At 39.8% G+C, this 57,671-nt stretch carries 52 protein-coding genes (1 of these 52 running past the window's edge); 41 read left to right on the forward strand and 11 right to left on the reverse strand.

Annotated elements, in window-relative coordinates; genetic code table 11:
- Positions 1–254 precede the first annotated feature (254 nt).
- On the reverse strand, positions 255–569 hold the full coding sequence (locus tag BIV60_RS03955) for a YgaP family membrane protein (protein ID WP_071354421.1): 315 nt from the start codon (positions 567–569) through the stop codon (positions 255–257).
- 167 nt (positions 570–736) lie between these two features.
- Between BIV60_RS03955 and BIV60_RS03960 the strand changes: the two genes are divergently transcribed.
- From BIV60_RS03960 to pruA, 8 genes are all read left to right on the forward strand, one after another.
- Positions 737–2,479, forward strand: a complete 1,743-nt coding sequence (locus tag BIV60_RS03960; protein ID WP_071354422.1) for an adenine deaminase C-terminal domain-containing protein — start codon at positions 737–739, stop codon at positions 2,477–2,479.
- A gap of 65 nt (positions 2,480–2,544) precedes the next feature.
- Positions 2,545–3,579 (forward strand): DUF3048 domain-containing protein, encoded by a 1,035-nt coding sequence (locus BIV60_RS03965; RefSeq protein WP_071354423.1) that lies wholly within the window; start codon positions 2,545–2,547, stop codon positions 3,577–3,579.
- A 28-nt stretch (positions 3,580–3,607) separates the two neighbouring features.
- Complete coding sequence (locus tag BIV60_RS03970; protein ID WP_071354424.1) at positions 3,608–3,925, forward strand: YerC/YecD family TrpR-related protein; 318 nt, start codon at positions 3,608–3,610, stop codon at positions 3,923–3,925.
- Between the two features lie 387 nt (positions 3,926–4,312).
- Entirely contained in the window at positions 4,313–4,996 is a 684-nt protein-coding gene (gene pcrB / locus BIV60_RS03975; RefSeq protein WP_071354425.1) for a heptaprenylglyceryl phosphate synthase, read from the forward strand.
- A 67-nt stretch (positions 4,997–5,063) separates the two neighbouring features.
- Positions 5,064–7,310, forward strand: coding sequence for a DNA helicase PcrA (pcrA, locus tag BIV60_RS03980; RefSeq protein ID WP_071354426.1), 2,247 nt, complete (start codon positions 5,064–5,066; stop codon positions 7,308–7,310).
- Positions 7,311–7,337: 27 nt separating this feature from the next.
- Entirely contained in the window at positions 7,338–9,344 is a 2,007-nt protein-coding gene (gene ligA, locus BIV60_RS03985; protein ID WP_071354427.1) for an NAD-dependent DNA ligase LigA, read from the forward strand.
- Between the two features lie 14 nt (positions 9,345–9,358).
- A complete protein-coding gene (locus tag BIV60_RS03990; RefSeq protein ID WP_071354428.1) occupies positions 9,359–10,504 on the forward strand; it encodes a CamS family sex pheromone protein in 1,146 nt (381 codons plus the stop codon).
- A 148-nt stretch (positions 10,505–10,652) separates the two neighbouring features.
- The gene (pruA, locus tag BIV60_RS03995; protein ID WP_071354429.1) at positions 10,653–12,200 is read left to right on the forward strand and encodes an L-glutamate gamma-semialdehyde dehydrogenase; all 1,548 of its coding nucleotides are present in this window, start codon (positions 10,653–10,655) and stop codon (positions 12,198–12,200) included.
- A gap of 82 nt (positions 12,201–12,282) precedes the next feature.
- On the opposite strand, the gene BIV60_RS04000 is transcribed toward pruA, so the two are convergent.
- A complete protein-coding gene (locus tag BIV60_RS04000; RefSeq protein WP_083402085.1) occupies positions 12,283–13,104 on the reverse strand; it encodes a hypothetical protein in 822 nt (273 codons plus the stop codon).
- Positions 13,105–13,451: 347 nt separating this feature from the next.
- Between BIV60_RS04000 and BIV60_RS04005 the strand changes: the two genes are divergently transcribed.
- From BIV60_RS04005 to BIV60_RS04040, 8 genes are all read left to right on the forward strand, one after another.
- Positions 13,452–13,700, forward strand: coding sequence for a hypothetical protein (locus BIV60_RS04005; RefSeq protein WP_141770398.1), 249 nt, complete (start codon positions 13,452–13,454; stop codon positions 13,698–13,700).
- Positions 13,701–13,724: 24 nt separating this feature from the next.
- A complete protein-coding gene (locus BIV60_RS04010; RefSeq protein ID WP_071354431.1) occupies positions 13,725–14,711 on the forward strand; it encodes a hypothetical protein in 987 nt (328 codons plus the stop codon).
- Between the two features lie 330 nt (positions 14,712–15,041).
- Complete coding sequence (cobA, locus tag BIV60_RS04015) at positions 15,042–16,502, forward strand: uroporphyrinogen-III C-methyltransferase (protein WP_071354432.1); 1,461 nt, start codon at positions 15,042–15,044, stop codon at positions 16,500–16,502.
- Positions 16,503–16,541: 39 nt separating this feature from the next.
- Positions 16,542–17,159, forward strand: a complete 618-nt coding sequence (locus BIV60_RS04020) for an NAD(P)-binding protein (RefSeq protein ID WP_071354433.1) — start codon at positions 16,542–16,544, stop codon at positions 17,157–17,159.
- An 86-nt stretch (positions 17,160–17,245) separates the two neighbouring features.
- Positions 17,246–18,295, forward strand: a complete 1,050-nt coding sequence (locus BIV60_RS04025) for a glycoside hydrolase family 15 protein (RefSeq protein ID WP_071354434.1) — start codon at positions 17,246–17,248, stop codon at positions 18,293–18,295.
- Positions 18,296–18,481: 186 nt separating this feature from the next.
- Positions 18,482–20,074, forward strand: a complete 1,593-nt coding sequence (aceB, locus tag BIV60_RS04030; protein WP_071354435.1) for a malate synthase A — start codon at positions 18,482–18,484, stop codon at positions 20,072–20,074.
- A 46-nt stretch (positions 20,075–20,120) separates the two neighbouring features.
- The gene (aceA, locus tag BIV60_RS04035) at positions 20,121–21,407 is read left to right on the forward strand and encodes an isocitrate lyase (RefSeq protein ID WP_071354436.1); all 1,287 of its coding nucleotides are present in this window, start codon (positions 20,121–20,123) and stop codon (positions 21,405–21,407) included.
- Positions 21,408–21,688: 281 nt separating this feature from the next.
- Positions 21,689–22,123, forward strand: coding sequence for a YueI family protein (locus BIV60_RS04040; protein WP_071354437.1), 435 nt, complete (start codon positions 21,689–21,691; stop codon positions 22,121–22,123).
- A 183-nt stretch (positions 22,124–22,306) separates the two neighbouring features.
- Here the strand turns inward: BIV60_RS04040 and BIV60_RS04045 are convergent, their stop codons facing one another.
- Positions 22,307–22,768 (reverse strand): OsmC family protein, encoded by a 462-nt coding sequence (locus BIV60_RS04045; protein WP_071354438.1) that lies wholly within the window; start codon positions 22,766–22,768, stop codon positions 22,307–22,309.
- 17 nt (positions 22,769–22,785) lie between these two features.
- Positions 22,786–23,436: a lysozyme family protein gene (locus BIV60_RS04050; RefSeq protein ID WP_071354439.1), complete on the reverse strand. Its 651-nt coding sequence runs from the start codon at positions 23,434–23,436 to the stop codon at positions 22,786–22,788.
- Positions 23,437–24,169: 733 nt separating this feature from the next.
- On the opposite strand from BIV60_RS04050, the gene BIV60_RS04060 reads away from it, so the two are divergent.
- From BIV60_RS04060 to BIV60_RS04090, 7 genes are all read left to right on the forward strand, one after another.
- Positions 24,170–24,544 carry a hypothetical protein gene (locus BIV60_RS04060; RefSeq protein ID WP_071354441.1) on the forward strand — a complete coding sequence of 125 codons (375 nt, stop codon included), beginning with the start codon at positions 24,170–24,172 and terminating at the stop codon, positions 24,542–24,544.
- 31 nt (positions 24,545–24,575) lie between these two features.
- Positions 24,576–24,842: a zinc ribbon domain-containing protein gene (locus tag BIV60_RS04065; protein WP_218145918.1), complete on the forward strand. Its 267-nt coding sequence runs from the start codon at positions 24,576–24,578 to the stop codon at positions 24,840–24,842.
- Positions 24,843–25,058: 216 nt separating this feature from the next.
- The gene (gatC, locus tag BIV60_RS04070; protein WP_071354442.1) at positions 25,059–25,352 is read left to right on the forward strand and encodes an Asp-tRNA(Asn)/Glu-tRNA(Gln) amidotransferase subunit GatC; all 294 of its coding nucleotides are present in this window, start codon (positions 25,059–25,061) and stop codon (positions 25,350–25,352) included.
- Between the two features lie 14 nt (positions 25,353–25,366).
- Positions 25,367–26,824 carry an Asp-tRNA(Asn)/Glu-tRNA(Gln) amidotransferase subunit GatA gene (gene gatA, locus BIV60_RS04075; RefSeq protein WP_071354443.1) on the forward strand — a complete coding sequence of 486 codons (1,458 nt, stop codon included), beginning with the start codon at positions 25,367–25,369 and terminating at the stop codon, positions 26,822–26,824.
- A 12-nt stretch (positions 26,825–26,836) separates the two neighbouring features.
- Entirely contained in the window at positions 26,837–28,264 is a 1,428-nt protein-coding gene (gene gatB, locus BIV60_RS04080) for an Asp-tRNA(Asn)/Glu-tRNA(Gln) amidotransferase subunit GatB (protein ID WP_071354444.1), read from the forward strand.
- Positions 28,265–28,824: 560 nt separating this feature from the next.
- Positions 28,825–29,625, forward strand: coding sequence for a nucleotidyltransferase domain-containing protein (locus BIV60_RS04085; protein ID WP_071354445.1), 801 nt, complete (start codon positions 28,825–28,827; stop codon positions 29,623–29,625).
- A gap of 35 nt (positions 29,626–29,660) precedes the next feature.
- Entirely contained in the window at positions 29,661–30,203 is a 543-nt protein-coding gene (locus BIV60_RS04090; protein ID WP_071354446.1) for a DUF1697 domain-containing protein, read from the forward strand.
- Between the two features lie 208 nt (positions 30,204–30,411).
- Here BIV60_RS04090 and putP read toward each other — a convergent pair whose 3' ends face one another.
- Positions 30,412–31,893 carry a sodium/proline symporter PutP gene (gene putP, locus BIV60_RS04095; protein ID WP_071354447.1) on the reverse strand — a complete coding sequence of 494 codons (1,482 nt, stop codon included), beginning with the start codon at positions 31,891–31,893 and terminating at the stop codon, positions 30,412–30,414.
- Between the two features lie 222 nt (positions 31,894–32,115).
- On the opposite strand from putP, the gene BIV60_RS04100 reads away from it, so the two are divergent.
- Positions 32,116–32,670: a thioredoxin family protein gene (locus BIV60_RS04100; protein ID WP_071354448.1), complete on the forward strand. Its 555-nt coding sequence runs from the start codon at positions 32,116–32,118 to the stop codon at positions 32,668–32,670.
- A 37-nt stretch (positions 32,671–32,707) separates the two neighbouring features.
- Here the strand turns inward: BIV60_RS04100 and plsY are convergent, their stop codons facing one another.
- A complete protein-coding gene (plsY, locus tag BIV60_RS04105) occupies positions 32,708–33,322 on the reverse strand; it encodes a glycerol-3-phosphate 1-O-acyltransferase PlsY (protein WP_071354449.1) in 615 nt (204 codons plus the stop codon).
- Positions 33,323–33,630: 308 nt separating this feature from the next.
- Here plsY and BIV60_RS04110 point away from each other — a divergent pair, with 308 nt between their 5' ends.
- The 6 genes from BIV60_RS04110 (at position 33,631) to BIV60_RS04135 (ending at position 42,247) form a co-directional block, all read left to right on the forward strand.
- Positions 33,631–34,572 (forward strand): diacylglycerol kinase, encoded by a 942-nt coding sequence (locus BIV60_RS04110; protein ID WP_071354450.1) that lies wholly within the window; start codon positions 33,631–33,633, stop codon positions 34,570–34,572.
- 182 nt (positions 34,573–34,754) lie between these two features.
- Entirely contained in the window at positions 34,755–35,306 is a 552-nt protein-coding gene (locus BIV60_RS04115; protein ID WP_071354451.1) for a cysteine hydrolase family protein, read from the forward strand.
- A 63-nt stretch (positions 35,307–35,369) separates the two neighbouring features.
- On the forward strand, positions 35,370–36,833 hold the full coding sequence (locus tag BIV60_RS04120; protein WP_071354452.1) for a nicotinate phosphoribosyltransferase: 1,464 nt from the start codon (positions 35,370–35,372) through the stop codon (positions 36,831–36,833).
- A 165-nt stretch (positions 36,834–36,998) separates the two neighbouring features.
- A complete protein-coding gene (locus BIV60_RS04125; protein WP_071354453.1) occupies positions 36,999–37,679 on the forward strand; it encodes a response regulator transcription factor in 681 nt (226 codons plus the stop codon).
- The gene (locus BIV60_RS04130; protein ID WP_071354454.1) at positions 37,672–39,021 is read left to right on the forward strand and encodes an ATP-binding protein; all 1,350 of its coding nucleotides are present in this window, start codon (positions 37,672–37,674) and stop codon (positions 39,019–39,021) included. Before BIV60_RS04125 ends, BIV60_RS04130 begins: the two co-directional genes overlap by 8 nt.
- Positions 39,022–39,133: 112 nt before the next feature.
- Positions 39,134–42,247, forward strand: a complete 3,114-nt coding sequence (locus BIV60_RS04135) for an efflux RND transporter permease subunit (RefSeq protein ID WP_071354455.1) — start codon at positions 39,134–39,136, stop codon at positions 42,245–42,247.
- A 135-nt stretch (positions 42,248–42,382) separates the two neighbouring features.
- Here the strand turns inward: BIV60_RS04135 and BIV60_RS04140 are convergent, their stop codons facing one another.
- The 3 genes from BIV60_RS04140 to cidR form a co-directional block, all read right to left on the reverse strand.
- A complete protein-coding gene (locus BIV60_RS04140) occupies positions 42,383–42,754 on the reverse strand; it encodes a hypothetical protein (protein WP_071354456.1) in 372 nt (123 codons plus the stop codon).
- 2 nt (positions 42,755–42,756) lie between these two features.
- Positions 42,757–43,290 (reverse strand): acyl-CoA thioesterase, encoded by a 534-nt coding sequence (locus tag BIV60_RS04145; RefSeq protein WP_071354457.1) that lies wholly within the window; start codon positions 43,288–43,290, stop codon positions 42,757–42,759.
- A gap of 1,170 nt (positions 43,291–44,460) precedes the next feature.
- Positions 44,461–45,360 carry a cidABC operon transcriptional activator CidR gene (gene cidR, locus BIV60_RS04150; RefSeq protein ID WP_071354458.1) on the reverse strand — a complete coding sequence of 300 codons (900 nt, stop codon included), beginning with the start codon at positions 45,358–45,360 and terminating at the stop codon, positions 44,461–44,463.
- Between the two features lie 133 nt (positions 45,361–45,493).
- On the opposite strand from cidR, the gene rlmD reads away from it, so the two are divergent.
- Both rlmD and BIV60_RS04160 read left to right on the forward strand, forming a co-directional pair.
- Positions 45,494–46,873 (forward strand): 23S rRNA (uracil(1939)-C(5))-methyltransferase RlmD, encoded by a 1,380-nt coding sequence (gene rlmD, locus BIV60_RS04155; RefSeq protein ID WP_071354459.1) that lies wholly within the window; start codon positions 45,494–45,496, stop codon positions 46,871–46,873.
- A 142-nt stretch (positions 46,874–47,015) separates the two neighbouring features.
- Positions 47,016–48,056 (forward strand): DUF3231 family protein, encoded by a 1,041-nt coding sequence (locus BIV60_RS04160; RefSeq protein WP_071354460.1) that lies wholly within the window; start codon positions 47,016–47,018, stop codon positions 48,054–48,056.
- Between the two features lie 216 nt (positions 48,057–48,272).
- Here the strand turns inward: BIV60_RS04160 and BIV60_RS30835 are convergent, their stop codons facing one another.
- Complete coding sequence (locus BIV60_RS30835) at positions 48,273–48,608, reverse strand: CPBP family glutamic-type intramembrane protease (RefSeq protein WP_371261502.1); 336 nt, start codon at positions 48,606–48,608, stop codon at positions 48,273–48,275.
- A 229-nt stretch (positions 48,609–48,837) separates the two neighbouring features.
- Between BIV60_RS30835 and BIV60_RS04170 the strand changes: the two genes are divergently transcribed.
- From BIV60_RS04170 to BIV60_RS04210, 9 genes are all read left to right on the forward strand, one after another.
- Entirely contained in the window at positions 48,838–49,260 is a 423-nt protein-coding gene (locus BIV60_RS04170; RefSeq protein WP_071354462.1) for a MarR family winged helix-turn-helix transcriptional regulator, read from the forward strand.
- Positions 49,261–49,325: 65 nt separating this feature from the next.
- On the forward strand, positions 49,326–49,724 hold the full coding sequence (locus tag BIV60_RS04175; RefSeq protein WP_071354463.1) for a DoxX family protein: 399 nt from the start codon (positions 49,326–49,328) through the stop codon (positions 49,722–49,724).
- Between the two features lie 31 nt (positions 49,725–49,755).
- A complete protein-coding gene (locus tag BIV60_RS04180; protein WP_071354464.1) occupies positions 49,756–50,376 on the forward strand; it encodes an alpha/beta hydrolase in 621 nt (206 codons plus the stop codon).
- 60 nt (positions 50,377–50,436) lie between these two features.
- Entirely contained in the window at positions 50,437–51,414 is a 978-nt protein-coding gene (locus BIV60_RS04185; RefSeq protein WP_071354465.1) for a ring-cleaving dioxygenase, read from the forward strand.
- Positions 51,415–51,639: 225 nt separating this feature from the next.
- Positions 51,640–52,212, forward strand: coding sequence for a DUF4256 domain-containing protein (locus tag BIV60_RS04190; protein ID WP_071354466.1), 573 nt, complete (start codon positions 51,640–51,642; stop codon positions 52,210–52,212).
- Positions 52,213–52,462: 250 nt separating this feature from the next.
- Entirely contained in the window at positions 52,463–52,876 is a 414-nt protein-coding gene (locus BIV60_RS04195) for a hypothetical protein (protein ID WP_071354467.1), read from the forward strand.
- A 1-nt stretch (position 52,877) separates the two neighbouring features.
- Entirely contained in the window at positions 52,878–53,552 is a 675-nt protein-coding gene (locus tag BIV60_RS04200; RefSeq protein ID WP_071354468.1) for a PspA/IM30 family protein, read from the forward strand.
- Positions 53,553–53,701: 149 nt separating this feature from the next.
- Positions 53,702–54,376: a response regulator transcription factor gene (locus tag BIV60_RS04205; RefSeq protein WP_071354469.1), complete on the forward strand. Its 675-nt coding sequence runs from the start codon at positions 53,702–53,704 to the stop codon at positions 54,374–54,376.
- Entirely contained in the window at positions 54,366–55,772 is a 1,407-nt protein-coding gene (locus BIV60_RS04210) for a sensor histidine kinase (RefSeq protein ID WP_071354470.1), read from the forward strand. The genes BIV60_RS04205 and BIV60_RS04210 overlap by 11 nt, the downstream gene beginning before the upstream one ends.
- A 91-nt stretch (positions 55,773–55,863) precedes the next feature.
- Here BIV60_RS04210 and BIV60_RS04215 read toward each other — a convergent pair whose 3' ends face one another.
- Positions 55,864–57,671, reverse strand: the 3' portion of a protein-coding gene (locus BIV60_RS04215; RefSeq protein WP_071354530.1) for a trifunctional glycoside hydrolase family 18/polysaccharide deacetylase/glycosyltransferase family 2 protein. 1,525 nt of this gene lie beyond the right edge of the window; the window shows 1,808 of its 3,333 coding nt (coding positions 1,526–3,333); the start codon falls outside the window, past its right edge; its stop codon occupies positions 55,864–55,866.

The following is a 57,671-nucleotide window of genomic DNA, read 5'->3' on the forward strand; positions in this document are numbered from 1 at the left end:
GAGGAAAAAAGAGAGTTGACAGTAACCGAAGAAGGTTTAAGATGCCCGAGAAGAGGAAAAAAGAGAGTTGACGGTAACCGAAAGAGGCTGCAGATGCCAGAGAAAAGGAAAAAAGAGAGTTGACGGTAACCGAAAAAGGATATATATGCCCGTAACGAGGAAATAGAACAGTCGCGATAACCAAAAGAGGTTGTAAAAAAAACGAAAAAAAGCCCTTCCAAGAAGGAAAGGCCATTTTTATCAAAAAATACTATTTAAGTCGGATTATAAGGCAGAACCTCATCCCCATCAAGATTCGTTAACCCCTCCAATCCATCCATTGAGTCATTGGAAGGCTCTGACTTTTTTATTTCAGGATTCAAAGCAGGGCATTTTTTATAAAGATCTGTTACAGGGCAGTAACGGACAATTCCCTCCGCCACCTTCATCGCACCACAAACAGCTGCCAATAAATAAGAATCTCTCCATGGTCTTTTAACAAGCTTGGCGGTTGCCCAAGCAAGAATCGTAAATCCAAAAGTAATACGAATCAACGCATTTAATATCCCGATATTCGGTTTAATATTCATATTTTGTTCACTCCTTCACAAAATTTTTACATTATTTATCAACTCTTTACTGCTTTACATTATGAAATATGATAGTATATTAACAAATGGATTTTGAAAGGGTTTTCTTAACGATTAAATCAATATTCTTTTATAGATAAATAGACATAAAAAGGGAGGGATATCGTGTGCTGGAACAACGTTATCGATGGAAAAATAAAAACCTAAGAACACATGTATCAGTATTAGAGGGGAAAACTTCACCCACCATTTTATTAAAAAATGCTTTGTATTTAAACCAGGCCTTTCGCCAATGGATGAGAGCCAATATTTGGATTTATGACGATCGGATTGTGTACGTCGGCGAAAATCTGCCGGCAAAATTAAAAAACTGTGAAATCATTGATTGTACAAATGAAATTCTTGTTCCCGGATACATTGAACCGCACGCCCATCCGTTTCAATTATATAATCCCCATACGTTTGCGGAATATGCATCACAATTTGGAACAACAACTTTAATCAATGACAATATGGCGATTATTTTAAACTTGAAAAAAAGGGAAGCGTTTTCATTATTAAGGGAACTCCGGACGATTCCGACCACAATGTTTTGGTGGAGCCGTTTCGATTCACAAACGGAAATTATCGAGGAAGAAGAAACATTTTCACATAGTAATGTAAAACTGTGGCTTGAGCATGATGCCGTCCTTCAGGGCGGGGAATTAACCGGCTGGCCAAAGCTTCTTGATGGAGACGATATGATGCTTCATTGGATCCAGGAAGCGAAGCGTATGCGAAAGAAAATTGAAGGCCATTTTCCGGGCGCATCCGAAAAGACTTTGGCGAAACTGATGTTGCTTGGAGCGGATTGTGACCATGAATCGGTGACAGGAGAAGAAGTTTATAATCGCCTAATGCAAGGGTATATGGTAACTTTACGTCATTCGTCGATTCGACCGGATTTACCCGTTCTCCTTGATGATATTAAGCGATTAGGGATTCAAACATATGACCGGTTTATGTTTACTACGGATGGTTCGGCATCCAATTTTTACGAGAATGGCATTATTGATAAGATGATTCGGATTGCAATCGAAAAAGATGTTCCGGTGATTGATGCTTATAATATGGCAACGATGAATGTCGCGCGGTATTATAACATTGAATCTATTCATGGAAGCATTGCGACTGGACGAGTGGCCAATATTAACTTTTTATCAAGTATTGAAGACCCAACACCGGTTTCCGTTCTTGCAAAGGGAAAATGGGTGAAACGCGATGGAAAAGCAACAAATGTGAAAACGCAGATTAATTGGCCAGAATTCGGACTGAAGCCATTGCATTTGGATTGGGATTTGTCTATAGATGATTTACAATTTTCAATGCCTTTTGGTATTAAGATGGAAAATTCCGTTATTACCAAACCATACTCGATTGCGATCGATGTTTCAGGAGACGAACTGCCGACGGATCATGATGAAAGCTTTTTTACGTTGATTGACCGGAAAGGAAAGTGGAGAATCAATACCATCCTGAAGGGCTTTACTTCTAAAGTATCTGCACTGGCAAGCTCTTTCTCAAGCACAGGAGACATCATTTTAATTGGTAAAAATAAAAATGATATGATCTATGCTTTTAACCGTATGAAAGAACTTGGCGGAGGGATTGTTTTGGTGCAAAATGGCCAAGTGATTTGCGAAATTCCCTTGGCATTGGGAGGCATTATGTCTGAAAAACCAATGGAACAGTTAATGAAGGAAGAAAAAAGGCTTCTTGAGGAACTGAGTGAACGGGGATATTCATTTGGAGACCCAATCAGCAGTTTATTGTTTTTCTCTTCTACTCATTTACCGTACATTCGGGTTACTCAGCAAGGAATGTACGATGTTATGAATAAAACAGTACTCTTTCCGTCTATAATGCGTTAAAATGTAACTAGGTTAGTGCATTACAGTATAAAAGTCTTTTAACCAAAAATAGGGGTGGCTATTAGATGAAAAAATGGGCGGTCATAGCGGCAGCTGTCTTCTTACTGTTATCCGGATGCAGCAAAAATGAACCTGTCAAAAAGCCTGATAAGAATGTGCAAAAAGATGTAGGAAAAGTTGAACAAAAAAACGAATTCCCATATTATTTTCCTTTAACCGGAAAAGGCTCACAGACAGAAACAAACGGTAGAGCCGTTGCTGTAATGATTAATAACCATCCAGCTGCAAGACCGCAATCAGGTTTAAACAAGGCCGATATTGTTTATGAAATTTTGGCTGAAGGAAATATTACAAGATTTCTTGCGGTATTTCAAAGCGAAAAGCCAAAAAATATTGGACCGGTTCGAAGCGCCAGGGATTATTATATTGACTTGGCAAAAGGATTAAATGCACTTTATATTGCACATGGATATAGCCCTGAAGCTAAGAAAATGCTGAATTCCGGCTATATAGATAACTTAAATGGCATCAAATATGATGGAACCCTTTTCCATCGTGCCAGCTTCAGAGTAGCCCCGCACAATTCTTATATTACTTATGATAATATTTTAAAGGGTGCGGAAATGAATCATTATTCAATGGATCAAACGCCACCTGCCTTTAAATTTCTTTCCGAGGAAGAAGCTAAAAAGGTGACAGGCAGCGATGCCGCAACTGTAAAAATCTCCTATTACGCAAGCAGTGATTTTGACTGTGTTTATCAGTATGATTCTGCTACTGGAAAATATAAGAGGTTCCAAGGCGGGGAACAAACCGTTGATTTTGAAACGAAAGACCCGATTCTATTGGATAATATTTTTATTGTTGAGGCGAAGCATGAAGTCATCGATAAAAAAGGACGCCGTACCATTGATCTTCAATCCGGTGGAAAAGGTTATTTGGTACAAATGGGGAAAGTAAACGAAGTCGACTGGAAAAATGAAAATGGCCATATTGTTCCTGTCAAAAACGGGGAAGACGTTCCGTTTGTACAAGGTAAAACATGGGTAAATGTGGTCCCTACCGACCCGGGATTGCAAAAAAGTGTTTCGTTTAAATAATCTTATTCAAACCAAAGGGGTAAAAAATATGCAAATCAATAAGCTTAGAGGGAAAGCACTGGATCAGCTTTTTCAAGGGATTCTTTCGATAAAAGATCTTGAAGAATGTTATCGTTTTTTTGATGACCTTTGCACGATTAATGAAATTCAGTCATTAGCTCAACGCTTAGAAGTGGCAAGAATGCTTCGTGAAGGGAATACCTATCACCGGATTGAAACAGAAACCGGTGCGAGTACCGCAACGATTTCACGTGTCAAACGCTGCCTAAACTATGGTAATGATACGTATGAAATGGTGCTAGACCGAGTCAAGGAACAACAATCGGCACCCACAGAAGAAGCATAGTTGAAAAACCGGAGAGATGAAACTCTTCGGTTTTTTCTTTTGACTTTGTGAATTGTCCAGCGCAAGCGTGCTGCCCCTCTAGGGAAAAAATGAATTGCTTTTTTCCTAGGTCGCTATCCTGCTCCTGCTCCTGCGGCAAAGAATATTCGAGGGATGCACTGTTCACCTCATCGCATGCTTGCAGGATGAAGATTCAATGATGGCATGCCGATGAAGTCAAAAAATGACTTCACTCAGGCCCTCAAGCAGCTGTCGGGGCTGATCAAGGCGCTTCCGCTTTTCCTATTGGATATGATTTCATAAAATTGATTTATGGTTTTCTTTTTTATTACCATTCCTGTAATGCTATAATGGTGTAATGGAAAATGAACTTAGGAGGACTTTGGGATGTATGATTTTCGCGAGTGGCGCCATGTGTTTAAACTCGACCCGAATAAACAGATATCGGATGAACATTTAGAAGCTATTTGTGAATCAGGTACGGATGCAATAATCGTGGGAGGTACAGATGGAGTTACGCTCGAAAATGTCCTCGACTTAATGGCCAGAATCCGTAAGTTTTCGGTACCATGTGTCTTGGAAGTATCGGGCATTGAAACCGTTACTCCAGGATTTGACCTCTATTTTATTCCAACCATATTAAATAGCCAGAAATCAAAATGGATTACCGGACTTCATCATCAGGCAGTAAAGGAATTTGGCGACCTTATGAATTGGGAAGAAATCGTCATGGAAGGGTATTGCATTATGAACGCTGAATGCAAAGCAGCTCAGCTGACAAAAGCGGATACTGCGATCTCCGATGAAGATGTAAGAGCCTACGCGATGATGGCAGAAAAAATGTTTCATCTTCCTATTTTTTATCTTGAGTTTAGTGGTCAATATGGACAACCTAATTTGGTTTCAGATGTTAAAAAAGTCCTTGAAAAAGCGACCTTTTTTTATGGCGGCGGGATCTCCACCTTTGAGCAGGCAGTGGAAATGTCTCAATTTGCGGATGTCATTGTTGTTGGAAACGCAGTTTATGAGGATTTTAACAATGCCTTAAAAACCGTTAAGGCCGTTCGATAGACAATTGCTGAAATAGCAAAGTGAATGATAAAATAAGAACAAATGTTTGATTTGGCGGTGAGAAGAAATGCAATATTTATCAGACAAGCTTTTGCAAGGCTTAAATCCTGAGCAGCAAAGCGCTGTAAAATGTACGGACGGACCGTTATTATTAATGGCCGGTGCCGGAAGTGGTAAAACAAGAGTTTTAACCCATCGGATTGCCTATTTAATCGTGGAAAAAAGAGTGAATCCGTATAATATTTTAGCGATTACCTTTACAAATAAAGCGGCAAGAGAAATGAAAGAAAGAATCGGGAAAACGATGGGCGGCGCCGCAGAGGAAATTTGGATTTCCACCTTCCACTCGATGTGTGTAAGAATTTTACGCCGGGATATTGACCGGATTGGCTTTAATCGTAATTTCACCATTCTTGATACCACCGACCAGCAATCGGTGATTAAAGGGATTTTAAAAGATAAAAACATTGATCCAAAAAAATTCGACCCGAGGGCAATCCTTGGCGCGATCAGCTCAGCAAAAAACGAATTAATCGAACCAGAGGAGTATGGGAAAACGGCAGGCGGTTATTATGAACAAGTCGTTAGTGAGGTATATGAAGAATACCAAAAGCGGTTGAGGAAAAATCAAGCGCTTGATTTTGATGATTTGATCATGATGACGATTCAATTGTTCCGCCGGGTACCGGATGTCCTTGAATATTATCAGCGCAAATTCCAGTACATCCATGTGGATGAGTATCAGGATACAAACAAAGCGCAATACTTATTGGTAAAATTGCTGGCGATGCGTTTTAAAAATCTTTGTGTTGTCGGTGATTCCGATCAGTCGATTTACAGATGGCGCGGTGCGGATATTGCCAATATTCTATCGTTTGAAAAAGATTATCCAAATACAACTGTTATCCTTTTAGAACAAAACTACCGCTCGACAAAAAGAATTCTTCTTGCGGCGAATAAAGTAATTGAAAACAATTTTAACCGAAAAGCGAAAAACCTTTGGACGGAAAATCCTGAGGGAAATAAGCTTGTGTATTATCGTGCTGACAGTGAGCAAGGCGAGGCTCAGTTTGTTGCCGGAAAAATTAAAGAATTAACCCGAGACGGCAAGCATACGCTTGCAGATATTGCCATCCTCTATCGGACTAACGCCCAGTCCCGTGTAATGGAGGAAGTTTTACTGAAATCGAATATTGAGTACAGCATTGTTGGCGGAACAAAGTTCTACGACAGAAAAGAAATCAAGGACATGTTAGCCTATTTACGATTGATTTCAAATCCCGACGATGATATTAGTCTAAGGAGAATCATTAATGTTCCGAAACGTGGAATCGGCTCAAGCTCGGTCGATAAAATTGCTGACTTTGCAGCAATGCATGATCTCTCTATATACCAGGCATTAGATTCAATTGAATTAATGGGGTTGAGCCCGAAAATTACCAAGTCCGCCCGTGAATTTCGGGATTTCATTCGAAACTATACGCAAATGCAGGAATTTCTATCTGTAACGGAACTAGTAGAAGAAATCCTTGAAAAATCCGGCTATCGTGAGATGCTAAAAGCGGAAAAATCACTGGAAGCACAAAGCCGTCTCGAAAACTTGGACGAATTATTATCTGTTACGAAAAATTTTGAGGAAGTAAGCGAGGACAAAACCCTTGTTGCCTTTTTAACAGATTTAGCCCTTGTCGCGGATATTGATTCAATGGATGAAGAAGTGGAAAAGGCAGATTCGATTGTTCTTATGACCTTGCACTCCGCAAAAGGGTTGGAATTCCCAGTTGTCTTCCTTATCGGCATGGAGGAAGGGGTATTCCCGCATAGCCGATCTCTTATGGAGGAAGCGGAAATGGAAGAGGAACGCCGTTTGGCTTATGTGGGAATTACCAGGGCGGAGCAAAGCTTATTTTTAACCAATGCACAAATGAGGACGCTTTTTGGTCGAACCAGTATGAACCCGGCTTCCCGCTTTATCAAAGAAATACCTGAGGAACTTTTGGAAGATGCGGGACCAAAAGCTGGGAAGAGCACTCCATTTGGTTCAAGGGGAAGTTCTTTTGCAGGCTCCGGCTCTGGTTCAGGTTTTGGAGCCCCTGTTACGAGAAAGCCGGTGATGAGGCCTGTTGCGGCAACAACGGGCGGAGACCAGGCTGGGTGGAAGGTTGGCGATAAAGCCGAACACGGCAAGTGGGGAATTGGAACGGTTGTCAGTGTGAAGGGCGAAGGAGAAGGGACCGAACTTGATATTGCTTTTCCAAGTCCAACAGGAATCAAACGTTTGCTTGCCAAATTTGCGCCGATTAAAAAGGCATAAGAAACGATTAAGGAAAGGGCTGGATTTATGGACCTTCAAACGGCTGAACAAAGAATCAATGAACTAAAAACACTATTAAATCAATATGGCTATGAATATTATGTGTTGGATAACCCAACTGTTCCGGACGCGGAATACGACCGTTTTATGCAGGAACTGTTAAAGCTTGAGGAACAGTATCCGGAATTGAAAACGCCAGATTCCCCTTCTGAACGGGTGGGCGGTTCTGTATTGGATCTATTTGAAAAGGTGGAGCATCGTACCCCAATGCTTAGCCTTGGCAATGCTTTTAATGAAGGAGATTTGAAAGATTTTGACCGCAGGGTCCATCAGGCAGTTGGCGATGATGTTTCCTATGTTTGTGAATTAAAAATTGATGGACTTGCCGTTTCATTACGTTATGAAAATGGCTTGTTCCTTCAAGGGGCAACACGCGGGGACGGCACCATCGGAGAAGATATTACCGCCAATTTAAAAACCATTAAATCCATTCCTCTGCGTTTACGTGAAAATGTTTCGATTGAGGTCCGCGGAGAGGCTTTCATGCCAAAGCGATCATTTGAAGCATTAAACCTGGCAAAAGAGGAGAATGGTGAGGAGCCTTTTGCTAATCCAAGAAATGCGGCTGCAGGCTCCCTTAGGCAGCTTGACCCGAAAATGGCGGCTTCTCGAAATCTCGATGTCTTTTTATATGGCATTGGAGATATAGGCGAAACGGGTGTAACCTCCCATAGCTTAGGGCTTGATTATTTGGACCAGCTGGGGTTTAAAACCAATAAAGAGCGAAGAAAATGTCCGGGGATTGAAGATGTCATTGAGTATGTAAACAGCTGGGTCGAAAAGCGTCCGCATCTTCCTTACGAGATTGATGGAATTGTTATTAAAGTAGACTCACTCGAGCAGCAGCAACAGCTTGGAACGACTGCCAAAAGTCCACGATGGGCCATTGCTTATAAGTTCCCGGCAGAAGAAGTGGTAACAACTCTGTTAGATATTGAACTAAGTGTCGGCCGGACAGGGGTGGTCACACCAACGGCGATTCTTGTACCAGTAAAGGTAGCCGGAACAACTGTTCAGCGCGCCTCCTTGCATAATGAAGATTTAATCCGTGAAAAAGATTTGAAAATCGGTGATAAGGTTGTAATCAAAAAAGCAGGCGATATTATTCCTGAGGTCGTAAATGTCCTTGCTGGTGAAAGGACAGGAAATGAAAAAGAATTCCACATGCCGACACATTGCCCTGAATGTGAAAGCGAACTTGTTCGTCTGGACGGCGAAGTTGCACTAAGGTGCATCAATCCGAAATGCCCAGCTCAAATCCGCGAAGGTCTGATTCATTTTGTCTCACGAGATGCGATGAATATTGAGGGGCTTGGTGAAAGAGTAATTAGCCAGCTTTTTGCCGAAAAATTAATTGCCGATGTTGCGGATATTTACATGCTGGCAAGAGAGCAACTACTGGCCCTCGAGCGGATGGGAGAAAAATCGGTTTCCAATCTGTTAAATGCGATTGAAGCTTCAAAAAGAAATTCACTTGAAAAATTGTTGTTTGGCCTTGGAATTCGTCATGTAGGCGCGAAAGCAGCAAAAATATTAGCTCAGGAATTTGGGGCAATGGATCATCTTGCTGTAGCAACAAAGGAACAATTGATTGCCATTAATGAAATTGGTGATAAAATGGCTGACTCCATCGTTACATTTTTTGAAAAAGAAGAAGCGGTCTCATTGCTTAAGGAGTTAGTTTCTTACGGGGTCAATATGGAGTATAAAGGAGCCAGACCGGTTTCAGCGGCTGAATCTGATTCAATTTTTGCCGGTAAAACAATTGTTCTGACCGGAAAACTAGAGCAGCTTTCACGTAATGAAGCGAAGGAAAAAATTGAGGCTCTGGGCGGGAATGTTGCCGGAAGCGTCAGTAAAAAAACACATCTGGTCATTGCCGGAGAAGATGCCGGTTCCAAGCTCGCAAAAGCGCAAGAACTGGGAATAGAAGTATGGGATGAAGAGAGACTATTAGCTGAATTTAATAAATAAGAGGTGTTACCACCGTGAAAAAGCTATTACTGCTTGCTTTTTCATTTGTTCTCTTGCTTAGCGGCTGTTCATTAAACTTTCAAAAGCAGGATCAGGTCGTACAAACAAAAGAGAAAACAAAAGGAAAAGCAATTATTCCAAAATATAATATTTCTGATCAATATTATCGAACGATTTTACCATTTGAACCAGGGGAAGCCCGTGGGATGATCGTCGGCGATCTTAACACAAGATATGATATTGATGAGTTTGAAACAGGATTAATGCGCATTGCCCAAAATACCTACGATACAAATAAGTATTACTTTCAAGAAGGGCAGCAAATTAAACGGGATACCGTAAAACTTTGGTTAAATCGAAAATTTACAAATTCCCAGTTAAAGGATCAAGGTTTGAAGCCATCAGAAAATATCGGTTTAAATCCGCTTGATACGGGAAAAGGGGAGACACCGATTTACCTTGCTCATATTTTGGAGCATGATTATTTAACGAAAACGGATAAAGGTACGGTTACATTGGGCGGTATTACGATTGGCCTTGCCTTAAATTCAATTTATTATTATCAAACGGTTCAATACGGACCAACTTATGAGAAAAAAATATCCTATTCCAAAATGGAAAGCGAAGGGAAGCAAATTGCCGCAGAAGTATTAAAGCGGATTCGGAGTATGAAAAAGCTGGAGAACATCCCAGTGACGATTGCTTTATTTGAAACACAGAGCAAGTCATCGGTTGTACCTGGCAATTTCTTTGCCTATACAAATGTTGACAGCGGCAGCTCCAGTATTGGCAGCTGGGAAAAAGTCAACGAAAAATACTTTTTATTTCCGTCTTCCGATGCACAAGATAAGCACCGGGATGACCTAACGGCGTTTTTGAATTTTAAGCAGGATGTGGAACAGTATTTTCCAAACTATAACGGTGTAATTGGCAGAGCCTTTTATGTTGACGACCAGCTGCAGGATCTTAAGATCTCCATCCCAATTCAATTCTATGGAAAAATGGAGGCAGTTGGTTTCACCCAGTATGTAACCGGTCTTGTCATGGATCGCTTTCCAAAATATATTTCTGTTTCAGTCAGTGTGACATCTGTTGATGGACCTGAAGCACTGATTGTCAAAAAGGCAAATGAGACAGAACCGTCTGTTTATATTTATTAAAATTATACTATTTTAACAAAAGAATCCGGAGCTTTCCGGATTCTTTTTTTTCATAGTTATAACTGTCGTTCAAATGATTGATACTATGAAATGAATGATGTTACGAATGTGGGTGTAAAGGCTTTTAATACATAGGAGGGTTTTTGATATGGTACAACCTTATAAGCATGAACCATTTACAGATTTTTCAGTGGAAGAAAACCGTCAGGCCTATCTTAACGCGTTAAAAACAGTTGAAGGTGAACTTGGTAAAGATTATGACCTTATCATCGGCGGCGAAAAAATTACGACGGAAGACAAAATTGTTTCTTATAACCCGGCTAACAAAGAAGAAATAATCGGTCGGGTTTCGAAAGCAAACAAAGAGCATGCTGAAAAAGCAATGCAGGCAGCTGTAGAAGCATTTAAAACATGGAAAAAAACAAAACCGGAAGTGCGTGCGGATGTACTTTTTAAAGCTGCATCGATTATTCGCCGCCGCAAACATGAGTTTTCTGCTCTTTTAACAAAAGAAGCTGGGAAACCATGGAGAGAAGCAGATGCAGATACTGCGGAAGGCATTGACTTCCTTGAATATTATGGCCGTCAAATGCTGGCATTAAAAAATGGTGTGCCAGTTCAAAGCCGTCCAAACGAATTCAACCGTTATGACTATATTCCTCTTGGTGTAGGAATCATCATATCACCTTGGAATTTCCCATTTGCCATTATGGCAGGTACTACTGTTGCCGCGATTGTTTCCGGTAATACGGTTTTATTAAAACCAGCTTCAACTACGCCGATTATTGCAGCTAAATTTGTTGAGGTAATGGAAGAAGCAGGTCTTCCAAAAGGCGTATTAAATTTTGTACCAGGAAGCGGCGCAGAGGTGGGCGACTATTTAGTTGACCATAAAGATACTCGTTTTATTAGCTTCACAGGTTCACGTGATGTGGGTCTCCGCATTTTTGAACGTTCTTCTAAAATTAACGAAGGCCAATTCTGGATGAAGCGCTTGATTGCGGAAATGGGCGGTAAAGATACCATTGTGGTTGACAATGAAGCAGATCTTGAGCTTGCTGCGCAATCAATTGTTGCTTCCGCCTTTGGTTTCTCAGGCCAAAAATGTTCCGCATGTTCTCGTGCCGTAATCGTTGAAGATGTATATGATACTGTTTTAAACCGTGTTGTTGAGTTAACTACTCAATTAACAGTTGGAGATCCAACACAGCAAGGTACTTTCACAGGTCCTGTTATTGACAACAATGCGTTCAAAAAAATCATGGAATATGTTGAAATTGGAAAACAAGAAGGTAAATTAATGGCGGGTGGCGAAGGAGACGATTCAAAAGGCTACTTCATTAAACCAACTGTTATTGCTGATCTTGCTCCAAAGGCCCGTCTTATGCAGGAAGAAATCTTTGGCCCAGTTGTCGGGTTCACTAAAGCGAAAAACTTTGATGAAGCAATTGAAATTGCCAACAATACTGATTATGGCTTAACAGGCGCAGTCATCACTTCCAACCGTGCCCACATGGAACAAGCACGCGAGGACTTCCATGTAGGTAACCTTTACTTTAATCGCGGCTGTACAGGTGCCATCGTCGGCTACCAGCCATTCGGAGGCTTCAATATGTCCGGAACTGACTCCAAAGCAGGCGGCCCTGACTACCTATTACTACACATGCAAGCTAAAACAACCTCTGAATTGTATTAATAAAAATAGTGAAAAACCTCTTCTCGTTATGAGAAGAGGTTTATTCATTCGACAATTCCTGTGGTGACAGGTCACCCCCGGATTACATATTCATCTTTGGTACGTCCACGACAAAAGGTGCAACGATGATGCGTCCTTGATATTGAAATTGTCCCCAGATTTTATATACTCCCTTTTTGGGGAAGTAGGTCATGAAGGTTATTTTTGGTCCGTTTTCATTGGTGGTCATGGGGTGAATGTGCAGATATTCTGTCAGGTCAGTTTTTATGGCGACCGCATGTCCCATTGCTCCCAAATAGGGTTGAAGATGGTTAATGGATTTATTTGTTTTTGCATCCTGAAAAGTAAACGTCATGTTGGAATTCATTTCGGCCATTAGATGGTCAAAAGACAGGGAAATTTTTAAGCCATCGACCACTGTAGTTAGTTTTTGATCTGGGATCAGCGGTTTGGATTTCGGGATAGGTCCGTCAATATGAATCCAATGCTTTTCAACACTGTTGTCAACGCCGCCTTTTGGTGTAACTTCCGCAATTAACTGATAATCTCCTCCAGCTGGAAAGGTTGTCGAGATTTCAAATTTGCCATCCCCTTTATACTTTGGATGAAGATGGGAAAAATAAGATAAATCTTTACTAACAATGATTAAATGCATTTTTTTGGTATGTGCCGTTTCAAAAGATTGAATTGGTTTATTTGATTTATCTTTAATGGTAATCGTGATGGGTATAGCCACTTTTGCCTTGAGTGTTCCAGAGGTTTTCCATTCAGACTTTGTTGGAATCACATTTTGCTGCATGGCACCCATTTGATGGTCCATGGTTGATTTTGGCACCCTAATCGCATTACACGAACATAACAAGGCGACGGTCAACAGGATTGGAATCATTTTGAAACTTTTCAAAATTGACAAACCTCCATTAAAAAATTTATTCAACTAGTCTTTTCTTAGTTTGGTATTCGATTGCATATACTATTAAATAATAAGGAGACATAGGAAAGATGTAAAGGAATGTGGAGGATGTGATTTCAAAATGGAAATAACTCGGAATTCAAACAAAAGAATTACGACAAATTTAATTTTTCTTTAATACCTTTTAAGTGTTAATTGTTTATAATAATCATTATGGTGAATTGTATATTGACCAATATGAGGTAATTTTGTAAATAATTGACCAAATCAAATCGAAAAAATGATATGATTTAGAAATACATGCATTTATTTTTGCAAAGGTGTGTGGATTGAAAAAAATGGATACTTTTTCCCTGTTACCTCAATATTTATTACACGTTACTAACGTTCCACATAGCGAAAGTCCCAGTTTAATCTGGTCCTTAATAACCTGTAATACGTTTCTTGTGGTTGCGGCGATTGTTTTTATCGTTAAATTATTTAAGCAAAAAAATGTCCTGAAATCGGGAATTACCTTCGGGATTGTACTGGCGATTAATTATATCCTAATTGCAGTGTATGGGAGTATTTTTGACCTGTTGGGATAGGGGGACAAGGAGGAGGTTGAATTTTTGAAATATTATCGAATTTGGGTTGTTGCTTTCTTATTAAAATTTATTGGCTCAGCCTGGGACGCCTCTTACCATTTTAAATATTTATTTGAGGAATATTCGATTCCGCATATTGTCAATTTTTTCGGCTTTGCGATTGGCGCATTTTTGTTATTTAAAGAGTGGCGCAAGCTTCATTATATGGATCGATTTTCACGGAACCTGGTAACGATTGGGTATGTATTATTTTTAATAGGTATTCCATTAGATTTTAGTTACCATATCGCTTATGGAATTGATTTAACAACATGGAGTCCTACCCATTTTATTTACTATATATCGACCGATATTATGATTATCGGTGTTTGGCGGGGCTATTTTAAGTACACTCAAGATCAAATGCCAAGATGGAAGTCGTTGCATACTTGGTTTGCAATGTTTTTGCTGGAATGTTTATTGTTCCCGAATATGCAGCAGGAAAATGGTGCAATTTCTTATGAACAATATATTCATGGACGTTCCATCGCCTCAAAAGAAATTCTTCAGTTGATTTCTGACCCGGCATCACAAATCTTTGGGGGAATCCCCCAATGGGTATATCCGCTATACTCGGTATTGATGGTAGCCATGTTTACCGTCATTGTTAACAAACTTTGCCGCGACCATGCCATTCCGGTCATGGCAGCAGCGCTTTATATTTTAATTCGTTTTATCTTTAAAACGGTCTTCGTCTTCGTTCATTATCCTACATCCTATGTTCCGGTAACGATTTTATTTATCCCGATTTTTTATGTAGTGTTTAAGAGGGATGGCTGGCTTGCCGGGATTACAGGCGGACTCTTTTATTTCCTTTCCCTGTTTGCCATTAACCGTTTAGGCCTGTTAATTACGCCTCCGCTGGTATGGTGGGAAGCGATACCTGTTGCACTCATCGGGCTTATTGTTCCATTCCTTGCTTCCCAAATTATAAAACTGCCCATTCGGCCAAAAAGAAAACAGCCAGCATAAAAAGTAATGGGTGTTCCCAAAAGGGGAGCACCTTTTCATATGAGAAAAATGTGAAATAGTTCACATAAAGGGGGGTTAAGTAAAAATCCCACAATTTTATATAAAAACAATGATTACAATATAGTTATAGAAAGATTTTAAATCATGTTAAAATAAAGGGAAAATTAAAAAAACGTTATATTAGACTTTCAATTAGGGCAGGGAGTGAAGTAAAATGCTAAGAACAATCACCATATCCCTGTAGCACATTATTCGAATCTTAGAGAAAGAAAAGGGATTTTTTATTAAAATAGATGTTTTATAGATTTGAAGGGAGAAGGAGGCAGCAAGATGAAAAAAGGAAAAGTCTTTTTAGTTGGCGCTGGCCCGATAGATGTTGGCTTAATTACTGTAAAAGGCTTGGAAGCGATTAAACAAGCTGAAGTAATTTTATATGATCGTCTAGCCAATCCGAAGCTATTGGAAAATGCTCCGGCAGATTGTGAGTTCATTTATTGCGGAAAATTGCCCGACCGGCATATTTTACGGCAAGATAGTATTAACGAACTCTTAGTTGCGAAAGCGTTAGAAGGCAAGAGAGTGGTCCGTTTAAAAGGCGGTGACCCGGGGGTTTTTGGCCGAGTTGGTGAAGAAGCAGCTTCTCTAGCCCATAATCAGATATCATTTGAAATCATTCCCGGAATAACCTCAGGGATTGCTGCTCCCCTTTATGCAGGAATCCCTGTTACACACAGGGAATATGGGGAGTCATTCGCTGTAATAACGGCCCATGATAAGTCAAAGGGCGGGAATCCTGCTCTTGACTGGGAGGGACTGGCCCGCGGCATTGATACGATTGCTTTTTATATGGGAGTTGGTAATTTGCCGTATATTTGTGAAAATCTGATTGCAAACGGTAAACCATCTTCTACACCGGTTATATTAATTCAATGGGGCACATTTGGCAGGCAGAAGACTTTGCAGGGGACATTGGCAGATATAGCTCAGAAGGCAGCTGCTGCCATGTTTCGTAATCCATCTATTATACTTGTCGGTGATGTGATTTCTCTCCGGGAAAAACTCAGCTGGTTTGAAAAAAAGTCATTGTATGGCCGGCAAATTCTGTTAGCTCGGACAAGCAATGGTCCAAGTGAATTAGCAAAAGAATTAATGGATCTGGGAGCAGATGTCATTGAATTTCCAAAATGGAAAAAGACATTGGTTCATATTGATTTAGAAAAAGTAGCAGTTTATGATAAGATTTTGTTTGCCCAGCCGGAAAGTGTTGCGGAGTTTTTTGAAGCATTAATTGACAATCAAATTGATATCCGCCATATCAAGGCCAAGTTTTACGGTCCTTCTTTCAAAACGATTAAGGCCTTGAATGATCGGGGGGTTACTGCAAGTTTAGCAGATGAAATGCCCGGTTCGGGAAGTCTCTTGATTGTCGGCGATAACAGTGTCCTGAAAAATATGGAGAATTACGAATTATATGATGTTATGGTGACAAGTCAAAAAGAAATAGATTGGCAGTTCATGCCGATCTTTAACCGTATGCTTGGGGAAGCTCAGATCGATACCATGATTTTTCCATGCAGCGCATCTGTAGAACCATTTCTTGAGGCATTGAGGAAATGTGGCATTTCTATAGAGGAATATGTAAGAAACTCGCTAGTGGTTTGCATGGGAAAGCAAACCATGGCAGCTGCCAGGGGAGCAGGGCTGATGGATGCCCAGATGCCGGTTAAGGCAACAAAAGCAGCTTTGATTGAGTATTTGATTGAGAATATTGGCGTAGAGTTCCGTTCGTAAAAATTGCCGCTTAATTCTACGGGCTTGCGAGGCGAGTACATGAAGACAAATTATCCAGTAATGCTGAAATTGGAAGGGAAAAAGGTAGTCGTGGTTGGCGGCGGCAAGGTGGCCGAGCGGAAGGTTTTAGGATTACTTGACACAGGGGCGGAGATTACCGTAATTAGCCCAGAAGTGACCAAGGCCGTCCAAAAACTGGCTGATGATGGTGTACTCCTATGGAAGTGCAGGGGATTTTCTGCAGACGACCTATCCGGGGCGGCATTAGTTTTCGCTGCGACAAACGATACCGAAATCAATCAAAGGGTGATAACAGCAGCAGGTCCCCATCAGCTTGTAACCATTGCGGATGACCCAGAGGCCTCAGATTTTCATGTTCCGGCAACCGTTCAACGCGGCCGGTTGAATATAGCCGTGTCAACAGGCGGGGCGAGCCCGATTTTGGCAAGCCGCATCCGGTCGGAGCTTGAGAAGCAGTTTGATGAATCATATGAGGAGTATCTTGAATTTCTTTATACGGTGCGTCAGCGGATTTTGCATGAAGTAACAGACCCTTTTTTAAAAAGAAAGCTATTGACGGCAATTGTCAGCCAAGAATTTTTAAAAAGTGACAATCGTGAAGAAGACTTTCGAAAAATATATAATGAGACGGTTTAAGCGGGTATCTACCCGCTTTTTTTGTGTTTAAAAAATAAAGAAACGGGACAAAAAGGAGGGTAAAAAGAAAAAGTTGAGGGTGGAAGATGAACGAAAATGTAATAAATAGCTATCAAATTTTGGATCAGTTACGTTTGCCTCATGGGCTATATTTAGCCTCCGCTTCAAATGATTATCACTATGTTTGGCTGCGGGATTCTTTTTACATGTCATTGCCGTATTTGGAAAAGAACGATGGTCTCTACGAAATGACCTATCATCGGATTTTAGATTTATTTAGAGAATATGAGTGGAAATTGGATATCCATAACCGGCAAAGACCCATTGAGCAATGGGAATACATTCATTCCCGCTATTCAGCCGATGATGTAAGGGAAATCGATACACCATGGGGACATGCACAGCATGATGCCATTGGAGCGATTCTTTGGGGAATTGGAATGGGGGAGAAGCGAGGGAAAAAAATCATCCGTGATGGTAAAGATCATGAAATAGTTCAAAAGCTTGTTGGATATTTAGGCTGTGTACATTATTGGAATGATGCGGATAATGGGATGTGGGAGGAATGGCGTGAAGTCCATTCAAGTTCTGTTGGTGCCTGTGTAGCAGGGCTTAAGTCTGTTCAAAATCTGGTATTCGTTCCGGGAGAATGGATTGAAAAAGGGGAACAAACTTTATCTGTTCTTTTCCCGCGTGAAAGCACAGACCGTCCCTTTGACTTGGCGCAGATGAGTTTAATTTATCCATACAGTGTGTTCACTGGAAAAGAAGCGAATTGGATAGTCGAGCAGATTGAAACCAATCTTTTGCGCGATCGGGGTGTGATCCGCTATCAGGGTGATTCCTATTATTCCCTTTTGGAGGATGAAGGACGGCATTATTCGTTATCCTTTTACTTTGGTACGGAAGCGGAATGGACATTTGGACTCCCATGGCTGGCCCTATGCCATTTAGAATTAGGCGATTTGAATAAGGCAAATGCTTATATTCAATGGACAGAAAAGGTTATGCTGAGTGATGGCAGTTTACCGGAACTTTATTTTGCAAAATCACCAAACTATAATTCCAACACGCCATTAGGCTGGGGAAGTGCGCTGTATATATTAGCGAAAGAGAAATATGAGCGGATAATGTAAGAAATTTTAGGCTGTCGGAAATATTCCAACAGCCTTTTAACATTTTTTTAGATAAAAATACAACTTTAGTATTATTTTAACTTTTTTTTAAAAATTTTCAGAAAAATAGTTCCATTTTTATTTTTTGTGTTATATAATACAAAACGAGGCAAGTTACTGTATTATAACAAAGAGGTGATCAAGTTCATGTCGACGCAAACGACTGGTATTGAAGTGTTAGGTGCTGTTGGAGCCCAGTATGATGAGGTTTTGACATCGGAGGCTTTAAATTTCATTGAAGAGTTGGAGCGGAAATTCGGAGAAAGAAGAATTGAACTGTTACAAAACAGAAAGAAACAGCAGGAGGAAATTAACAACGGAAAGCTTCCGAACTTCCTGCCTGAAACGAAGCATATCCGAAACGGAGAATGGACAATTGCTCCACTTCCACAAGACCTTCAGGACCGCAGGGTAGAAATTACCGGACCGACCGATCGAAAAATGGTCATTAACGCTCTGAATTCCGGTGCAAAAATCTTTATGGCCGATTTTGAAGATGCCACTTCACCGGCATGGGAGAATATCGTCGAAGGACAAATCAACTTGAGAGATGCAGTAAATCGGACGATTTCTTTTGAAAATCCTAACGGTAAAAGATACGTGCTGCATGAAAAAACAGCTGTATTACTTGTCAGGCCGCGTGGGTTACATTTAGAAGAAAAAAATGTGTTACTTGACGGAAAACCAATTTCCGGCAGCCTTTTCGATTTTGGATTGTACTTTTTCCATAATGTAAACAATTTGCTTGAAAGAGGAACGGGTCCTTATTTTTACCTGCCAAAGCTTGAAAGTCATTTAGAAGCGCGGCTTTGGAATGATGTCTTTATCCTCGCGCAGGATAAACTGGGGATCCCGCAAGGAACGATTAAAGCAACAGTTCTAATTGAAACGATCATGGCTGCTTTTGAAATGAACGAGATTTTATATGAGTTAAAGGACCACTCTGCCGGCTTAAATTGTGGCAGATGGGATTATATCTTCAGTTATTTGAAAAAATTGCGCAATCAAAAGGATGTCATCCTCCCAGATCGCTCCCAAGTAACGATGACAGTTCCATTTATGAGGTCATACTCGCTGTTGACCATTCAAACTTGTCATCGTCGGAAAGCACCGGCAATGGGCGGAATGGCTGCGCAAATTCCAATTCGTAATAACCCGCAGGCAAATGAAGAAGCTTTTGCCAAGGTTCGTGCCGATAAAGAACGGGAAGCACGTGATGGCCATGACGGGACATGGGTTGCCCACCCTGGGCTGGTACCGGTTGCGTTAGAAGTATTTAACCGTGAAATGCCGACGTCCAATCAAATCAATACAACAAAGCAGCAGCACATCACGGTTACGGCGCAAGACTTACTTGAAGCACCAAGTGGGACGATTACTGAAGAAGGTGTTCGTCTCAACATTAATGTTGGAATTCAATATATTGCATCGTGGTTAGATGGAAGAGGAGCTGCACCCATCCACAATCTTATGGAAGACGCAGCAACAGCTGAAATCTCACGGGCACAGCTTTGGCAATGGATTCGCCATCCGAAAGGCGTGTTAACGGACGGCCGCAAGGTTACGACTGAAATGTATCAAGCGTTTAAGGCCGAGGAGTTGGAAAAAATTAAGCAGGAAATTGGCGTAGAGGCCTATGAAAATGGAAGGTTTGCTGAAGCTGTAGAATTGTTTGACCAAATGATTCAAAATGATGAGTTTGCTGAGTTTCTAACCTTACCAGGTTACAAGCTGTTATAGAAAGTTTAAAAAAATATTCTAATAGATTTATAGGGAGGAAATTAACATGACAAATGAAAGAATCGCTGGGTTACAAGAAAGCTGGGAAATGGATAGCCGTTGGAAGGGAATTACAAGACCGTATTCTGCAGAGGATGTAATTAAACTTCGCGGTTCGATTGATATCGAACATACTTTAGCAAAAAAAGGTGCAGAAAAGCTTTGGAAGCTATTAAACGAAGAAGATTATATCAATGCTCTTGGAGCACTAACAGGAAATCAGGCGGTTCAACAAGTAAAAGCAGGACTTAAAGCGATTTACCTTAGCGGCTGGCAGGTTGCGGCTGACGCCAACCTTTCCGGACATATGTACCCGGATCAAAGTTTGTACCCTGCAAACAGTGTACCAAGTGTAGTAAAACGGATTAACCAAGCGCTTCAACGTGCGGATCAAATTCACCATTCTGAAGGTGACAATTCGATCGATTGGTTTGCCCCAATTGTTGCCGATGCGGAAGCAGGATTTGGTGGACAATTAAACTGCTTTGAATTAATGAAAGGTATGATTGAAGCAGGTGCATCTGGTGTACACTTTGAGGATCAGCTTTCTTCTGAGAAAAAATGCGGTCACTTGGGCGGTAAGGTTTTGCTGCCAACTCAAACCGCTGTCCGCAATTTGATTGCTGCTAGACTTGCTGCCGATGTAATGGGTGTTCCAACCGTGCTGGTTGCCCGTACAGATGCGAATGCTGCCGATTTGATCACCAGTGATATCGATATGAATGATGCGCCATTTATTACAGGTGAACGGACTCCTGAAGGTTTCTTCCGGACCAAAGCAGGAATTGATCAAGCGATTGCCCGTGGCTTGGCTTACGCACCATATGCGGATCTGATCTGGTGTGAAACTTCTGAACCAAATGTAGAGGAGGCAAGAAAGTTTGCCGAAGCCGTCCATGAACAGTTCCCTGGCAAACTACTAGCCTATAACTGCTCACCATCCTTTAACTGGAAAAAGAAACTTGATCCAGAAACGATTGCAAAATTCCAACAGGAGCTTGGAAAAATGGGCTACAAGTTCCAATTCGTTACTCTTGCTGGCTTCCATGCTCTTAACCACAGCATGTTCGAACTTTCCCGCGGCTATAAGGAGCGCGGTATGGCAGCATATTCTGAATTGCAGGAAGCGGAATTTGCCAGTGAGGAATATGGTTATACAGCGACACGTCACCAACGTGAAGTTGGTACTGGTTACTTTGATCAAGTATCGATGGTCATCACAGGTGGAACCTCGTCTACAACAGCGTTGAAGGGTTCAACGGAGGAAGAGCAATTTAGTTCATCAGAAAAATAAACAGCGGATCCTTCTCCCCGGGTGTGGGGGGAGGGATTTTTTACGTGGTTATGAGGATTATTAGGATGATTAATTGGAAGTGGAAAGTATTTTGGTTAAAGTAGAGGGTAGAGGGACGGAACCAGAGGGTAAATGCATAAAACTGGAAGGTAAAGCGCCAAAACTGAGGGGTAAACCTGGAAACAACTGATATAAGAGACTTTTGGATGAATGTTTATTCTGGAACCTTTTTCCCTGTCCCATCATAATGATAAGTAGCCTTATAATGGAGTTGATTTGTTTTGAAAAAGCCGACTGTTGACGAGGTACTGCAACAGGGAATCTACGGCCCCCTGGAAACCAAGCCGGAAGAAAGGCGAAAATTTTTAGGAACGTTACGTGAGCGGATAATTATAGCTCTTAAGAAAGGCCAAGTTGGCGAAGTTAAAATCTATCCCCAAGTTGAACAGGAAATGAAGAAGAGTCCACATGCGCATTTATTTTTGAATGGAACCATGAACTATGGTCAATTATCAAAGTATGTAAAACTGGCAGCAAAATATAAAATCGAGCATACCATTGTAACCAACAAGGATCATGGTACAGAGATTGGGCTGGTTTTAGCATTGGACCACGCAATTGACAAAGAAGAAATCTATATTACCAAAAATGCACCGATTCAATTTGATGTGAAAAAGAAAAAGAGCCTTTTTGCAAAGCTCTTTAAGCGAAAATAGCGCTTGGATGAAACCGGCGCTTTTTTGCTATTAAAATACCTTTCTCGGCAGATTCCGATAAGTTTTCTGTCTAACCAATCGTTTGATTAATAGTGCTGAAAAAGCCATTATGAAGGGATTTACCATACATTTTTATGAAAAAGATGTCGGATGGCGGGAGATAAAAAAGGAGAAATTTAATTATTAATCCTGTCCATCGGATGCTTTTTCCACCAATGCCTGCAATTCCAATTCAACATTTCCCTTTATTGCCCGACTAATCATACAAGAGGTTTCAGCTTTTTTAGCGAGCTTTTGCGCAAGTGAAATGTCCTTTTTAGAAGCATCAGTACGTAACACGATATAGGGACGATGAATAATTTTTTTATAGGTAAAAACCCCATTGGTCACATCGACAATTGCTTCTGAATCCATGGTCAAACTCACTTTGTCCAAATGGCTGCGCTCCATCATCGCTGCCAAAGTGATAATGTAACAGGTTGCAGCTGCTCCTAGCAGCATTTCATCAGGATTGGTGCCAACGCCTGGGCCATCCATTTCAGGAGGAATCGAGATTTTTGTTTTTAAGTTTCCTGCCTCAATTTCCCCTACATCATTTCGTAATCCTGGCCAGTTTGCTTTTAAAAGAAATCGATGCTCCGCCATGCTAAACCTCCCAGATTTTAAAAATTTAACGACTTTTGGCTGCCGGAAGCCGGAACGCTTTCAGCCAATGATTGGATATTTCTTGATACCTTCGTACTGTACGTATAATCACCATAACAATAAGGATAACGGAAATTAAACTTGTTTCCGCCACAATTATAGATGGTTGGATTTTTTTCAACCTGCTGTAAAGAGAATTTTTTCGCTAATTCCTCACTGTGCCTGCCGCCGTGCTCGGCGACATAGTCGATATACCCTGTCCCCATGTTATATGCTTGGATGATGGTTGGAAAATCTACTTTTCTTTGTTTTCCATATATGACAGCCCGACGAAAATGTTTTACCCCGACGCGGATACTTTCCTTAGGATCCTGAATCGTATTTCGAGCTAGTCCTGCCGATTCAGAGGCCTGCATTGGGTCACCGCCTTTACCACGGCTTTCCTGCTGCATTAAGGCAACGAGAACCGGAGTGTATTTTTCCATATGGTATTGTTTTAATTCATCGTGAATTAAAGGTTCATATTTTTTAACATTCGTAAAGGACTTGTTTAGGTTTAGAATATCAGAGGGATTGCCTTCCACAAATTTACTGATAAGAATAAAGGCAAAACAGAGCATAAACAGGAGGGTAATCACACGGGTTTTCTTTTTCCGTCTTTTTTTCATTCACTTACCTCTCCAATTTCAATTTTTACTTATATATTATAACCCCATAGCGTCCCAAATTAAAATGTTAGGCAGGAATATGGGAGAACATTTTATTGGAAACAAAATTTGCCCTTTAGCGACATAAGCCGACTGATTTCAAGTTTAACCAAACGTTTGAGTGAAAAGGTTATGGGGCCTTATTTATAGGGGGTTTTGCACTAAAACGATTTAAAAATAATGCCGGAATTTGACGTTAATTCTTACGCTCTTTTATAAAGGCAATTTTCGCATAGATTGTTGTTTTTCGTATAAGTTCTTCAACCCGTATAACAAAATGCTTCGTGGCATCTTTTCGTAAGAACATTTGCGAAAATTGCCTAGAAATTTAGTAAATGACCCTTATTAAGGTCCAAAAGCAACAAAGTTTACGAAAAGAGCCTTTATAAACATCAAAATACTTAAGAATAAAAAGCAAATCCCTCCAATCAAAATAGAAATGACTGGACACCAACTTAGTATATTCACAGTTCCATTTCCAACAGGCCCAGACATCGGCGTATTCATTTTATAAAAACTAAAAAGTGAAATAAAAATCATGAACAGCGAACAAATTAATAAAATGTATTTTCGCAAAACCTCGCCCCCTAGTATTCAACTAGTCTTTGAAATAGTCGAATGGGTATTTTACACAGAACTTATAAGATATGGTAACATTTTATGTGAGAAAAGGATGGAAAAGGAGAGTGATTTTTTGAATAGCAATAAAACAATTTTGGCAGCTTCGATTATTTTGTCGTTAGGAATTGTAATTGGATGTTTGATCATTACATTCAAACCTTTTCAGGATACAAATGTTTCGAAGGCAGCGACGAATGATGATAAGAATGCAGTTTTGATTAATATCGATGAAGCTTCTAAATTACTTGGTTTATCTAAGGAAGAATTGAAAATGATTATTTCTGCTGAAAAAAAGAGTATGGCAGAAACTGGTGTATTTGATGGCACGATGCTCCCCTATGTAGTTGTAAATGGAAAACAGTATTTTGAAAGAACAAGTCTATTAAAGTGGGCCGTTGAAGGCTCAACCCAGCATCGAGAATATCAGAATGGAGAAAGGTATCAATAGTTTGAGCTATTATAGAAATGGAGGAGTTATTGTGGCAAAAGGTTCAAAAAACTTCTTTAAAATATTTGCAAAAAATATTAAACAATCAATGGGACCTGGTCAATATCGTGTAAATGGAATTAATGTTACATGTATTCATTGTCAACATGACCGCTTTGAACATGGATATGCTCAATTGAATACGGCAGTAGCCACCTTTTTTAAGCTTGATTTTGCCAATCGTTCAGCAACTGTCTTGACATGTCATAGATGCGGATATGTTCACTGGTTTAATAAAAAGGTTGATAGAATTGATTAGGTACCTCCACTTTATAAATGAAAATCTCCTAAGGCATCCCCTCTATTCCCAATACTACCATTATACGGAAAGATAATTTTATTTTTCAAAAAATATTAAATTAAAAGTAAAAACTATTGCCAATACTGATGAGGAATCATTGCGATAACGCAGAAAAGTTTGGTATTATCAATAGTAAAATAACATTGTTAAACTTAAGCAGGAGGTTCAAAATATATGTCACGAATTTCAAGTGAGCAGGTGAAGCATGTTGCAAATCTGGCACGGCTTGCCATCACGGAAGAGGAAGCAGAAAAGTTTACAAAACAGCTTGACGCGATTATTACCTTTGCAGAACAGTTAAATGAACTGAACACAGAAAATGTGAAACCAACCTATCATGTTTTAGATATGAAAAATGTGCTGCGTGAAGACATCCCGCAAAAAGGGCTGCCGCGTGAAGAGGTACTTAAAAATGCACCGGCACATAAAGATGGCCAAATTAAAGTACCTTCAATTTTGGGAGAATAAGGAGTGCAAAAATAGTGGGTTTATTTGATTATAAAGTTTCAGATCTTCATGAACTATTACATAAAAAAGAACTGAAAGTCTCAGACCTTGTAGATGAATCGTATAAACGCATCAATGAGGTAGAAGACAAAGTACAGGCCTTCTTGACACTGGACGAAGAACGTGCCAGGCAAACAGCAAATACTCTAGATGAAAAACTAAACGCAGGCACAGCAGAGGGTCTGCTTTTTGGAATGCCTATCGGTGTGAAGGATAACATTGTCACAAAGGGATTAAGAACAACCTGTGCAAGTAAAATTCTTGAAAACTTTGATCCTATTTACGATGCGAAAGTGGTACAAAAGCTGCAAAAGGCGGAAACCGTGACCATTGGTAAATTAAACATGGACGAGTTTGCCATGGGTTCATCAAACGAAAACTCTGCTTATAAAAAGACACGCAATCCTTGGAACTTGGAAACTGTTCCAGGCGGATCTTCCGGCGGTTCTGCGGCTTCCGTGGCAGCTGGTGAAGTTTTATTTTCCCTTGGCTCTGATACAGGCGGTTCCATCCGTCAACCGGCATCATTTTGTGGTGTTGTCGGCTTAAAGCCAACCTATGGCCGTGTATCACGCTTTGGGTTAGTAGCATTTGCATCATCACTTGATCAAATTGGTCCAATCACAAGAACGGTTGAGGATAATGCATATTTATTACAAGCCATTTCAGGCTTAGACCCAATGGACTCAACTTCTGCGAATGTGGATGTTCCAAACTTCACTGATGCATTAACAGGTGATATAAAAGGCTTACGAATTGCTGTACCAAAAGAATACCTTGGTGAAGGTGTCAATGAATCAGTCCGTCAATCGGTTTTAGATGCATTAAAGGTTCTTGAAGGTTTAGGAGCTGTTTGGGAAGAAGTATCACTGCCACATTCTAAATATGCGCTTGCAACCTATTATTTGCTTTCTTCGTCAGAAGCTTCAGCGAACTTGGCTCGCTTTGATGGGGTTCGTTACGGATACCGAACACCGGATGCTGAGAATTTAATGGATTTATATAAAAAGACAAGAGCAGAGGGCTTCGGTGACGAGGTTAAACGCCGGATTATGCTTGGAACCTTTGCGTTGAGCTCAGGTTATTACGATGCTTATTATAAAAAAGCGCAGCAAGCTCGGACGTTAATTAAGAAAGACTTTGAAGATGTTTTTGAAAAATATGATGTGATCGTCGGTCCAACCACACCAACTCCAGCGTTTAAAATTGGCGAAAAAATCGATGATCCATTAACAATGTATGTTAACGATATTTTAACAATCCCTGTTAACTTGGCAGGGGTACCTGGCATTTCTGTACCGTGCGGCTTTGACGGCGGTCTGCCGCTTGGCTTGCAAATCATTGGTAAACACTTTGATGAAGCAACGGTTTATCGTGTAGCTCATGCATTTGAGCAGGCAACAGACTTTCATAAACAGAAGCCAGGACTGTAGGGGGTGGAAAGAATGGAATTTGAAACAGTGATTGGACTAGAAGTCCATGTTGAATTAAAAACTGACTCCAAAATCTTTTCGGCAAGCCCAAATCATTTTGGGGCTGAGCCGAATACAAATACAAGTGTAATTGATCTCGGTTATCCGGGAGTTCTGCCAGTGCTTAATAAAAAGGCAGTCGATTTTGGGATGAAAGCAGCCATGGCTTTGAATTGTGAGGTTGCGACCCATACAAAATTTGACCGAAAAAACTATTTTTATCCGGACAATCCAAAGGCCTATCAAATTTCACAGTTTGACCAGCCGATTGGCGAGCATGGCTGGATTGAAATTGAAGTCAATGGCTATACGAAAAAGATTGGAATTACCAGAATCCATCTTGAGGAGGATGCCGGTAAACTCAACCATGAAAAAGGCTACTCTTTATGCGATTACAACCGCCAAGGAACACCGCTTGTTGAAATCGTTTCTGAGCCGGATATCCGTACACCGGATGAAGCTTATGCCTATCTTGAAAAATTAAAATCGATTATTCAATACACAGGCGTTTCCGATTGTAAAATGGAAGAAGGTTCACTTCGCTGTGATGCCAATATTTCGATTCGTCCAGTGGGACAAGAGGAATTTGGTACAAAAACAGAATTGAAAAACCTGAACTCATTCAATTTTGTCCGTAAAGGTCTTGAATATGAAGAAAAGCGCCAAAGAGAAGTTGTTTCCGCAGGTGGAAAAATTGATCAGGAAACACGCCGCTTTGATGAGGCTACTGGTGCAACACTCTTGATGCGTGTGAAAGAGGGTTCGGATGACTATCGTTACTTCCCAGAACCGGATTTGCTTGAGCTATACATTGATGATGAGTGGAAGGCACGGATTCGCGTAGAAATCCCAGAGCTTCCTGATCAACGCCAAAAGCGTTATGTAGAGGAACTTGGGTTACCTGTCTATGATGCAAAAGTTCTTACGGTAATAAAAGAAACAGCCGATTTCTTCGAAGCTACCGTAAATGCAGGTGCAGATGCCAAGATGGCTTCCAACTGGATTATGGGTGAAGTTTCTGGTTATTTGAACGCTGAAGGGAAAGAGCTTCACGAGGTTGCCTTAACTCCAGAAGGTTTGGCTAGCATGATTAAACTGATTGAAAATGGTACGATTTCTTCTAAAATTGCGAAGACCGTTTTCAAAGAGTTAATTGAAAACGGCGGCGATGCGGAAAAAATCGTTAAGGAAAAAGGACTTGTGCAAATTTCCGATGAGGGAACATTGCTGAAAGTCATTGCAGAGGTATTGGATGCCAATCCACAGTCGATCGAAGACTTCAAGAATGGTAAACAGAAAGCAGTTGGCTTCCTTGTTGGTCAGCTGATGAAGGCTACGAAAGGGCAAGCAAATCCTCAGGTAGTTAATAAATTGTTACAGCAAGAATTACAAAAAAGATAATGATTAAGGCTGGCAGCATTCCAACTGCCAGCTATTTTTATAGATGAGAAAGTTTAACATTCGACTTTGAGAATTGTCCAGCTCCAGCGCCCAGCGACTAGTGTACTTCACTCGCCTCCCTACGATAAGTCAAGCACGAATGCGCTATCGCTCTTCGTGTTTCCTTTATCTCAGTCGCCTTGCTCCAGTCCTGTCGTGCGCTAAACGGGCGCTTCCGCTTTTCTTATAGGGTTTGTCGAAATAATTATCGACATTCTTCTTTTCATTTCCCAGGAAAAAACTCTGTTGTAAAAGGGATTCAGGCAGAATTAATCAAATGTTTAGTTGATAAGGAAAAAGGTTGAGTATTGTCGGAGGATGTAGAATTAGTGGTATTTTGACAGCGTTTTGTATAGCTCTTTATGAAATGTCAAAGTCTAGTTTAAGTTTCGACCAATTTTTTATTCGTTATTGCAGGGAAACTCTTATTTAAAGATGTTTATGGCATTTTTAATCAAACGATTGATTGGGAAAAATGAGAGGGAAATTAGGTCGAAGTATGATGAAAAGGAGTGATTACTTTGAGAGAACATATCCAAGAGTTAATAGAGACCTTGGAAAAGGATTATGATATTAAGATTCTTTATGCTTGTGAGTCGGGAAGCAGGGCATGGGGGTTTCCTTCCAATGACAGTGATTATGATGTAAGGTTTATTTATATCCATAAGAGGAATTGGTATTTATCGATTGACCAAGGAAGAGATGTAATTGAGGTTCCTAGCAGGGATTCAATTTCGATTCCGATTGATCCCTTGTTAGATGTAAGCGGTTGGGAATTAACAAAGGCATTAAGACTCTTTCGCAAATCTAATCCCCCGCTCTTAGAATGGCTTCGATCTAGTATCGTGTATTACCAGTCATTTTCCACTATTGATAAAATGAGAATCTTAGATGAACAGATTTTTTCTCCCACATCATGTTTATATCATTATTTGAATATGGCAAAAGGTAATTTTCGAGAGTACCTTCAAGCAGAGGAGGTTAAAATTAAAAAGTATTTTTACGTACTGCGCCCTATCTTAGCTGCTAAATGTATTGAACAATATAATACGATTCCGCCGATTGAATTTCATTCCTTAGTAGAAAAGATTATCCCAGATGGTTCACTTCGAAAGGAAATTGACACTTTATTAAAGAGAAAAATAGCGGGGGAAGAGCTTAAATTAGAACCAAGAATTGATGTAATCAATCAATATCTCCAGAAAGAAATTGAGTATCTCGAATGGTTCGTAAAAGGGTTGAATATTGAAATATCAGATCCGACAGAGATGCTGAATCAGCTTTTTAGAGGAACATTGGACGAGGTATGGGGTAGAGTTTAAAATGGCGACTTATCTTGAAAAAGTGAGGTTTATTTATGATTTATATCGCTCTATTACGTGGGATCAATGTCGGCGGACATAATAAAATCAAAATGGCCGATTTAAAAAAGATGTTGGAAACGATTGGGTTAAAAAATGTGAAAACTTATATTCAAAGTGGAAATGCTCTTTTTGAATCGGAAGAGATTGCTGCGGAACTAACTCGAAAAATAGAGGAGGCAATCCAGAAAGAGTTCGGATTTCCTATCACAGTTGTCCTTAGGACTGCTCCAGAATTGGAACAGATTATCAAGAAGTGTCCTTACTCTCTTGATGATCTTTTCGAAGGAGAAAGTGTTCATGTAGCCTTTTTAGCAGGCATGCCGACTGATGAAGGGATTAACTATCTTCAAAACTTTAATAAGGGGAATGATGAATATCATATTGAAGGGCAGGATGTATACTTATACTTCCGTCAAAGTATACGGGATTCAAAGCTGGCGGCCCAGCTACCGAAACTTGGAGTTCAAGCAACATTAAGGAACTGGAAAACGGTAAGGAAGCTAGATTCAATGGTTAAAGAAATGGAGAAAGCATAGTTTATGAAGGACAAAAGCCGTGGAACTCAATTGTGAAAATGTCCCTCATAGTGGGATGAAAGGACAAAACACAAAGAAAAATCGGTAAAAGTGTCCATCCACGGAAGCTGGAAAGACAAAATTTATAAAAAAACTGGAAAAGTGTCCTTCAAACCATTCCTTTCCTATATAAAAACCCGCCCGGACCAATTCCGGGCGGGTTGAACGATTAAGCACCAGTTTTTAACAAACGAACGCTCTCATCAAATTCTTTTTCAATTTCAGCGTTTTTCTTATGCGTAGCCAAGCTGACTGCGACAGAAACGATTAAGTTGAAGACGAAGCCTGGAACGATTTCATAAAGAGTATCGCCAAGACCAACATTTTTCCAAACAATAACCGTAACTGCACCAACAATCATCCCGAATAAGGCACCCCAGTTGTTCATCTTTTTCCAGAATAAGCTTAAAAGAATGATTGGACCGAAAGAGGCTCCGAAACCTGCCCATGCATAAGCAACAAGGCTTAAGATAGTGCTGTTTTGCTTGAAGGCAAGAGCTGTTGCAATTACAGCAACCAATAAAACGGCCATTCTTCCTAAGAATACAAGCTCTTTATCCTTCGCATCTTTACGTACAACTACTTTATATAAGTCTTCAATTAACGCACTTGAAGTAACGATTAATTGGGAAGAAATTGTACTCATGATTGCTGCAAGAATTGCGGCTAAAGCAAATCCGGCGAATAATGGATGGAAAAAGATTTGGCTTAACGTAATAAATACTGCTTCTGGATTGTCCAGTTTATGTGCTGCATTATGATAGAAATAAGCCTTACCCACAAATCCACAAAAGATTGTCCCAATTAAAGAAATAATCATCCAGCTCATCCCGATACGGCGGGCGCTTTTTGTTTCTTTAATCGTCTTAATTGCCATAAAGCGGACAACGATATGCGGCTGTCCGAAGTAACCAAGGCCCCAGGCCATTGCTGAGACAATCCCAATGAAGGAAGTTCCTTTAAACCAATCGAGTAATGTAGGGTCAATGTGGCGGATGGTTTCAAACGTTTGCGCAGGACCGCCAGTTTTGAAAATCCCAAGTGCTGGAACAAAGAACAAAGCAAGCAGCATCATTAATCCTTGAATAAAATCGGTGTAACTTACGGCCAAGAATCCACCAAATAAAGTGTAGGCAATGGTAACGCCCCCAACAATATAAAGGCCAGTAAGGTAGCTTGTACCAAAAGAACTTTGGAAAAATACTGCTCCGGAGACTAAACCTGAAGAAACATAGAAAGTAAAGAATATAAGAATAACAATACCTGAAACAATCCGGAGTAATTTTGTATTGTCTTTAAAACGGTTTTCTAAAAAACTTGGAATGGTGATGGAATCATTTGCGACTTGTGTATAAGAGCGCAGGCGTGGTGCAACTAGTTTCCAGTTCAGATAAGCACCAATTGTTAATCCGATGGCAATCCAGGCGCTTGCCAAACCGGTTACATAAATTCCGCCAGGCAACCCCATAAGTAACCAGCCGCTCATATCAGCTGCACCGGCACTTAAAGCGGTTACAGCAGGCCCTAAAGATCGGCCGCCAAGCATGTAATCCGTGAGATTACTTGTTTTGCGATATGCATACCAACCGATTAACAGCATACCGGCTAGGTAAATTCCGATCGAAACTAGTTGTAAAGTTTGATTGGACATAATTTTCCCCCTTTGTTATATTGGAAATCATTTAAAATAATATTTCCTTTATAGAAAATATTCTAGCAACTTTGCATAAATATGACTAGTCCCTAATAATTATTTTTTTAAAATAGTAATTTATATTTGTGAAATAATGTTAGGTGTTACCTTGAGCATCTGCGTTGTAACGCGAAAAGGATTTGATTATCATTGAAGAAAATGGAAGGGGAGTTGTGAAAAATGAACTTAAATGAATGGTATCTTAAAGGGATGACCCCGGAAGAATACATAAATTCAATGTCTCGTAATAAAGAAGAAATGCTTACGATTTACGAGGGTTATCAAGTAAGTAAAGCAGACAAAACAAAGCTCGAACCTGTAAAAGCGAGGGAGCTTCGGGCAATTGTTCTTACAGAGGACTGGTGCGGGGACGCATTATTGAACAATCCAATTTTGCTGAGAATCGCAGATGCAGCCGGCATGGAGGTCCGTTTTGTTCTTCGTGACCAGAACCTTGAGTTAATGGATCAATACTTAACTAATGGAACTTCCCGTGCAATTCCGATTTTCATTTTTATCGACCAAGAGGGAAATGAAGCAGGGGTTTGGGGACCAAGGGCAACAGAAATCCAAGAACTTGTGGACAAAGGCCGTTCAGAATTGCCGGACAAAGAGGCTCCTGATTTTCAGGAAAAACAAATGGCGTTATATAAACGCTTAGCAAAATCATACCAAATTGATTCTGGCATTTGGCAGACTGTTGCAAATAGCCTTCTAACAACACTTTTAAAATAAATTGAAAATCTCCGGTTGGAATGACCAGCCGGAGATTTCATTTTTTTATTGGCGGAATCCTGTCATTTTTTATGTTTTTATCATTAATTTTGGGTTCAATACCAAGGATGAAATTACGGATGTTCGAGCGGTGAAGGTAAAGTAAAAAAATCGCGAATAACAAAAAGATAAGTTCGGACTCCAGTTTTGGAGACAGGAACGAATAGGTTAACATACTTAGACCGACTGAAATTGAGCCGAAAAATACGTATTTGGATAAAAAGATAACCGAAAAGAAGGTAAGATAGGCAATTAGGAACAGGAGAAAATTAGCAACCATTAACGCACCGGCAGTGGTAGCAATGGCTTTACCGCCCCTAAAACCGGCGGAAATCGGGAAGCAATGTCCCAGAACGGCAGCAAAGCCAAAAATTAGCGGCTCATGGTCAAGATGAAAGTAGAACGGCAGAAAGGAAGCGGTTGCCCCCTTGCCGATATCAATCAGCAGGACAAAAACAGCTGATTTTCTCCCCAGAACCCTCAATGTATTGGTTGCTCCGGGATTTTTGCTTCCGTATTCACGAATATCAATACCATAGAGTAGCTTGCCTACAATCAAGGCGGTGGGAAAACTCCCCATTAAGTAGGAAGCAATTAGCAACAGCCAAAACATTTATAGCATCCATCCCTTTTCAAAATATTTTATAAATAGAGTTGAATATAAAATTTGGTCAAGTTGCTAATAGCTATTCAAGTTTATAAGCGGATATTCCTATAAATTAATTCTCGTTCTTTCTAGCTCCCCAATTGCAATTTTTTTGCAAAAAAATAAAAAAACGTTATGATAGTAGACGGACGTTTCAGGATAGAATAGTCATTATGGCTATCAATAATGATTGTAAGGCAGGATGTTAATTGGTAGAATATAGAAGGTGAAACAGAACATCCAATAAAGATTTCTATAAATAGGATGATGATGGAATGAAAAGAGCTAGATTGATTTATAATCCCACATCAGGACGTGAAATTTTAAAACGTAATCTTCCGGAAATCCTTTCTAAATTAGAGACTGCCGGGTATGAGGCTTCATGTCACGCAACAACCGGTACCGGGGATGCGACAGAAGCAGCACGGATTGCGGTAAAGCGTCGCTTTGATGTGGTCATTGCAGCAGGCGGTGATGGAACGATTCATGAAGTGGTCAACGGCCTTGCGGAACAGGAATATCGCCCAAAACTAGGGATTATTCCCGCCGGAACCACCAATGATTTTGCCCGAGCCCTGCAAATTCCTCGTGATATCGGCTCAGCTGTTGATATTATTACAAAAGGGGAGTTAATTCCCGTTGATATTGGCCGAATTAATGATAAGTATTTCATTAATATTGCCGGGGGCGGGAGAATTACTGAGCTTACATATGAAGTGCCGAGCAAGTTGAAGACCATGCTTGGTCAGCTTGCTTATTATTTAAAAGGAATGGAGATGCTTCCATCAATCAAAGCTTCCGAGGTCAGGATTGAATATGATGGAAAGCTCTTTGAAGGGGAAGCTATGCTGTTCCTTGTCGGCCTAACGAATTCAATCGGCGGGTTTGAGAAGCTTGCACCTGACTCATCGATTAATGATGGTCTTTTTTCATTGTTAATATTGAAAAAAATTAATCTTGCCGAGTTTATCAGAGTGGCGACTCTGGCCATTCGCGGAGAACATATAAATGATTCAAATGTCATTTATACTCAGGCAAATCGGATTAAGGTTTACTCCAATGAAAAAGTTCAATTGAATTTAGATGGAGAATTCGGTGGATTGCTTCCGGCCGAATTTGAAAATCTTTATCGGCATTTAGAGGTGTTTGTACCTCTTGATGATATTCGCCCGCTTGACCGGCCTACTGATTGGGTGCCGGGAAAAAGATATAGTTAAAAAGGTCCGCTCTGATTAGCGGGCTTTTTGTATAGAAAAGAAACTGGCAAAATTGAAATTCACCACAATGTGGTAGACAAATCAAATTTTTATAGGTAATAATGAGGTCTTTTGCTGTCATTATTGTGTATAATGGATGAAAGACACTAGTCAAGACAGGAATGTGAAGGAGTGAACGTATTATGCCAAAAAAAGCATTAATCAATATCGATTACACCAATGATTTTGTTGCAGATCACGGTGCATTAACATGCGGTGATCCAGGGCAGGCGATTGAAGGGAAAATCATCGATATCACAAAAGAATTTATTGAAAATGATGATTATGTTGTTTTTGCCATTGATGTTCACGACAAAGGTGATAAATACCATCCGGAAACAGAATTATTTCCACCGCATAACCTGCGTGGGACCGCAGGCCGGCAGTTGTTTGGCGGGCTTCAAGCCGTTTACGACGAAAATAAACATCGTGACAATGTGGCTTTTATGGATAAAACAAGATATTCCGCTTTTGCCGGCACCGATTTAGAGATAAAGCTGCGTGAACGGGGGGTTACAGAGGTTCACCTTGTTGGAGTCTGTACCGATATTTGTGTCCTCCACGCGGCTGTCGACGCTTATAATAAGGGCTTTACGATTATTGTCTATAAAGAGGCAGTTGCTTCCTTTAATCCTAATGGCCATGACTGGGCTTTGGGACATTTTGAACAATCGCTTGGCGCTATGGTGAAATAGTCACGATAGTGGTAGAATAATGAAAATGGTGAAAATGCTCTTGCAGAAATTCGGAGGTCTATGATGAAACACATTTATCATGATGATAGCTTAACTTTGCATACGGATCTTTACCAGATTAATATGACGGAAACGTATTGGAGAGACGGAATACATAATAAACGTGCAGTCTTCGAATTATTTTTCCGAAAACTTCCGTTTGGGAATGGTTACGCCGTTTTTGCCGGATTGGAAAAAGTGATCCAATATATTCGAGGCTTTCGTTTTAGTGAAGATGATTTAGCTTATTTAAAAAATGAAGTTGGGTATGAGGATGATTTTTTAAATTATCTTAAGGATTTAAGATTTACAGGAACCATTCGTGCGATGAAAGAGGGAGAGCTGGTTTACGGGAACGAACCGATTCTGCGTGTCGATGCTCCGCTGGGGGAAGCGCAATTAGTTGAAACGGCTTTGCTTAACATTGTGAATTACCAAACATTGATTGCAACTAAGGCATCAAGGATTAAGCAGGTTGTCGGCGATGAAATTGCGATGGAATTTGGGACAAGACGGGCACAGGAAATGGATGCAGCGGTGTGGGGGACAAGATCCGCATATTTAGCAGGATTCGAGGCTACAAGTAACGTCCGTGCCGGGAAAATGTTTGGAATCCCAGTTTCGGGTACGCATGCCCATGCAATGGTCCAAGCGTATAAGGATGAATACACAGCTTTTCACAAATATGCCGAAACACACAAAGACTGCGTTTTTTTAGTCGATACGTATGATACGCTCCGTCTTGGCGTGCCTAATGCTATCAAGGTGGCGAAGGAGTTAGGCGATAAAATTAATTTTATCGGAATCCGCCTGGATAGTGGAGACTTGGCGTATTTGTCAAAGGAAACACGTAAAATGCTGGATGAGGCCGGTTTTGAAAAGGCGAAGATCTTTGCATCGAGCGATTTGGATGAGTATACAATCATTAACTTGAAAGCGCAGGGCGCCAAAATTAACAGCTGGGGAATTGGTACGAAATTGATTACGGCGTATGACCAGGCTGCACTTGGTGCTGTGTATAAAATTGTCTCCATTGAAAATGAGCAAGGGGAAATGGAGGATACCATTAAAATTTCCTCTAATCCAGAAAAGGTAACGACTCCAGGATTGAAAAAGATTTATCGGATCATTAATAATAAAAAGAACCATGCGGAAGGCGATTACATTGCCATGGAGGATGAGACGCTGCCGGAAAAACAGTTGAAAATGTTCCATCCAACCCATACGTTTATGAATAAAGTGGTTACGAACTTTACAGCAAAAGAGCTTCATGAAGATATTTTTGTGAAGGGTGAGCTTGTGTACGAAATTCCTTGTCTTGAGGAATCACGTGAGTATCTGAAGCAAAATCTTGATGCCCTATGGCCGGAGTACAAGCGGACTATGAATCCGGAAGAGTACCCAGTGGATCTTAGCCAAAATTGCTGGGATAACAAGATGAAAAATATTGAAGAAGTGAAAGAAAAAGTTGTATCAATGCAGGAATAGGATAAATAGGCGTCCCTTTGCAAGGGGCGTCTTTTATTTGGTAAGAAACAAAGAAAAAATAGTGTCCTCCTCAGATGGACAAATTGCCGCAAATGTTCTTCTGCGGTGCCAGGCACCGTGTTTTTGGTTAAAATAAACGGTATGGACAGGAGGAGTTGATATAAGATGAAGCCGACTATTTTGATTGCGGATGATGATTCGAATATCCGGATGGTGACGCAGCTTTATTTGGAAAAGGAGGGGTTTCATACCCTCATCGCCAATGATGGTAAAGAGGCTATCAACTTGCTAGAAACGGAGAAAATAGACTGCGCTGTCATTGATTTAATGATGCCAAATATCGATGGCTGGCAGCTTTGCAAAAAAATTAGATCTTATTATGAGATTCCTGTATTAATGTTGACGGCTCGGGCTGAGTCAGAAGATGTAATCAAAGGGTTCCAAATTGGCACGGATGATTATGTGACAAAGCCCTTTCATCCAGTGGAGCTTGTGATGCGCGTGAAATCCTTGTTAAAGAGGTATCGTGTGATTTCGGCGGGAAATTTATTATATAACCATATCCTTATTGACAGTTCCAGTTATAAAGTTCAAATCATGGATGAAGTGTTTATGCTGCCAACGAAGCAATTTGAATTATTATATATGTTAGCAAGCCACCCTGGAAAAATATTCACAAGAGATGAACTGATTGAGAAAATTTGGGGGCTGGATTATGAAGGAGATGAACGAACCGTCGATACCCATATTAAAAAGCTTCGTAAGCAATTGAAAGAATATGAAGACATACTTCAGATTGTAACGGTAAGAGGGCTTGGCTATAAGGTAGAAATTCATCATGATTAGATCGGTTTATATAAAAAATATTTTGAACTATTTTTTTGTTATTGTAGTGTCATTAATTATTTCATTTATAACAACGTATTTTTTGTTTCAGAAACAATTTACACAAATTCGGGAAGAAGAGTTAATTGTACAAGGAAAAGGAATTATTAATTTATATGAACAATTAGATGCGAAAGGGTTCACCGAATATTTAAAGACCCTGTCACCCCTGCCGTATGATATCTATCTTTATAATCAAAAGGGGTTAGTGGCAAAATCACCCCAAGCAGGCCCACCGGCAAATTTTACAAAAAAAAATATTAATGATGTATTAGATGGCGGTGTGTATCGAAATATGGCAGGTTCACAACATCGTTCCATTGGATTGCCTTTTGAAACGAAAAAAGGAAATTATGCGTTATTTATTAAACCTAGTATGAAGGAACAGTTTGGTCAAATAAGAAATATCATTTTGACTTCCCTTTTTATCGTATTGTTTTTAGGAGGTTCGCTTATTTTGATCACGACTCGCTTTTTAGTAAAGCCTGTCGTCCATGTAACAAAAGCAACGAAAGAACTGGCAAAAGGCAATTTTCAAATTCGCTTGGATATAAAAAGTAAGGATGAAATTGGGCAACTGTCAAAAAGCTTTAATTTTATGGTAGAGGAACTTGACAAACAAGAACAGACGCGCAAGGATTTCGTTGCAAATGTTTCCCACGAGCTTCAATCACCGCTTACAGCGATAAGGGGAATGGCGATTGCTTTAAAAGATAAAGCAGTAAAGCCTGGGGAGGAAAACCATTATTTTGACATGATTAAACAAGAAAGTGAACGGCTATCCAGCCTAACAAAACAGCTGTTAAAACTATCATCCCTTGAAGCGAATTCATCTCCCATCCACCCAAAGAAATTCTTTTTGGACCGGCAAATGCGAAATCAGATTGTGGCAATGCAGACCCTATGGACGGCGAAACAGCTTGAGGTTGATTTTGATATGCCGAAATTAGAAGTTTTTGCCGATGAAGGGTTATTGAATCAAGTGTGGGCCAATTTATTTTCAAACGCAATTAAATATAATCTGGTGAATGGAACTATTACCGTTCGAGGATTCAATCTAGCTAATCATATTGAGGTTTTGATTAGTAATACTGGCGAGGGAATCCCTGAAAAAGACCTACCGTTTGTTTTTGAACGATTTTATCGAGTGGAAAAAGCACATTCGCGTAATACCTACAGCTATGGACTTGGACTTGCAGTCGTGAAGCGGATTATTGAACTTCATCAGGGGAAAATCTCGGTAACGAGTATGAAAGGAAAAGAAACTACCTTCAAGATTATACTTCCAAAAGAAATAGGATAAATGCAGGCCGAATTCGGTCTGTATTTTTTAAATTCTTGGATCTAGGTCACACAGAGGACACATAACTAGTATATTCTTTTGTTTGGTAATCATTGAAGAAGGAGTGATAGATTTGAGCAAAATATTGAAGTTAAGCTTGAAAAATACAGTAGCGATTCTTTTGCTTGTGGTTCTTGTGATAGCTAGTGGAATCTATTCTACGAATAAAATAAAAGTAGAAACTTTCCCAAACGTCACATTTCCAGCCCTTTTTGTGCAAGCAACCTATATGGGCCATTCCACACAAGAATTGGAAGAACAGCTAACCAATCCAATTGAGGATAGTATAAAACAGCAAAAAGGATATGATACCTTAACAAGTACTTCAAGGAATAATATGGCGACGATAACTGTCAATTATCCATATGGTACGGACATAGAAAAACAAAAAACGAAGCTTGAAGAGGTTATAGGTAAGGTAACAGTTCCAGACGGAGCAACTGTTGAAGTGAAACAAATTGACACGGGCGCTCAAGCAATTTATGAAACAGCAATTACCGCTAGTGACTCCCAAAAGAATGCCCAATCCTCTATTGAAAATGATCTTGTACCGAAGCTTGAAAAAGTAGATGGCGTCGGAACCGTAACACTTGAGGGGACGAAGCAGCAAAAGGTTTCAATTGTAGTGGATCAAGAAAAAGCTAAGAAATATGGTTTGACACTACAAAACATTAAAGATGCTATTCAAATGAAGGACTATAAAGTTTCACTGGGTCAGGTAGATAATAATGGAACAAATATCCCGCTTGAAATGAAAGGGGAAATTCATAATATCAATGATTTAAAAAAGATTGATATTACACCGGGGCAATCCAGCCAACAAATGACGGCACAATCAGCAATGTTCCAAAAGGGAATGCAAAACGCAGGTTCTTTCGGGCAAAATGTGACACAACAACCAGTAAAGTTGAAGCTTTCTGATATAGCTGTGATCAAGAAAACCACAGATCAGGAAGAAATTTCACGTTTTAATGGAAAAGACAGCTATTTAATTTCAGTAACAAAGACGCAAGATGCAAATACAGCAGAAGTCGTTAAAAATGTAAAAGATAAAATCAATAGCTTTAATCAAGACCACCATTTTACGCTATATACGGTGCAGGACCAAGGAAAAACAGTAGAATCTTCCGTTTCCTCTTTAGTAAAAGAGGGAGGGTACGGTATTCTTTTTGCGGTTGTTGTCATTCTGCTCTTCTTACGTAATATTCGGGCAACCTTAATTGCGATTGTCTCACTGCCCATCTCGATTTTGTCTACGATTGCGCTATTGCAGCAATTTAATTACTCCCTTAATATTATGACACTTGGAGGAATGGCCGTTGCAGTCGGCCGGATTATCGATGACAGTATTGTGGTTATTGAAAATATCTACCGTTGGCGGCAGGAGAATGAGACTCTTAGTAGGAAGCAAGTAGCCCTTTATGCAACAAAAGAGGTAATGGGTGCCGTAACATCATCTACTCTAGCAACCCTTGTTGTCTTTTTACCAATTGCCTTTGTCGGAGGAATTATTGGTGAAATGTTCCGGCCATTTGCCTTAGCAGTTGTGTTTTCAATCTTGTTCTCATTAATTGTTGCAATCATTCTGATTCCGGTCTTAGGAAGTATGTTCTTTAAGAAGGTTAAGCATGTTGAGAGAAAGAGCTGGCTTGCAGGTCTTTACGAGAAGCTTTTAAGAGGAGCATTCCGAAAAAAAGGATTGGTTATAGTCTTATCCATTGTGCTTCTATTCGGCTCATTGGCCATGATACCAAGGCTTGGAGTTTCCTTCCTGCCTGCAAATGATTCAAACGCCATGCAAGCAGAAATCACTGTACCGAATAGCTTGAGTATTGAACAAATGGACGCTGTTGCAAAAAAAGTGGAAGCCTATTTGAAAAATCAGCCTACGATTGACTATAGTCAAGTATCTATAGGTATATCCAATGGCCGATCCATGATGATGGGGGGAAGCAGCAACAAAATTAAATTTGCTATCCAATTGAAAAAAGACGAAAAGGTTAATAATGTTCTAAGTCTATATCAAAAAAATATGGAAAAGGTTGTGCAAAAGGAATATAAAGATTCTAGTGTTACGGTAAGTGAAACACAGCAAGGCGGACCGCCATCAGGAAATAATATTGATATTCAGCTTTATAGCTCGGATCTCGCGAAGCTAACAGACGCATCGGACAAAGTCACAGCCTTACTTACGAAAAACAATCAGTTGAAAAATATTACGAGTAATTTAGGTGATGAGCAAACAAAATGGCAGCTTGTGATTAGTAAGGATGGAGAAGCTGCTGGTGTTCAGTACCCTCAACTTATGCAAGCCATTCGAGAGTATTTAACACCAATCACTGTTGGCAATTATGAATTAAATGGGAACACGGAGGAAGTAGACGTAAGTTACGATAAAAAAATAACTTCTAAAGCGGATATAAAAAATATTGAAATGAAAACCGTTGAGGGTACGAAAAAGGTAAGTGACGTGGCAACAATCAAAGAAGTGAAAGTTCCGACTACCTTGTATCATGACGACGGAAAGCCACTTGTAAAAGTTTCCGCGATTATAAAAGGAAATAACACTGCCAAAGTAACAAATGAAGTGAAAAAAGATGTAAGTTCTTTGTCGTTACCTGACGGGGTAGACGTAACCTATGGCGGCGGCTTAAAAATGATCCAAGATGGCTTTTCCAATATGGCTATTGCTATGGGTTCTGCAATTGGCCTAGTATTCTTAGTGCTTAGTGTTACTTTTGGCGGCATTTTAACACCGCTTGTTATTCTTTCTTCATTAATTTTCGTACCAATTGGAGCGCTTGGTGGATTGCTAGTCAGTGGACAGCCGATTTCGATGAGTGCCTTAATTGGAATGTTAATGCTGATTGGAGTTGTCGTTACAAACGCTGTCGTATTACTGGACCGTGTGGAGTCAAATCGTAAAAGTGGTATGGAATTACAAGATTCCATCGTGGAAGCAGCAAAAATTAGATTGCGTCCGATTTTGATGACAGCCTTTGCCACCATCTTTGCCCTAATTCCTTTGGCAATGTCGACATCTGAATCATCAGGTCTAATTTCAAAAGGATTAGCTGTTACTGTAATCGGCGGTTTAACAACATCCACATTATTAACCCTTATCTTTGTGCCAGTATTATATTCATTGATAGGGAAATTTAGAAGGAACATAACGTCTGAACTTTAATTTGCATGGTTTACCTTATAGATAATAAAAAAAACGGCAGTGAGGAAACTGCCGTTTTTTTATATAGAGGTGTAAGGGGGAAATAAGTAGAAGATGCGTGTTAAAACGATATAGTTGAAAAGGTTTTAATCTAGTTTACTGAATACTTGAGGACCCAACTAAAGATTCAGGCGCATGACCAAGGACTAAAAGACTTAGCTTAGAATATCCGATGTTTTTAAAATCCGCAAATAGTTGCTTTAATACTTGACTATCAGAATCATCCAACAGTTTTTGTAATTCCCGTTTATACAATCTGAGGACCGAACCATAAACAAACTTAGGGGTATGTTCCCCCGGATTTTCCCCCATAATTAGGCATCCCATATAATGATATTTAAATTGAAATGCTCGGGTTAAATTAATCATATCCAGTAGTTTTTCAAAAAGGGCAGGATATTCTACTCTTAATGTTTCAAGCACCTCTTTTGCTTCACTTAATTCATCAATACTCGATAATGTAATCATTTTTATTTTTCCTCCTCTTCCGCGTCCCAAGGTTTCTTCAATGAAATATAGGCGGCAAGTTCTTTCGATTTTTGTCTTCTGATTTTCCGGATTTCCGCACGTTCTTTTGCGGTTTTATAAAGGAAGATTTCTTCTTCTGTTTCAGGGATAACACCGGGAACCTCTACGGGTCGTTTATTTTCTCTCAAGGCAACAAAGGTTAAAAAGGCGGTAGCAGCAATTCGACGCTCTCCGGTCATAATATCTTCGGCAATGACTTTGCAAAAAACTTCCATAGAAGTTTTTCCTGTATAGGTAACAAACGATTCGACGCAGACTGAATCGGTTTGGTGAATTGGACATAAGAAATCAATTGAGTCAGTTGAAGCTGTCACGCATTCTTTTACGCGTGAATGTCTTCTGGCTGATAATGTTGCGGCGTCATCCAGTTTTTTCATTAAAACTCCGCCGAATAGGGTATTATAGTTATTTAAATCACATGATAATACTTGTGCAGTATTAATGATGCGGCTTTCTTTCACTTTTTTTGCTTCCATCGTGTTGTATCCTTTCAAGTTGGAATATAGTTTGTTGAGGGTAAGCACTATTTCCAAGTGGCTAAAGGGTTTTTCTTGCATTTACAAGTGTACGCGCGGTTGTAGTGTAAGTAAAATGGTTATATTTTATCAGTAGTATAGCTTTTATCTATGTAAATGCTTACAGATATGCAAATGCGGATATAGTTGGGGATTAAAGGAAGAGGATTCTCGCTGGAACGAATACCTCGATGATCATGCAGGTAAAAAAGGAGTGACCGTCGTTACCGAGAGTGGCCGTAGGTGCCCGAGCGAATAAAAAAAGAGTGCTTGTGGTCACCGAAAGAGGTTGTAGATGCCCGTGCGCATAAAAAAAGAGTGTCTGCCGTCACCGAAAGAGGTTGTAGATGCCCGAGCGCATAAAAAAAGAGTGTCTGCCGTCACCGAAAGAGGTTGTAGATGCCCGAGCACATAAAAAAAGAGTGTCTGCGGTCACCGAGAGAGGCAATAGATGCCCGAGCGCATAAAAAAAGAGTGCTTGTGGTCACCGAAAGAGGCAATAGATGTCCGAGCGCATAAAAAAAGAGTGCTTGTGGTCACCGAAAGAGGTTGTAGATGCCCGAGCGCATAAAAAAAGAGTGCTTGTGGTCACCGAAAGAGGTTGTAGATGCCCGAGCGCATAAAAAAAGAGTGTCTGCGGTCACCAAGAGAGGCAATAGATGCCCGAGCACATAAAAAAAGAGTGTCTGCGGTCACCGAAAGAGGCAATAGATGCCCGAGCACATAAAAAAAGAGTGCTTGTGGTCACCGAGAGTGGCCGTAGATGCCCGAGCGCATAAAAAAAGAGTGCTTGTGGTCACCAAGAGAAGCAATAGATGCCCGAGCACATAAAAAAAGAGTGCTTGTGGTCACCAAGAGAAGCAATAGATGCCCGAGCACATAAAAAAAGAGTGCTTATGGTCACCGGAAGAGGTTGTAGATGCCCGAGAACATAAAAAAAGAGTGTCTGCGGTCACCGAGAGTGGCCGTAGATGCCCGAGCGCATAAAAAAAGAGTGCTTGTGGTCACCAAGAGAAGCAATAGATGCCCGAGCGCATAAAAAAAGAGTACTTGTGGTCACCGGAAGAGGTTGTAGATGCCCGAGCGCAAAAACAAAGAGCCCCCACGGTCACCAAGAGAAGCTCACAATTGTCATTTATTTGTGTGATAATGCTTCACAAGTTCTTCTTTCGTAAACTCCAGCCACTTCTTCGCCGCATATGAAAGATACTGATTTTTGCCCCAAATCATCGCCAGATGCCAGCTAATGGAGGGGTTTACCACTTTTATCACTTTTACGTTTTGGTTTAAATTACCGCATACACTTTCAGGCAATAAGGAAATCCCAAGCTTATTTGCAACCATTTCTTCAATAAAAGACCTTTGTGAACTTTCAGAGATAATATGCGGATTAAAGCCCACACTATTACAGGAAAGAATAATTCGGTCGTTCAGAGCAAAATCCTTATTAAACAAAATAAACTCTTCATTATTTAGTTCTGCCAGCTCGACCTCAGCCCGGTTTGCAAAAGGATGGGAAGGATGGAGGAGAAGGTTTAAATCTTCTTCCATAAAAGAAAAATGATCAAATAGCTCATTTTTCGTCGGAAGAACAATGATCCCAACATCAAGAAGATTATTGGCAACATCCTCTTCAATTTTTTTAGAGCCATCCTCCACTAATTGAAAGGTAATCCCAGGATACTTTTCATGAAAGCTGCCAACGATTTTAAGAAAAATTCCCGCATCAAATATCGGCGGCAGGCCAATCCGGATGTGCCCCTTTTTAAGTCCCAATAAATTATCCAGTTCTGTTTCCAAATTGCTAAAAGCTTTATCAATTAATTTCGCCTGCTCCAAAATGACACGGCCGGCGTCGGTAAGGGTTAGTTGTTTGCGGGAGCGGTCAAAAAGCTCCACACCCAATTCGATTTCAAGGTTTTTAATCATTTTACTAATCGTCGGCTGCGTGATAAACAAATGATCAGCGGCACGGGAAAAACTATTGAAATTTGTCACTTCAATAAAATATTGTAAATGTTTGATATCCACGTTCGTACACCTGCTTATGTTGATTGGTTATGCTTATTTTACTCTAATCGTTTCATTCTATCACGTGGCTTCGTAATTGAATCAATAATATGATACAATCTTGCTAGTCAAATCGGAGAAAAGGAAGAATTAGATGAGCAGAACATTACCTGTGAGTAAAAATGAATATATAGATGTAATTTTTGAAGATTTAACCCATGATGGGGCAGGAGTGGCAAAGGTCGACGGTTACCCGTTGTTCGTTCCGAACGGACTGCCTGGTGAAAAGGCTAAGGTAAAAGTAATCAAGGCGAACAAAGGCTACGGTTTTGGCCGTTTAATCGAAATTTATGAAAAAAGTCCTGATAGGATAGAGATTGACAGCAGTGAAGCCCATAAGTACGGCGGCTGTCAGCTTCAGCATATCAGCTATGAAGGGCAGCTAAAATATAAAGAAAATCAGGTACGGCAAGTGCTTACTAGGATTGGAAAGCTGGAGGACGTTAAGGTTCACCCGATTTTAGGTATGGAACATCCATGGCATTACCGCAATAAAGCCCAGGTTCCAGTCGGGGAAAAGGGTGGGAAGCTGATTTCAGGCTTTTTCAAACCAAGAAGCCATGAAATTGTTGATACAAATGAAAGCCTAATTCAAATCCCGGAAGTCAATGAAGCGATACAAGTGGTAAAAGAAATTTGCAGCGAGCTTCAGATCCCTGCCTACCAGGAAGAAACCCACAAAGGAGTTCTTCGTCATATTATGGCTCGTTATGGTAAGCAAACCGATGAGTTAATGGTCGTGATTATTACTCGGACGCAAGAGATTTCGCAGAAAAACAAGTTGGTCGAAGAAATTGCCAAACGGCTGCCAAAGGTGAAATCGATTGTTCATAACGTGAACTCGAAGCGGACAAACGTTATTCTCGGCGAAAAAACAACCGTATTATGGGGGAACGAATTTATTTATGACTACATCGGGGATGTTAAGTTTGCGATTTCGGCACTTTCTTTTTATCAAGTGAACCCTGTGCAGACGAAAGTACTATATGATAAAGCACTCGAATATGCCGGGCTGACCGGTGAGGAAAAGGTTATTGATGCCTATTGCGGTATTGGAACGATTTCTTTATTTTTGGCGCAAAAGGCGAAAAAGGTTTTTGGGGTGGAAGTGGTTCCGGAAGCAATTGAGGATGCACGACGCAATGCATCTTTAAACGGTTTTACTAATGCAGAGTTTGCGGTTGGGGAATCGGAAGTGGTAATCCCTAAGTGGTACAAGGAAGGCAATACCGCCGATGTATTGGTCGTCGATCCACCGCGTAAAGGCTGTGACGAAGCACTTCTGCAAACGATTATTGAAATGAAGCCCAAAAAGGTTGTCTATGTATCCTGTAACCCGGCAACGTTGGCCCGGGATTTACGAATCCTCGAAGACGGCGGTTATAAAACAGTGGAAGTTCAGCCGGTGGATATGTTTCCGCAGACAACACACGTTGAGTGCGTCTCGCAACTCACTTTAAAGAAAGGCAACTAACCCTTGTGGTTGTTGCCTATTTTTGTTCATCGAAAGGATTTACCTGTTTAGATGAATAATTATTTTACGGGTAAAAATTACTCCTGAATATGATTTGAATGAAGGAGGATACTAAGCAAAACACAAAAAGGGAGAATTTTCTATGGACACGCTTATACCAATTAATATAAGTTCAAAAAAAACTGACCTAAGTGAAAAGCTTACCTCAGCAGAATTAGCTAAACTTTGGGCGACCTATATGGGTAACAGCATGTCAAAATGTATTTTACGGTATTATCTTCAACATGTTGAGGATCAAGATATTAAAACCTTATTAGAGAACGCATTAAAATTAAGCATGGAGTTCATGAAAACAATAGAAGAGATATTTAAGAAAGAAAATTTCCCGATTCCGAAAGGTTTTTCAGAAGAAGAAGATCTTAACGCTGGTGCTCCTCGTTTGTTTGAAGATGAATACTATGTTTTTTACCTTAGATACGTTGCGAAAGCAGGTATGAGTATTTATAACATAGCTGTACCGCTTGTTTATAGAAAGGATGTAGAAGAGTTTTTTGTATATTGCATGGAGTCCACTATGGCTTTGATGAAACAAATCAAAGATATATTAATGGGTAAAGGACTCATTATCCAACCACCTATTATTCCAATCCCCGATAAAGTGGAATTTGTTCATAAAAATTTTTTAAATGGTTTTTTGGGAGACATACGACCATTACACGCATTAGAAATTACTCATCTTTACGATAATATTGAAAATAATGTAACAAGTAAAGCACTCATTATGTCATTTAGCCAGGTTGTAAAATCGAAAAAGATTCGAGATTTGTTTATACGAGGGAAAGAATTCACTCATAAACACATTGAAAACTATATGATAAAACTCCATGATGAAGATTTGCCTACGCCATCTTTTCTTGACCATTTGGTTACAAAATCAACCTTTGCTCCTTTTTCAGATAAATTAATGTTGTTTCATAAAATGGACATGTTCTCCATGAAAATTAGGTCATTTGGAAATTCTGCGGCGGTAAATGGTAGACATGATATAGGACTCATGTACACAAATTCATTACTGAACCTCGCATCATTTGTTAATGATGCAGCAAAGCTTATGGTTGAGAACGGTTGGATGGAGAAGCCCCCTTATGCAGTTGAAAGAAATAAGTTAGCAAATGAAGAGTAACCATCCCATCTTTTTGAAAAGCTAAATGGATAAAATCCTTATATACCAATAAGATTTAGCTTGGTAATAATTGGCAACTGACTTTTCATCGATATTTTGGAAGGATTTGTCTTCAGTTTTTACACTAACAAGGGCTTTGATCCAATAAGGAGTAACGCTTTTTCTTGAATATATTGCGAGGTTGCAGAAAAACGGCTAGCGGTAGCCCTAGCCGTTTTATCGTACAAATTTGTTTCGTAGCAAATATACAAACAAAAACATGAACAAAGGCACAATGGAGCTGATCATTTCTAGAAACATGGATTGTGGTTCGTACATGGTTTTTATGATTCCCCCATCTGAACTACCGAGGGTCCCGTTAAAGATACCGTAGCAGACGTTCAGCCCCCAATGGATGCCAGTGTCCGCCCAAAGCGAACCGGTTTTATAAATCGCATAGGTTAACGATAGTCCGAGGATAAGAGAAAACAGCGTGTTAGATATACTGAACCCTTCATTCCAGGAGTCGTCTAAAGCATAAAGTATAAGGGAAATGATAAACACCCATTTCACAGGAATTCTCTCTTTTATTATTTTTTTGCCCAAGTTACTTCCGATTTAACATTGAGTTACCTGCAAGTCAGTTCATCAATGTGCATATCTTAGTCATGTTTAAAGTTGCAAAGGAAAAGGGCATTAGTTTAATAAAATAAAAAGGTATTGACAAAAAAATTTATAAGTAATATAATTATCTCGAATTAAAGATAATGTAATTAAAGGTATTTTTGAGGGGGTGAAATAAATGGAGAGGAAATGCAATAATCAAGCCTTTCTGATATTAATGCAAACATCTAAAGCAATTCATGATCGAATAAAGGAAGAAATGGCAGAAAAAAAGCTAGGTATTACGGAGTTTTCTGTTTTAGAGGTACTTTATCAAAAAGGAAAACAAACAATTCAACAAGTTGGAAATTGCATATTGATCTCAAGTGGTTCGATGACCTATGTAATAGATAAGCTGGAACAAAAAGGTTTATTAAGCCGGAATGCCTGTCCAGATGATCGCCGAGTTATACATGTAACATTAACTGATGATGGAAATGAATTGATGAATGAAATCATGCCGAAATATCATGAGTTAGTTGAAGATATGTTTGATTCACTAATTTCTGATGAGGCAGAAACATTGGTGCATCTTTTAAAAAAAGTAAGGAAAAAAGTTTAAGCTTACATTTTTTTTAAAACAATATCTCGAATTCGAGACAAAATGACATTTAGGAGGATTTTAACATGATAAATATTGGTTTATTAATAATTCGTTTGGTAGTGGGTTTACTTTTTGTGGGTCACGGTACTCAAAAATTATTTGGTTGGTTCGGTGGTTATGGTTTAAAAGGTACAGGAGGTTGGTTTGAATCCATTGGTATGAAACCAGGGGTAACCATGGCTCTATTTGCTGGATTAGCAGAACTTGTTGGGGGAATATTGTTTGCATTAGGGCTTTTAACTCCACTTGCAGGAATTATCATTGCGGGAACCATGGTAATGGCGATTGCGAAAGTGCACGGTCCAAATGGAATATGGGCAACATCAAATGGTTATGAGTATAACTTAACTTTGCTTGCAGTTGCAATCGGTATGGCTTTAGTTGGACCTGGTCAATATGCTTTAGATGCATTTTTATTCTAAAAATCTCTGTGTTTTGAAAGGGGGAAAAATAATGAAACACATATTTCAAAAAGGCTCGAACCCATTAAAACCTACTTTATTATTGCTTCATGGTACCGGAGGAAATGAACTAGACCTTTTACCTCTTGCAGGGAGAATTGATGATGAGGCGCACTTTTTAAGTGTGCGTGGGAATGTATTAGAAAATGGAATGCCTCGTTTCTTCCGAAGATTAGCAGAAGGAGTATTTGATGAAGAGGATCTAAAATTTCGAACAAAAGAATTAAATGAATTTCTTGATGAAGCAGCACAAAAATATGATTTTGATCGAAATAACATTTTTGCAGTTGGATATTCAAATGGTGCAAATATTGCTGCAAGTTTATTGTTTCACTATCAAAATGCTTTAAAGGGCGCTATTCTCCACCATCCTATGGTGCCGATAAAAGGCATGGACCTTCCTGTTTTATTAGGAAAATCAATTTTTATTACGGCTGGAAAAAACGATCCATTAATTTCACCATTGGAATCAGTTGAACTGCAATCGTTATTAGAAAAGGCTCAGGCAAATGTAGAGCTTCATTGGGAAAATAGGGGACATCAATTGACCATTGAAGAAGTAGAGGCTGCAGCCAAATGGTATAAAAAAGTTATTAAAACGAAAAAAGATTGAGAAAAAGTTACAACCAATAATCTTAACTTAAAAATCTTAGCTTTCTTGGAGGTATATATAATGAACCATTTAAAAGGAATCCACCATGTAACAGCGATTACAAGTAGTGCAGAAAAGAACTATGAATTTTTCACTTATGTTTTAGGTATGCGTTTAGTTAAGAAAACGGTAAATCAAGATGATATTCAAACCTATCATTTATTTTTTGCAGATGATAAAGGCAGCGCAGGCACAGACATGACTTTCTTTGACTTCCCCGGCATTCCGAAAGGCGTACATGGAACAAACGAAATTTCAAAGACATCGTTCCGTGTACCAAGTGATGCAGCATTAGACTATTGGGTAAAACGGTTTGATCGTCTAGAAGTCAAACATAATGGAATCAAAGAACAATTTGGCAAGAGAACTCTCTCTTTCGTTGATTTTGATGATCAACAATACCAATTGATTTCAGATGAATTCAATAAAGGGGTGGAATCCGGTACACCATGGAAAAATGGTCCAATTCCATTAGAATTTGCAATTACTGGTTTAGGACCTGTTTTTGTTCGTATTGCGAACTTTGATTACTTTAAAGAAATGATGGAAAAAGTTCTGCTATTTAAAGAGATTGCTCAAGAAGGATCATTCCATTTGTTTGAAGTTGGTGAAGGTGGTAATGGCGCCTCAGTCATTGTGGAATATAACGCGGTTCTTCCTGAAGCCCGACAAGGTTTTGGTACGGTACACCATGCGGCATTCCGAGTAGAGGATCGCCCAGTATTAGAGGAATGGATTGAGCGGATGAGTAGTTTTGGATTCCATACATCTGGTTATGTAAATCGTCACTTTTTTGAGTCATTATACGCAAGAGTTGCACCACAAATTTTATTTGAGTTTGCTACCGATGGCCCTGGCTTTATGGGAGATGAACCTTATGAAACACTAGGGGAAAAGTTATCCCTACCTCCGTTTTTAGAGCCTAAGCGTGCAGAAATAGAAAAATTAGTTCGCCCAATTGATACAGTGAGAAGTTCAAAGGAATTCATTAAAGAATAAAAGTCATATCTCATCAAGCTCCCCCTGTTGGACCATAACGATGGGGTTCGTCTTAGATTGTAGACAAAAGGCATCCAAATGAACCGATTTGGATGCCTTTTTCCATTTTAAGCTTACTTAATCATATAATTTATTGTAAACTGAATTTGCACAATTATTTAAACGATTTATTATAAAATAATTATTTATAGATACTAAAACTATTTTAAATAGGTGGAAACTAACATGACAAATATTAACAATAAAAAAGAGTTGTCACTAGAGCAACGTGAAGAATTACTCAGATCATTGAAAGCCCGTTTTGAGAAAAACATGGACCGCCATAAAGGTCTTGAATGGGCTAAAGTTCAAGCAAAGCTAGAAACTAATCCAGAAAAACTGTGGTCGCTTAATGAAATGGAAAGAACTGGCGGTGAACCGGATGTTGTTGTTCATGATAAAAAGGCGGGCGAATATATTTTTTATGATTGTTCAGCAGAAAGCCCTAAAGGCCGCAGAAGTGTTTGTTACGACCGTGAAGCCTTGGAGTCAAGGAAACAACACAAACCACAAAACAACGCTATTGATATGGCTGCTGACATAGGTATTGAGATTTTAACGGAAGAACTATACAGGGAGCTGCAGAAACTTGGACATTTCGATACTAAAACATCTAGCTGGGTGAAAACACCTGCTAATATTAGAAAACTAGGTGGGGCCATCTTTTGTGATCGTCGCTTCGATACTGTCTTTGTGTACCACAATGGAGCAGAATCCTATTATGCTGGCAGAGGTTTCCGCGGCTCGCTAAGGGTCTAAATTTTGGTGTGTGTTTTATCCAAATGTAGAAGGTGAGAGTTAATAGGAAAGAAAAGCGGGTTGAAATATATAGCCGATCTTATGATGAAAAATCCCTCAAAATAAAATTCGAAATAGTGTTTTAAGATTACCGGGCATAAAATGCCCGGTTTTTTCGTATCAAAAAGCAAAAAAACTATTTCTTTTCACCAAGTTTTCACCATTCACTTATAAACTACTAACTATCAAGGAACGAAAGGAGGAAAAAGAAATGAATAAGAAAAAGGCAATCATTTGGGGTGTGATCGTCACCTCAGCCATTTTGGTGTTCAATCTACTGCATGAGATTCTCAGAGGCCACCGGGGATTTGCCGGCCGACCACATGAAGAATACGGTGAAATGGGACAAGCAGGTGGTTATGGGGTACAGGGAGGATTTGGCGGCCACCACCATTTCATGTATGCTCCTCACCACGAAGGAGGCGTCCCATGGCTGGCCCTTATAATTGGAATAACTCTACTAGTTCTTCTAGTAAGATGGCTGAGAAAAAAAGCAAAATCTTCTTCAATGAACGAGTTTATTGACACTGCAATGTTAAGTGCTCAAACACCCGTTATGACACAAAATGCAAGAATTTTAGATCAATGGGAAAAAAATCTTACAGACAAAAAGGAGAATGAATAAAATGGGTATTTTTAAAAGATTAAAAACCATTACAATGGCTGAAATCAATGGATTATTGGACGGACTAGAAGATCCGATTGCAATGCTTAATGAATACTCAAGGGAAATGGAACAAGAAATTGCAAAAGGGCAAAAAGCTTTAGCCAGACAAATTTTTGTAGAAAAAAGACAAGAAGCTCATATTTCTGAAGCGAAAGCATTAGTAGTCAAGAGAGCACGCCAGGCAGAACTGGCGATGGACCGCGGGGAAGAGACAATCGCTAAATTGGCAGTCCAGGAAAAGCTCACCTGCGAAAAACAGGTAAGCCTTTATCAGGAGCAACTTCAGTCCATTAAGGAACAAACACAAATCCTTATGGAAAAATTAGAGAAGCTAACAGAAACCTATCAGCAAATGCAGCAAAAGAAAATCCTCCTCGCTTCAAGAGCCAATGTAGCGCAGTCAATGAAACAAATACAAAAAGCTACGGTTTCCTTTCAAACAGACTCGATTGCCATAGGAATCACCCGGGCTGAAGAAAGGATTTTACAAATGGAGGCGGAGGTACAGGCTGGAAACCAATTTTCTGCTCCTTTAACGCAGTTTGAATATTTGAACCAAAATTCGATCAGTGATGAGGAAGTATATTCCGAACTTGAAAAACTTAAGAGTAAAAAAAAGGAAATCTTATCATAGCTGAAGGGGAGCATCCAAAATTGGTGCTCCCTTTTCCTATTTTGCAATAGTAAAGGCGCTTCCATATCCCTAAAAAATCTTAAGTTAAGGTTAAGGATGAGAAGGTAAGATTTGAGTAATCAGACTTGAATTTTAAGGAGCATACCGCCATGAATATTTTATTAGCAGAAGATGATGTGCGACTCGGAGAGTTAATCGTATATATGCTTAAAAAGAAAGGCGCCTACAATATTGAATGGGTAACGGAGGGAGAAGACGCTTATTATTATGCAACTTCTGCCCACTATGATGTAATCATTATGGATTGGATGATGCCGAATGGGACGGGAGTAGAAATTTGCAGCCGTTTAAGACAACAAGGATACCCGGGAGCCATCTTAATGCTAACTGCAAAAGATGCTGTCCAGGACAGAATAGATGGGCTGGATTCCGGCGCGGATGATTACCTAGTAAAACCATTTGAAATCGACGAGCTTTTGGCCCGCCTACGTGCACTATGCCGCCGCAACTATGCACCAATATTGGAAGAAGAAGTCAAGATACATGGGTTGATTCTAAACCGGATGAGCCATATGGTATGCAGCGATAAGGAGAAAATACAACTTAGTCCTCGTGAATTTCAGCTTCTCGACCTTTTAATTCAGAATAAGGGGCAGGTACTGCCACGGGAACTTATTTTTGACCGTATTTGGGGAGGAGATTCGGAGGTTGCTCCCAAAATCATTGATGCGACTGTGAAATTGATACGTAAAAAGCTGGGATCCCTCGAGAAACAAGATTTGCTTCAAAGCGTTAGAGGGGTGGGGTATCGACTTGAACAATAAGTTTCTCTTATTCCTTAGTACCATAACAAACCCGAGGGAGAAGGATGTTTTTAAAAATACTCAAGGCCGCTTAACCCGTATGTATAGTGGTCTTCTTATGTTATTTCTGATTGTTTTTATCATCATAGTTTATTCTGTTCTTTATACCGTCATTATTAAGAATCAGGAAAGTGAACTTCAATCTTTAATAGATCAAGAAGCAAAATTTATGGAGAACTATTTATTGAAAAATGCCCACAGCACCCTCGTAGAAGTGCAGGATCAGGCGGTAGTTTTTGCCGGGTCTAATCAATTATTTTATTATGTTGTAGATTCACGTGGACAACTTTTAATTGGCAATGAAGCCGATTCCCGATTACGTCCAGAGTTAATGAGCCTTGTAAAAAGGAATTTTTCTAAAAATCAGCAAATGAGTAAACAAACCATTCATTCTGGGAAGAATCATTCTTCGATAGGAGAGAAGAGGGAGTTTCGTCCGCGTGAGGATCCGCACGATATTCGTCTTCTAATAGCAAGTAAGCCTATATATGTGAAGGATCAATATATTGGCCAGCTTTATATTGGGAAAGATATCTCTTTTGCTTATCAATTATTACATTGGCTGCTTTTGATTTTATCGGTAATCGGCATTGTATTTTTTGGTGTGGCCTTATATATGAGTTTTATCATGTCAAAAAGAGCGATGGTTCCAATCAGTGCGGCATTTTCAAGACAGCGTGAATTTGTTGGGGATGCTTCCCATGAGCTGCGTACACCGTTAAGTGTTTTGTTATCCTCTATTGATGCGATGGAAATGACCGTCGAGCCACAAAAGGATGAGTTTATTGGCAGACTCCTTTCCAATATGCGGCAGGAAGTAAAGCATATGACCAATCTAGTGGGCGATTTACTAACACTAGCCCGTTCGGATTCAAATAAAATGGAGCTCAAAGCTGAAGAATTTGATTTTTGGAAGTTAGGGGAAATAACAGTTGAATCGATTCGCCCGCTTGCTGATGCAAAGGGGATTTCCCTTTACTTGAATGACCAATCGGTTTTATTAGTTATTGGAGACCCTCAAAGATTATCGCAAGCTTTATACATTCTTTTAGATAATGCGATTAAATACACTCCAAATGGAGGGAACGTTTCGATACAGCTTGTACAGGAAGGGAACTTTTTGATAATGAAAGTCCAGGATAATGGCATCGGAATCGAAGCAAAGGACCTTCCCTATATATTTGAACGATTCTATCGAGCGGATAAATCGCGGGCACGGCAAATGGGTGGTCATGGATTGGGTCTTTCCATCGCGAAATGGATTGTTGAAACCCATCAAGGAACCATTAAAGTGAGCAGTGAAATTGGAAAAGGGAGTACATTTACTGTTTTCCTCCCCATTATAGGAAATAAATAGTACCTTATAAAAAAGGGAAACTGTCAACAAGCCAGCTTCCCTTTAATTTAATATAGTTGTTTTACAATTGTTGGCTGTGAAAACTGTTTTTTTAAACGTTTTTTGTAAATACCCCATGATCTACATTCCCGTTTCGCTTAAGTTTGTTCCAGCCAACGGTAACTCCTCTTATTGCCGATAAGATGGATTTTATCACGACATACGCCATAAGCTGCTTATATAAAATACGCTGTAAGAATAAGGAAACAAGCGGTCTTGGATTTTCCTTTTCCAAACGGAATGCGTACAGGGAAGTGAGAAAATCAAGCACATAGAACAATATAAAGCCAATGGCTGCTTTTTTAGGATGAGTACCAAATAGGGCAAATACAAACAAAAGATCTGCAATAGGTGAACAAGTTTGATAGATATACTGGTAAATCCACATGTTTGGCAATCCAATAAACCCTAAAGATTTGTGACCTTTGTGAAAGAGGGCAGCCCGGTGTTTCCATAAACACTGCAGTGTCCCAAAGGTCCAGCGGTAGCGCTGCTTCGCCAGACTCTTAATGTCTTCGGGGACTTCTGTATAGGCATAGGCTTTTTCCTCAAACTCAATACTTTGCCCTTGCTCAAGCAGTGTTAATGTTATGTCCGTATCTTCCGCTAGTGTGTCTTCCTTTAAATATCCGGCCTTTTCCACAGCTGTTTTTCTCCAGGCACCAATTGCCCCTGGCACAACGGTAATACAATTGAGCTCAGCGAAGGCCCGTCTTTCTAAATTAAACCCAGTTACATATTCGATATGCTGCCAGTTTGTTAATAGGTTTCCTTGATTGCCGACCTTTACATTTCCTGAAACAGCGGCCACCTTTTCATTTTTAAAATGGCGAACTAACAGCGAAATGGCATTTTCAGCAATTAAGGTATCAGCATCCAATGCAACGATAATTTCTCCTCTTGCTTCTTTAAAGCCAATATTAACAGCAGAGGATTTTCCACCATTGACTTTTGTAATTAAGCGGACAAGGTTATCATCCTTATAAGCTTCCTTTACCACTTTAGCGGTATGATCCTTTGAACCATCATCGACGACAATGACTTCAAAGGCAGGATAATCACTTTTTAAAATTGATTCAATTGTTTTGCAAATAACCTTTTCTTCATTATAGGCTGCAATCACTACACTCACATATGGAGTAAAGTTAGGATCAATCGGAATTTCCTTATATCTCTTCACCTGTCTTCTAGATAGAAATACCAATAATCCTAGACGAATGATCCCTAAAAGAATAGCAGAGTAAAAGAGAATCGTTAATCCTGAGCGCCAACCGTGCACGGTTTTAAACACGGCTTTGTCATACACAAAGTAAGGGCTATCCTTATAGGCAGACGGCATAATATCCGCGTGGCTTTTACCAATTAAATGGCCAATTGTGGTAAACGTATAGCCGCGGTCTTGAAGTGCCTTAATGATCATCGGCAATGCTTTGACTGTATTTGATCTGTCTCCTCCAGCATCATGCAATAAAATGACATTTCCATTGGGAAGCTGCTTCAAAACTCGTTTGACAATTTCATCACTAGAAGGCCTTTGCCAATCTTCAGGATCAATCAATTCACCCACCATCGTGTAACCCATGTTTTGTGCCCGCAAAATCGGCAGCAGTTCGTTAATGGTGCTTGGTTCCGCATCTGCCACATATGGAGGACGGAATAGGGTCATGGAATGGCCCGTAATCTCCTGGAATAAGCGTTGATTGGCATTTATCTCCATTTTTGTTTGCAACGGTGTGGTCGTGGCGATGTTTGGATGTGTAAAGGTATGACTGCCAATTTCATGGCCTTCTTTATACATTCTCTCAATCAATCCAGGCTGCACCTCTGCATTTTCACCAACAATGAAAAACGAACCTTTGA

Source organism: Bacillus sp. MUM 116, from assembly GCF_001866655.1.
Lineage (GTDB): Bacteria > Bacillota > Bacilli > Bacillales > Cytobacillaceae > Neobacillus.

Bases quoted from the DNA above. Each gene is read 5' to 3' on its own strand.
- BIV60_RS03955 (WP_071354421.1), bottom strand. From the start codon at position 569: ATGAATATTAAACCGAATATCGGGATATTAAATGCGTTGATTCGTATT.
- BIV60_RS03965 (WP_071354423.1), top strand. From the start codon at position 2,545: ATGAAAAAATGGGCGGTCATAGCGGCAGCTGTCTTCTTACTGTTATCC.
- BIV60_RS03970 (WP_071354424.1), top strand. From the start codon at position 3,608: ATGCAAATCAATAAGCTTAGAGGGAAAGCACTGGATCAGCTTTTTCAA.
- pcrB (WP_071354425.1), top strand. From the start codon at position 4,313: ATGTATGATTTTCGCGAGTGGCGCCATGTGTTTAAACTCGACCCGAAT.
- pcrA (WP_071354426.1), top strand. From the start codon at position 5,064: ATGCAATATTTATCAGACAAGCTTTTGCAAGGCTTAAATCCTGAGCAG.
- ligA (WP_071354427.1), top strand. From the start codon at position 7,338: ATGGACCTTCAAACGGCTGAACAAAGAATCAATGAACTAAAAACACTA.
- pruA (WP_071354429.1), top strand. From the start codon at position 10,653: ATGGTACAACCTTATAAGCATGAACCATTTACAGATTTTTCAGTGGAA.
- BIV60_RS04005 (WP_141770398.1), top strand. From the start codon at position 13,452: ATGGATACTTTTTCCCTGTTACCTCAATATTTATTACACGTTACTAAC.
- cobA (WP_071354432.1), top strand. From the start codon at position 15,042: ATGAAAAAAGGAAAAGTCTTTTTAGTTGGCGCTGGCCCGATAGATGTT.
- BIV60_RS04020 (WP_071354433.1), top strand. From the start codon at position 16,542: ATGAAGACAAATTATCCAGTAATGCTGAAATTGGAAGGGAAAAAGGTA.
- BIV60_RS04025 (WP_071354434.1), top strand. From the start codon at position 17,246: ATGAACGAAAATGTAATAAATAGCTATCAAATTTTGGATCAGTTACGT.
- aceB (WP_071354435.1), top strand. From the start codon at position 18,482: ATGTCGACGCAAACGACTGGTATTGAAGTGTTAGGTGCTGTTGGAGCC.
- aceA (WP_071354436.1), top strand. From the start codon at position 20,121: ATGACAAATGAAAGAATCGCTGGGTTACAAGAAAGCTGGGAAATGGAT.
- BIV60_RS04045 (WP_071354438.1), bottom strand. From the start codon at position 22,768: ATGGCGGAGCATCGATTTCTTTTAAAAGCAAACTGGCCAGGATTACGA.
- BIV60_RS04050 (WP_071354439.1), bottom strand. From the start codon at position 23,436: ATGAAAAAAAGACGGAAAAAGAAAACCCGTGTGATTACCCTCCTGTTT.
- gatC (WP_071354442.1), top strand. From the start codon at position 25,059: ATGTCACGAATTTCAAGTGAGCAGGTGAAGCATGTTGCAAATCTGGCA.
- gatB (WP_071354444.1), top strand. From the start codon at position 26,837: ATGGAATTTGAAACAGTGATTGGACTAGAAGTCCATGTTGAATTAAAA.
- BIV60_RS04090 (WP_071354446.1), top strand. From the start codon at position 29,661: ATGATTTATATCGCTCTATTACGTGGGATCAATGTCGGCGGACATAAT.
- putP (WP_071354447.1), bottom strand. From the start codon at position 31,893: ATGTCCAATCAAACTTTACAACTAGTTTCGATCGGAATTTACCTAGCC.
- BIV60_RS04100 (WP_071354448.1), top strand. From the start codon at position 32,116: ATGAACTTAAATGAATGGTATCTTAAAGGGATGACCCCGGAAGAATAC.
- plsY (WP_071354449.1), bottom strand. From the start codon at position 33,322: ATGTTTTGGCTGTTGCTAATTGCTTCCTACTTAATGGGGAGTTTTCCC.
- BIV60_RS04110 (WP_071354450.1), top strand. From the start codon at position 33,631: ATGAAAAGAGCTAGATTGATTTATAATCCCACATCAGGACGTGAAATT.
- BIV60_RS04115 (WP_071354451.1), top strand. From the start codon at position 34,755: ATGCCAAAAAAAGCATTAATCAATATCGATTACACCAATGATTTTGTT.
- BIV60_RS04120 (WP_071354452.1), top strand. From the start codon at position 35,370: ATGAAACACATTTATCATGATGATAGCTTAACTTTGCATACGGATCTT.
- BIV60_RS04125 (WP_071354453.1), top strand. From the start codon at position 36,999: ATGAAGCCGACTATTTTGATTGCGGATGATGATTCGAATATCCGGATG.
- BIV60_RS04130 (WP_071354454.1), top strand. From the start codon at position 37,672: ATGATTAGATCGGTTTATATAAAAAATATTTTGAACTATTTTTTTGTT.
- BIV60_RS04140 (WP_071354456.1), bottom strand. From the start codon at position 42,754: ATGATTACATTATCGAGTATTGATGAATTAAGTGAAGCAAAAGAGGTG.
- BIV60_RS04145 (WP_071354457.1), bottom strand. From the start codon at position 43,290: ATGGAAGCAAAAAAAGTGAAAGAAAGCCGCATCATTAATACTGCACAA.
- rlmD (WP_071354459.1), top strand. From the start codon at position 45,494: ATGAGCAGAACATTACCTGTGAGTAAAAATGAATATATAGATGTAATT.
- BIV60_RS04160 (WP_071354460.1), top strand. From the start codon at position 47,016: ATGGACACGCTTATACCAATTAATATAAGTTCAAAAAAAACTGACCTA.
- BIV60_RS04170 (WP_071354462.1), top strand. From the start codon at position 48,838: ATGGAGAGGAAATGCAATAATCAAGCCTTTCTGATATTAATGCAAACA.
- BIV60_RS04175 (WP_071354463.1), top strand. From the start codon at position 49,326: ATGATAAATATTGGTTTATTAATAATTCGTTTGGTAGTGGGTTTACTT.
- BIV60_RS04180 (WP_071354464.1), top strand. From the start codon at position 49,756: ATGAAACACATATTTCAAAAAGGCTCGAACCCATTAAAACCTACTTTA.
- BIV60_RS04185 (WP_071354465.1), top strand. From the start codon at position 50,437: ATGAACCATTTAAAAGGAATCCACCATGTAACAGCGATTACAAGTAGT.
- BIV60_RS04190 (WP_071354466.1), top strand. From the start codon at position 51,640: ATGACAAATATTAACAATAAAAAAGAGTTGTCACTAGAGCAACGTGAA.
- BIV60_RS04195 (WP_071354467.1), top strand. From the start codon at position 52,463: ATGAATAAGAAAAAGGCAATCATTTGGGGTGTGATCGTCACCTCAGCC.
- BIV60_RS04200 (WP_071354468.1), top strand. From the start codon at position 52,878: ATGGGTATTTTTAAAAGATTAAAAACCATTACAATGGCTGAAATCAAT.
- BIV60_RS04205 (WP_071354469.1), top strand. From the start codon at position 53,702: ATGAATATTTTATTAGCAGAAGATGATGTGCGACTCGGAGAGTTAATC.